This window comes from Candidatus Cryosericum odellii (assembly GCF_003570935.1).
Classification (GTDB): domain Bacteria; phylum Caldisericota; class Caldisericia; order Cryosericales; family Cryosericaceae; genus Cryosericum; species Cryosericum odellii.
The window spans coordinates 8355-49027 of the sequence record NZ_QXIU01000068.1 but is presented as its reverse complement, the minus strand read 5'-3'; the positions used below and the strand labels follow the sequence as shown (position 1 = coordinate 49027).

The 40673-nt window shown below is 57.0% G+C and carries 40 protein-coding genes and 1 pseudogene; 4 read left to right on the top strand and 37 right to left on the bottom strand.

All coding sequences use genetic code 11. The features are described 5' to 3' along the window. Positions 1–187: 187 nt before the first annotated feature. The 9 genes and pseudogenes from SMC5_RS02775 to SMC5_RS02735 form a co-directional block, all read right to left on the bottom strand. Positions 188–424 (bottom strand): annotated as a pseudogene (locus SMC5_RS02775) (sugar phosphate nucleotidyltransferase); the annotation flags it as partial. Between the two features lie 192 nt (positions 425–616). Continuing rightward, the gene (locus SMC5_RS02770) at positions 617–1603 is read right to left on the bottom strand and encodes a glycosyltransferase family 2 protein (RefSeq protein WP_119119497.1); all 987 of its coding nucleotides are present in this window, start codon (positions 1601–1603) and stop codon (positions 617–619) included. Then, positions 1603–2592 (bottom strand): NAD-dependent epimerase/dehydratase family protein, encoded by a 990-nt coding sequence (locus SMC5_RS02765; RefSeq protein WP_119119496.1) that lies wholly within the window; start codon positions 2590–2592, stop codon positions 1603–1605. Before SMC5_RS02765 ends, SMC5_RS02770 begins: the two co-directional genes overlap by 1 nt. After that, positions 2589–4358, bottom strand: a complete 1770-nt coding sequence (locus SMC5_RS02760; RefSeq protein ID WP_119119495.1) for a thiamine pyrophosphate-binding protein — start codon at positions 4356–4358, stop codon at positions 2589–2591. The genes SMC5_RS02765 and SMC5_RS02760 overlap by 4 nt, the downstream gene beginning before the upstream one ends. Further along, the gene (gene rfbH / locus SMC5_RS02755; protein ID WP_407079757.1) at positions 4355–5707 is read right to left on the bottom strand and encodes a lipopolysaccharide biosynthesis protein RfbH; all 1353 of its coding nucleotides are present in this window, start codon (positions 5705–5707) and stop codon (positions 4355–4357) included. Before rfbH ends, SMC5_RS02760 begins: the two co-directional genes overlap by 4 nt. Positions 5708–5718: 11 nt before the next feature. Beyond that, a complete protein-coding gene (gene rfbG / locus SMC5_RS02750; protein ID WP_119119502.1) occupies positions 5719–6852 on the bottom strand; it encodes a CDP-glucose 4,6-dehydratase in 1134 nt (377 codons plus the stop codon). An 11-nt stretch (positions 6853–6863) separates the two neighbouring features. Beyond that, complete coding sequence (gene rfbF, locus SMC5_RS02745; RefSeq protein WP_119119493.1) at positions 6864–7637, bottom strand: glucose-1-phosphate cytidylyltransferase; 774 nt, start codon at positions 7635–7637, stop codon at positions 6864–6866. Positions 7638–7832: 195 nt separating this feature from the next. Continuing rightward, complete coding sequence (locus SMC5_RS02740) at positions 7833–9236, bottom strand: hypothetical protein (protein WP_126854917.1); 1404 nt, start codon at positions 9234–9236, stop codon at positions 7833–7835. Beyond that, complete coding sequence (locus tag SMC5_RS02735; protein WP_119119491.1) at positions 9233–11731, bottom strand: O-antigen ligase family protein; 2499 nt, start codon at positions 11729–11731, stop codon at positions 9233–9235. Before SMC5_RS02735 ends, SMC5_RS02740 begins: the two co-directional genes overlap by 4 nt. A gap of 387 nt (positions 11732–12118) precedes the next feature. On the opposite strand from SMC5_RS02735, the gene SMC5_RS02730 reads away from it, so the two are divergent. Continuing rightward, a complete protein-coding gene (locus SMC5_RS02730; RefSeq protein ID WP_165846307.1) occupies positions 12119–13264 on the top strand; it encodes an AAA family ATPase in 1146 nt (381 codons plus the stop codon). Positions 13265–13502: 238 nt separating this feature from the next. Here SMC5_RS02730 and SMC5_RS02725 read toward each other — a convergent pair whose 3' ends face one another. The 4 genes from SMC5_RS02725 to relB (SMC5_RS02710) all read right to left on the bottom strand — a co-directional run bounded on the left by SMC5_RS02725 (position 13503) and on the right by relB (SMC5_RS02710) (position 14670). Beyond that, positions 13503–13757, bottom strand: coding sequence for a type II toxin-antitoxin system RelE family toxin (locus tag SMC5_RS02725; protein ID WP_119119489.1), 255 nt, complete (start codon positions 13755–13757; stop codon positions 13503–13505). Then, a complete protein-coding gene (gene relB / locus SMC5_RS02720) occupies positions 13754–13981 on the bottom strand; it encodes a type II toxin-antitoxin system RelB family antitoxin (protein ID WP_165846306.1) in 228 nt (75 codons plus the stop codon). The genes SMC5_RS02725 and relB (SMC5_RS02720) overlap by 4 nt, the downstream gene beginning before the upstream one ends. Before the next feature lie 225 nt (positions 13982–14206). After that, on the bottom strand, positions 14207–14455 hold the full coding sequence (locus SMC5_RS02715; protein ID WP_119119487.1) for a type II toxin-antitoxin system RelE family toxin: 249 nt from the start codon (positions 14453–14455) through the stop codon (positions 14207–14209). Then, positions 14452–14670, bottom strand: coding sequence for a type II toxin-antitoxin system RelB family antitoxin (gene relB / locus SMC5_RS02710; RefSeq protein ID WP_119119486.1), 219 nt, complete (start codon positions 14668–14670; stop codon positions 14452–14454). The genes SMC5_RS02715 and relB (SMC5_RS02710) overlap by 4 nt, the downstream gene beginning before the upstream one ends. Positions 14671–15071: 401 nt before the next feature. Between relB (SMC5_RS02710) and SMC5_RS02705 the strand changes: the two genes are divergently transcribed. Then, entirely contained in the window at positions 15072–16238 is a 1167-nt protein-coding gene (locus SMC5_RS02705; RefSeq protein WP_119119485.1) for an AAA family ATPase, read from the top strand. Between the two features lie 186 nt (positions 16239–16424). On the opposite strand, the gene SMC5_RS02700 is transcribed toward SMC5_RS02705, so the two are convergent. The 23 genes from SMC5_RS02700 to SMC5_RS02605 all read right to left on the bottom strand — a co-directional run bounded on the left by SMC5_RS02700 (position 16425) and on the right by SMC5_RS02605 (position 35970). After that, positions 16425–17639 carry an ATP-binding protein gene (locus tag SMC5_RS02700; protein WP_119119484.1) on the bottom strand — a complete coding sequence of 405 codons (1215 nt, stop codon included), beginning with the start codon at positions 17637–17639 and terminating at the stop codon, positions 16425–16427. A 478-nt stretch (positions 17640–18117) separates the two neighbouring features. Continuing rightward, positions 18118–18243: a hypothetical protein gene (locus tag SMC5_RS11380; RefSeq protein WP_279386307.1), complete on the bottom strand. Its 126-nt coding sequence runs from the start codon at positions 18241–18243 to the stop codon at positions 18118–18120. Positions 18244–18303: 60 nt separating this feature from the next. After that, entirely contained in the window at positions 18304–19632 is a 1329-nt protein-coding gene (locus SMC5_RS02695; protein WP_165848941.1) for a sugar transferase, read from the bottom strand. Positions 19633–19644: 12 nt separating this feature from the next. Continuing rightward, positions 19645–20562 carry an NAD-dependent epimerase/dehydratase family protein gene (locus SMC5_RS02690; protein WP_119119482.1) on the bottom strand — a complete coding sequence of 306 codons (918 nt, stop codon included), beginning with the start codon at positions 20560–20562 and terminating at the stop codon, positions 19645–19647. Between the two features lie 2 nt (positions 20563–20564). Further along, entirely contained in the window at positions 20565–21743 is a 1179-nt protein-coding gene (locus SMC5_RS02685; RefSeq protein ID WP_119119481.1) for a glycosyltransferase family 4 protein, read from the bottom strand. A gap of 83 nt (positions 21744–21826) precedes the next feature. Continuing rightward, a complete protein-coding gene (locus tag SMC5_RS02680; protein WP_119119480.1) occupies positions 21827–23065 on the bottom strand; it encodes an O-antigen ligase family protein in 1239 nt (412 codons plus the stop codon). Beyond that, on the bottom strand, positions 23062–24069 hold the full coding sequence (locus SMC5_RS02675; protein WP_165846344.1) for a glycosyltransferase family 2 protein: 1008 nt from the start codon (positions 24067–24069) through the stop codon (positions 23062–23064). The genes SMC5_RS02680 and SMC5_RS02675 overlap by 4 nt, the downstream gene beginning before the upstream one ends. A gap of 214 nt (positions 24070–24283) precedes the next feature. Next, entirely contained in the window at positions 24284–25183 is a 900-nt protein-coding gene (locus SMC5_RS02670; RefSeq protein ID WP_119119478.1) for a glycosyltransferase, read from the bottom strand. A gap of 3 nt (positions 25184–25186) precedes the next feature. Continuing rightward, positions 25187–25429: a hypothetical protein gene (locus tag SMC5_RS02665; RefSeq protein WP_119119477.1), complete on the bottom strand. Its 243-nt coding sequence runs from the start codon at positions 25427–25429 to the stop codon at positions 25187–25189. Positions 25430–25452: 23 nt separating this feature from the next. Then, entirely contained in the window at positions 25453–26466 is a 1014-nt protein-coding gene (locus SMC5_RS02660) for a glycosyltransferase family 2 protein (RefSeq protein ID WP_119119476.1), read from the bottom strand. 11 nt (positions 26467–26477) lie between these two features. Next, positions 26478–26786 (bottom strand): GDP-mannose 4,6-dehydratase, encoded by a 309-nt coding sequence (locus tag SMC5_RS02655; RefSeq protein ID WP_207798999.1) that lies wholly within the window; start codon positions 26784–26786, stop codon positions 26478–26480. Positions 26787–26817: 31 nt separating this feature from the next. Next, positions 26818–27792: a glycosyltransferase family 2 protein gene (locus tag SMC5_RS02650; protein WP_165846345.1), complete on the bottom strand. Its 975-nt coding sequence runs from the start codon at positions 27790–27792 to the stop codon at positions 26818–26820. Then, complete coding sequence (rfbB, locus tag SMC5_RS02645; protein WP_119119474.1) at positions 27789–28790, bottom strand: dTDP-glucose 4,6-dehydratase; 1002 nt, start codon at positions 28788–28790, stop codon at positions 27789–27791. Before rfbB ends, SMC5_RS02650 begins: the two co-directional genes overlap by 4 nt. 48 nt (positions 28791–28838) lie before the next feature. Continuing rightward, positions 28839–29498, bottom strand: a complete 660-nt coding sequence (locus tag SMC5_RS02640; protein ID WP_119119473.1) for a CatB-related O-acetyltransferase — start codon at positions 29496–29498, stop codon at positions 28839–28841. Next, complete coding sequence (gene rfbD / locus SMC5_RS02635) at positions 29495–30397, bottom strand: dTDP-4-dehydrorhamnose reductase (RefSeq protein WP_165848940.1); 903 nt, start codon at positions 30395–30397, stop codon at positions 29495–29497. The genes SMC5_RS02640 and rfbD overlap by 4 nt, the downstream gene beginning before the upstream one ends. 5 nt (positions 30398–30402) lie before the next feature. Beyond that, entirely contained in the window at positions 30403–30957 is a 555-nt protein-coding gene (rfbC, locus tag SMC5_RS02630) for a dTDP-4-dehydrorhamnose 3,5-epimerase (RefSeq protein ID WP_119119471.1), read from the bottom strand. Continuing rightward, positions 30950–31702 (bottom strand): sugar phosphate nucleotidyltransferase, encoded by a 753-nt coding sequence (locus tag SMC5_RS02625; protein WP_119119470.1) that lies wholly within the window; start codon positions 31700–31702, stop codon positions 30950–30952. The genes rfbC and SMC5_RS02625 overlap by 8 nt, the downstream gene beginning before the upstream one ends. Further along, entirely contained in the window at positions 31699–32361 is a 663-nt protein-coding gene (locus tag SMC5_RS02620) for a tyrosine-protein phosphatase (protein WP_119119469.1), read from the bottom strand. The genes SMC5_RS02625 and SMC5_RS02620 overlap by 4 nt, the downstream gene beginning before the upstream one ends. Next, on the bottom strand, positions 32358–32660 hold the full coding sequence (locus SMC5_RS10980; RefSeq protein ID WP_207798997.1) for a P-loop NTPase family protein: 303 nt from the start codon (positions 32658–32660) through the stop codon (positions 32358–32360). Before SMC5_RS10980 ends, SMC5_RS02620 begins: the two co-directional genes overlap by 4 nt. Next, positions 32635–33009 (bottom strand): CpsD/CapB family tyrosine-protein kinase, encoded by a 375-nt coding sequence (locus SMC5_RS10975; protein ID WP_207798995.1) that lies wholly within the window; start codon positions 33007–33009, stop codon positions 32635–32637. The genes SMC5_RS10980 and SMC5_RS10975 overlap by 26 nt, the downstream gene beginning before the upstream one ends. Next, on the bottom strand, positions 32993–33775 hold the full coding sequence (locus SMC5_RS02610) for a YveK family protein (protein ID WP_119119468.1): 783 nt from the start codon (positions 33773–33775) through the stop codon (positions 32993–32995). The genes SMC5_RS10975 and SMC5_RS02610 overlap by 17 nt, the downstream gene beginning before the upstream one ends. Positions 33776–33783: 8 nt before the next feature. Then, positions 33784–33945 (bottom strand): hypothetical protein, encoded by a 162-nt coding sequence (locus SMC5_RS10600; RefSeq protein WP_165846356.1) that lies wholly within the window; start codon positions 33943–33945, stop codon positions 33784–33786. A gap of 204 nt (positions 33946–34149) precedes the next feature. Then, positions 34150–35970 (bottom strand): O-antigen ligase family protein, encoded by a 1821-nt coding sequence (locus SMC5_RS02605; RefSeq protein ID WP_119119467.1) that lies wholly within the window; start codon positions 35968–35970, stop codon positions 34150–34152. A gap of 334 nt (positions 35971–36304) precedes the next feature. On the opposite strand from SMC5_RS02605, the gene SMC5_RS02600 reads away from it, so the two are divergent. Both SMC5_RS02600 and SMC5_RS02595 read left to right on the top strand, forming a co-directional pair. Continuing rightward, a complete protein-coding gene (locus SMC5_RS02600; protein WP_165846357.1) occupies positions 36305–36856 on the top strand; it encodes a copper amine oxidase N-terminal domain-containing protein in 552 nt (183 codons plus the stop codon). Positions 36857–36966: 110 nt separating this feature from the next. Continuing rightward, positions 36967–39123, top strand: coding sequence for an O-antigen ligase family protein (locus tag SMC5_RS02595; RefSeq protein ID WP_165848939.1), 2157 nt, complete (start codon positions 36967–36969; stop codon positions 39121–39123). A 283-nt stretch (positions 39124–39406) separates the two neighbouring features. Here SMC5_RS02595 and SMC5_RS02590 read toward each other — a convergent pair. Then, on the bottom strand, positions 39407–40673 hold a 1267-nt coding region (locus SMC5_RS02590), incomplete at its 5' end, for an ATP-binding protein (RefSeq protein WP_119119500.1).

Here is a 40673-nt window from a genome sequence, read left to right as displayed (position 1 = left end):
GTACTTACCCTATGCCCTCTCTTTGCCAAATACTCTCCCAAATACACAAAGGGATACATTAAATCATCACCTATTGGCGAGGATTTGTCTGTAAACATCCTATTCCTATTGTAAAACTCATAGTAGTTGAAGAACCCTATGTACATACCGGCTCCTGGAATGATCAGCCCACGCCAAGGTGCTGAGCGTCCTGCACCTTGTACGTGAACCCGAAATTGTGCCCACTGCCTGGCAATTCTATGACGTCTCCCATGTAGTCACGACCTGTAACGACCAGAACATCCCTGATGCCAGCCTGCTTGAGACGTTCGGTGGACTGAAACACCGTGAGATACTGGCCCATGGGCAAAAGGACCTTGTTGGTCACCGCCGTCAGGGGAGGCACACGTAAACCAGTACTACCAGAAAGAACAATACCTTTCATACCATTGCCTCCTTTGAAAGACTCGCACGCCAATGATCGCAGATACTACATATCATGCGAAGCGCTTTACCATTCGCATCCGTCGCGTGCAGACCACCGAGCCACGTCCCAACAAGTCCCGAGTTGAAGGCAAGGGATTCGCCGGAGCAACGGCGCTCAATATCGCATACCGATGTGGCACGATAAACCGCACTATCTCCTGCTCCAAGGCAGGAATAGGCGTCGGAGCCAATGCCGAAGTCTACTTCCTTTGCGCGGTCTGAACCAAGGGGGAACCATTGCATATGCCAGCGCAATCATCTCGACTCTCCGTATTGCATTGTGGTGATCAGGCACGTGTCCCAAGAAGTACGAAGTCAGCTCGCATATCAAGTGAGGAGCCTGAGGCTTCCCCTTCACTCCTATCGATATCATATGGTCGCGAACACCCCCAAACCGAGCCAGCGCGATCTCAGCCTGCCTGCCAGAGAATTCCTCGAGCCCGCAGGCAAATTCGAACATATCGATCACGTCTCTGCCCATTCGAAAGTTGTCTGCGCTTTCTTGCCCCTCATGTAAGCGGTAGTGAAACAGCGGAGCGTCGATGAACTTCAGATCATGATGGAGAGCTATGCGCAGCCACATCAGCCAGTCCGCGCTCAGGTATTCGGAAAACGGGCCCAATTCCCGCAGTACCGATGTGCGGAGAACTACTGCGGGACATGGGACGAAATCGCTATGCAGCAACTCCTCGAACGCAGCATCCTCAGGCAAAACTTGATCATGACTGAACCTTTCCGGCAGTCTGATTGCAGTCTCGTTTTCTCCCTCAGACAGAATGACTCTCGGCCAAGCAAGGCCCACTTCTGGCGATTCCTCCAGCCCAGCGATCATTCGCTCGTAGAAGGAGGGTTCCAGCCAGTCATCATCGTGCATGAAGTGCACATACGGCGCCGTAACCCGCGTGAACAGCGCGTTCATATTGCCCCATGCGCCAAGGTTCGCTGCATTGCGTACGTAGCCGAATCGACCATCCCTGCCGCAGAAATCCTGTGCCACCGTCCTCGTGTCGTCGTCAGAGCAGTTGTCGCCGATGATAACCCGTATGTCCGTGTACGTCTGTGCCTGTATGGACTCCAGGCACTGGCGCAGCATAGCCGACCGGTTGTAGGTCGGGACCAACACATCAACGGTTGCCATCAGCACCCTCCTAAGCTTCTACTTCGATGGCCACTAGACAATCCTTCAGACTGATGCATGGTTGCCATTCCGGCGATGATCACATTGGCTTCATCACGTACCGCGTCGCGAGATGTCAGCGCTGGGATGTAGTTCAACAGACTCCTTGCGACATGGTTCGCGGAGTAATAAGCGAGCTTCGCGCCAGTCGTCGAGACGTGGGCTTCTTCGTCGATCCGCGTCTCAAGACCGAAATCGCGAGAAAAGAGGGCAATGAGCTCGCTTTTTCGTACTGGCCCCGCGCTGAATACATCGACCGGTTGATTGATTCCATTACTCGCGACGCATAATTTCACAAGCGAAAACAGATCGCTTGGCGCCACATAATCGCGCACGATGTCGACGGCATTTGTATAGAAAGGTCGCCGTTCTATCACGCAACGCATCATTTCTGTCAACAGGAACCCCGATTCGAGATCGATGAAACGGCTGAAGAAACTGAATACACGGAGATCGATAATGTTACGATCGGCCATTGCCCGATGCTTCGCCTCGGCGTTCAGTTTGGCGATGCGATAGTAATCGGCGGGCGTAATACCGTTTACAGCTATAGACGCGACAGCGTTGCCCTCGACTCCTGAGTCGAAAGCAGTGCCGTACACCGCCCCGCTCGAGACATTGATGTAGACTGTTTTCTCGTGCACCGCCAGATAGTCGAGGACGAGGTCGTCGAAGCGCTCAGTGAGGCGGAAGAGCTCAACACCGGCGTTCTTCTGCTTTTGAGGATCCGCTATGCCCACGCAGTTTATAACCGCATCGTAATCCCCGCCTGGAAAACAATCAAAGCCCGCGACGCTGGGGGATAGCTCACCCTCGGTTGCCTTCAGGAATTCATACACGGCTCCTTGGTTGCGCGCAAAGAGAAATAGCTCGTAATGCGAGTCTCTACGAAAGTAATAGACGAGGTTCTTTGCAATATGGCTCGTCGCGCCGAGAATGGCGATTTTCATTGTTTCAACACATCGATGATCATAGCCGAACGTAGCTCTTCCGGAGACAATTTCGGGCCGATGTCTTCTATCGGCATATTCACTTCGAGTTTCGGATATACCGCAGTATCTTCGCCGACATCAAATTCGATCAATCCCGGCCCGGGGGCTGTGATCACATCGCCGAGAGCATCCCCCACATCGAAATCATCGCCCGTAAAAAGCGCGTAAGGCAGCCCGCAGGCCCGAGCGATTAGGGAGAATTCGGGTACAAGGTAGCCGCTTTCCTTCGTCGTCCCCGATTTTCTCTTGTCAAAATACAGATCCTGGAATTGCGTTATCATGCCTAAAGAGTGATTATTCAAGAGGATAATTTTGATCGGCAACCGGTACTGCGATATCAAGAGCAAGGACTGCATGGACATATGGAGGCCGCCATCCCCGACGATCGCGAAAATGGGGCGAGCCATATTTGTCGCGAATGCCGCGCCAATCGCCGCGGGAAGAGAGAAGCCCATAGGAGCCAATCCGCCGCTGGTTTTCCACTCTTGACCCTCCCGTATCCGGATCATCTGCGCGGCGAACATTTGATTTTGCCCGATATCGACTGTGTAAATATGGTTGCCAGCCGAGAACCTATTCAGCGCCTTCATTATGCTATACGGCATCCTATTCTCGACATTCCGCGCTATCTCCGCTTCCTGTCCATACTCACTCTTTAAGCGAGCGATATAGCGCGACCAGGAATCAGATTTCCTCGCCCAAGGCATATCGACCAGCCTATGAAGAGCCTCTCCGGCATCACCAAGTACCGAATCGACGTTCTTCAGCCGATGGTTCGTTAGTTCCGTTTCGTCGATATCGATCCTGACAATACGGCCTTCCCGAACGAAAGAAGCGAGATTTGTCCCTGTCTGCCGCGTATCAAGCCGCGTACCTACGGCCAATACTAGATCCGCGTTGGCTACAGCGATATTCGCGCACCGATTTCCATAGCTTCCAATCATCCCGACACACAGCGGATCATCCTCGGGGTAGGCTCCCTTACCCAGCAAAGATGTTACAACTGGAAGGCCATTGCTCTGGATGAAGGCCCTATACTGAGCTACGGAACCCGACAGGAAAACGCCGCTTCCGAGCAAGACAATAGGCCGTTCGGCATTCGCGATGAGACTCTTCAGCTTCTCCTCAGAGAAACCGCCCATATACTTGATGCTCGCGCTGCACGCCGCCTCGTTCCCATCATATGGTACAAGATCATCCGGGGTGACATCCGCCCGTTGCACATCCATCGGAATATCAAGCAATACGGGTCCCCCGCGGCCGGATTTCGCAATTGCCCAAGCTTTCTCCAACTCGTACCGCAGTCTCGTCGCGTCCACGACGAGCGCTGCATATTTGATTATTGGCTTAACTATCGAAACGATATCCGTTTCCTGGAATCCCTGTTGACGGATGGGCTTATCATTCTTGTATTCATAGGTGTTCACTTGTCCAGTGATGAACAGTGAGGGGATCGAATCGAAATATGCATCAGCGATCCCCGTCAATAGGTTCGTCGCTCCTGGTCCGCTCGTAGCGATAGCCACGCCGACCGTATGGCCAAACCATGAAACTCCCTCGGCGGCGATCGCGGCCGTCTGCTCATGATAGGTCTGGATGAAGCATATACCCTTTGCCCGTTGCAGAGAATCCATGATATGAGTTATCGCGCCCCCAGAATAGCCGAAGCAGATACTGACGCCATGCGCTGCGAGGAATTCAACGATGTAGTCTGACGCCTTCATGTGATCCCCGCGCCCCATGCGGTAAGAGACTCGATGACATACGTCAACATTCCCAGTGTGACAGCGGGACACACACCCAGCCAGAACGTATTCTCGAGGATAGTGTCCGTGGCCGCCAACGACCCTGCCACGCGGTACGTTCGTCCCTGCATGTAGGGCTGACGTATCAGGTTGCCGCCAAACAGGAGACGATTGCCGATATGACGTGACTCGAGGAAGCGCAGAAGCTCAGGCCGGTGGCCTGCGGCCGATCTTTGCAACGTGGTCGGGAAGCCAAACCACGAGGGCAGGCTGCCAAGCGTCGGCTCGGGAAGGAGCAACAGATCCTGCAGTCCGGACAGACCCTCGTGCAGGAACGTGTAATTGCGCTGTCTTGCCACAGCGAAATCGTCAAGCTGCCCCATCTGAGCCAGACCTACTGCTGCCTGCATATCGGTCATCTTGAGATTGTATCCCAACTGCGTATACACGTACTTGTGGTCGTAGCCGTGGGGCAGACCGGGCCACTCCCAGTCGTATCTCTTGCCACACGTGTTATCGTGGCCGGGCTGACACCAGCAGTCGCGGCCCCAATCGCGCAATGATGCTAGTGAACGGGCCAGGAGCGCATTGTTCGTAAAGACCGCCCCTCCCTCACCCGTGGTGATATGGTGGGCGGGGTAGAAGCTGAGTGTGCTGATGTCACCAAAGGTACCAACACGTCGCCCTTTGTACTCAGAACCAAGCGCGTCGCAGCAATCCTCGATCAGCCACAGCCCATGCTGCTTCGCGAACTGGACGACTGCCTCCACGTCAAACGGGTTGCCCAACGTATGGGCCAGCATCACGGCTCGTGTGCGTGAGGACAGAGCTTGCTCCAGCAGTTCAGCATTGACGTCGTATGTTGGCAATGATACGTCGACGAAAACGGGTACTAGACCGTTCTGCAGGATAGGGTTGACCGTCGTGGGGAACCCAGCGGCGGCGGTGATCACCTCGTCGCCTGCCTTGAGTGTCCGGTCGCCCAGTTCCGGCGTCATGAGTGCAGCGATGGCGAGAAGGTTCGCCGACGAGCCCGAGTTGACGGTCAGCACATGTGTGATACCAAGGTAGCTCGCCAACTGTTGCTCGAACGCGTCGTTGAAGCGCCCTGTCGTCAGCCAGCAGTCGAGCGATGCACTGACCAGCGCTTGCACTTCGGGCACGCCGACCGTTTTGCCGGACACCGGCACGGGTGACACCCCAGGGATAAATGGCACCGGGGCATGGACGAGGCCTGCGTAGTCTGCGGCCAGGGAAAGCATCTGTGAGCGCAGTTCGGCAGCGCGGGGGTCCGTATCAAGCGCAGGATTTGGCAACAGGTTGTCCAAGACACCCATACTCACACCCTGCCTCCCCGATCCATCGGTGCCCAAGAGACGCCCTTGGCGCGTGCAGCTTGGACGTAGTCACTGATATTCCGCACCGTGAGAGGGACAGCCCGTCCAGCATCTTCCATTGTCGAGCGGTACCACGTCACCGTCTGATGAACGGCTTCGCCCATGTCATACACCGGATGCCAGCCCAGCTGGGAGCGGGCCTTGGTGCAATCCAGCCGCAGAATGCCTGCTTCGCTCAAGGCCTGCGCAGAAGTAGCTGTCTCAAACCGCGCTGCACCTCCCCACACCTGACACACTTGGCTGACCACCTGCTCCACAGACACGGCACTTTCGGGGTTCGGACCGAAGTTCCATGCTCCACCATACGTTGCGGGATCTCGCGCCAGCAGGGCGCCCAGCCACAGATACCCGGACAGCGGTTCCAGTACGTGCTGCCACGGGCGCACTGAACCGGGATTGCGCACGATAATGGGGTGCCCCTCTGCCAGCGCGCGTATGCAATCCGGCACGAGACGGTCGGCGGCCCAGTCACCCCCACCGATGACGTTGCCAGACCGGACTGAAGCTACACCAGTCCTCTTCCCTGATGCATTCCCTGCATCAAAAAACGATGACCGATACGAAGCAACCACCATTTCAGCTGCTGCCTTGCTGGCGCTGTACGGGTCATGGCCCCCCAGCGCGTCCGCTTCGCGGTAGCCGTACGGCCACTCGTTGTTGGCATAACACTTGTCGGTGGTCACAATGACGACCGACCGTACCGAAGGACAGTGCCTTGCCGCCTCTAACACGTTGGCTGTGCCCATCACATTGGTTTCGAACGTTGTCAGAGGATCGGCGTACGAGGGCAGTACTAGGGCTTGTGCAGCCATGTGGATAACCACCTCCGGCGCAGCCTTCGCCATTGCCGTCTGTACGTCCTGACTTCTCCGCACGTCGCCCCGCACATCCTGAATCTGCCCCGACAAGCCAAGGGGCTCATACAGCGATGGCTGTGTTGGCACGCCGATGCTGTATCCGGTCACCTCCGCCCCCAGCAGAAGCAACCATTGCGTAAGCCAGGAACCCTTGAACCCGGTGTGCCCCGTGACGAAGACGCGCCTGCCGGCATAGTAGCTATCGAACAACTGAGTCATCTCGGGCTCCGTCATTTCCAGACCTTCCAGGGCGCGTGTCCCTCGGACCACAGTTTCTCCAACAAGTTCTTGTCGTGCAGGGTGTCCATCGGCTGCCAGAAACCATCATGCACATACGCCGATAACTGATGATCGGTCGCCAGGTGTTCGAGCGGCGCGCGCTCCCAGACAGTCGCATCGTCCTCAATGTAGTCGAAGATGCCGGGTTCGAGCACGAAGAAGCCGCCGTTGATGTAGCCACCGTCACCGGGAGGCTTTTCGCTGAAACTCGTCACCGTGTTGTCGTCTCCAAGGTCCAGGGCACCAAAACGTCCCTGAGGCCGGACAGCGGTCAGCGTTGCTAAAGTGCTCGCCCGCTTGTGAGAGGCAATAAGTGCAGCGATATCGATGTCGGCGACGCCATCGCCATACGTCAACAGGAAGGACTCCCCATCTACGTGCGGCTGGATACGTTTGATGCGCCCACCCGTCATCGTCTCCTCGCCTGTGTCGACAAGGGTCACACGCCAGTTCTCGGCACGTGAGTCATGCCATTCCACTTTGTTGTGTTCGAGATCGATGGTCACGTCGGACATGTGCAGGACGTAGTTGGCAAAGTATTCCTTGATGGCATACCCCTTGTACCCGAGACAGATGACAAAATCCTGAATGCCATACGCTGCATACGTCTTCATGATATGCCACAGGATAGGCTTGCCACCGACTTCGACCATAGGTTTCGGGCGCAGAGTCGTCTCCTCACTCAGCCGAGAACCGATTCCACCAGCAAGAATGACTGCCTTCATGTCTCCTCCCCTGCCTTCACAGCTGCCCCTCATCCACCCAGCGTCAGGCACATCAGCAGAACCGACACCAGGAGAGTTGAGGTTCCTCTACTCATCTTGGACATACTCACGACTCCCTACATAACATACAATAAACACTACTTGACGATACTACAATATACTCAAAACTCACTTGCCTTTCCCCAATCATTTTATTCAATCACTCTTGGCAATTATCTGTTGCTTTGTCTTAGTTTTGTTTTGACTATGGCTCTTTAAAAGAATGGCGAATCCCAAGGTAATCAAGAGGACCATATATCCCCATCTCTCGCGATAAAGTGTACCAATATTAGTAATCGTAAGAGCATAAAGCATGATCATAGTAATTGAAGAGATGGAAATTACCCATATCTCTGATCTGCGCCAAAACTTTATAACTCCCCACACCAGCAACAACTCGCTGAGGTATGTGATTATCATTTCCATGGCCGACACACGACGAAAAAGAGTATTATAGGACGTACTTCCAGACTCAAACCACTGTCGTGGAAAAGGGCTAAGAAAACCAATTTCTATCGCTCGTGGTAAGTACAAGAACATGTCGCGAGCAGAATGAAACGTAATTGTGTCGTCTATATTACCATTACCCGCAGTTTTGGTATAGGTATCTCTGGCCGCCGCAACGCCGGCCAGTTTCTGGTCTAGTAAAGATGGCAACCAATTGGTGTTAGTCCAATTGGGGTTTATTTGGATAGGTACCGTCACAGAACTTGGAGGTGCCGTCACAGAACCTGGAAAGTTGAATTTGGGAACAGTAAGAGAAAACGAAGTAAAAGGGGTGAAGGTTGCTACCGACATCCAGACAAGAACTATCAGGATACAGGTTCTAAACCATGCGAGTTTCTTCTTCAATATTGAGTAAATAAGGATCAATGTAAGAACCACGGCCAACAAAGCAGCTATTGCTTGCATTATTTGTACACAATAGGGCCGAACTATCCACGAAAAAATGGCCCCGACAAGTACTATAAGAAAAGCTCTTGTTACCTTGGATAGATCTTTCCAAGTTGTAGAGCGTAAAAGAATGCTCCACCCATAGACAAAGCAAAAGAAACCAACTATCTGCCATATGTCTTTGTTCGGTTGGGAATAGAGAATCATGGCCGCTGAAGGTAGACATATATATGGTATTAGACATAAAAGACTTCGGTGACGATCTTCGAGGAAAAGATCTACTATCAACCAGAGAAGTATTCCAGCAGTAGCATAAAGTGCGGCATAAACAGGAATAACTGTCCAAGGCTCGTGAACACCGGTCAAGGCATAAACAGCTCCCATTATTCCGGCCGGAGCCTGCCCTGAGGGTTGGAGCTCCCACGTCTGCCATCCTTGACTGACTATTTTATTCGCCTGATCTACAGCCATTTGGTGGAAAAGAACCCAATCTCCTCCTGCCAGCAGGCCGTGTCCAGCGTCCCAGCGAGGGAAAATGTACGGCAATATCACAAGCTGCACCATTAAGGCAACTAAAGAAGCTACAACAAATAAGACAAGCCATACACGAGGAATGGATACCCAATGCAGTTGCCATCGGAGCGACCGACGCCGAGCATGGTTCATTGCCCCACCTGGACTGGCAAACTGACGGCAGAGGATGCCCATGTTCTGTCCGATCCCGCCATGAGCTTGGGGGCCTGAAGATACACATAGAAATGATAAGAACCCGCGGGCACGGTGGTGGGTACCTGCCATGTCAGGCCGCGAACCGAAGGCTTGACACCGTCGGCTACCAGCATCGAGTTACCAGTCGCAGGAACAGCATAGACGGTCTGCCACTCCAGCTTACCCGCTGCACCAGTCACATTCCATGCCAAAACAACAGTGCCACCAGGAACAACAGACGTGCCGGTTGCTGGTGACGTCCACTGTGCCACTGGGGCCAGACGCTGCAACTCAGCGGAAAACGCGGACCCATCCAGCACACTCGCAGAAGCATCAAACAAAGCTGCGACGAGCTTGCCCTGCTGCCCGCTCGTGCGGTATATATTCGCCAAACCAGACCAACCTGCCGGTTGCGCCGGGTTGGCCTTGATGGACTGCCGGAAGGCTGCCTCGGCGGCTGTTACATCGCCTTTGTCCAGAGCAATCTTAGCGTTCATGTTGGCAATGTCACTGTTCACGTTGGCAATTTCAGAGTACGTGGGATCCAGATGCCGTGCCTGGTCGAGTACCTGCTCAGCTAGCTTCGTGTTGTGGTTGAACGTGATCTGCGCATGTGCCAGCGACGTCCAAGTGCCAGGGTCGATGGGGTCCACTGTGGTAAGCCGCTGGAATACCTCGACCGCATCCTTGTCCCCATGCTGGTACAAGAACTGCGCATACTGGATCTGGACTACTGGGTTGAGCGGGTCCAGGGCCACCGCACGCTGATATGCACCCTTGGCCTGGTCGAAGAGGGCAGGCTGGAGATCCTTTGGCACTACATTCAGCCGGCCCGCAGAGAGACCCGCCAGCGCCAGCGGATAGCGCGCATTGAACGGGTTCAATACCTCTGCAGCTTGATATTCATCTTGTACGGTGACAGCCAACGTCGTGCTGAGTGCTCGCTGCCCTCCCACCCAATATGCTTCGGCAAACGTGGCCAGAATGAACACGACAGCCACCAAACCAAGCACCACGAGTCCTGTCACGGGCACCCATGGACGAGAACTCTTCACGTGCTTCGCGCCTGAAACAGGACCGACTACCCTGCGCACCGGCCGGCCCAGGGCCCAGAACGAGGCCCCAGCCTGCATGGTCAGCCCAGCGCACGAGCCCAGCAAAACGGCGCAAACGGCACCAAAGACGTAGAAGATGGAGTCGATGTCGAAACAGGAATGGAGCAGCGTACCAGCTATACCCACCACGACAGCGAACGTGAGAGCTTTGTTAGTGGAGAGACGCGCGGCACGGAAGCCCATCCAAAGGAGAACGGCAATCATGGCGAACTCCAGGACAAATCCGAGGATGCCACCCTCCGCCAGAGTCTTGACCACCAGCGAGTGGGGATCGGTGGCAAAGAAGAACTGCGACCGGAACTTCATGTAGACACTGGAGTAGGTGCCAAGGCCACTGCCCAGGACCGGATATGCCCGCAGATAGGGGCCAAGGTCACGGAACATCTGGAGCCGACTTCCAAGGCTCACGTCCGTCGCTGCCTGTCCCTGTGAAACATTCTGGACAACGGCAACCAATCGCTGGACAAGGGGCTTCCATATCTGATTGCGGGAAACGGGAACGGCGATGCTGACCGCTGCCATGACAGCGACGACCCCATAGGCGACGGCGACATGCGCCATCTGACGACCCGAAACATACTTGCACAGCCAGCCCGCAGCGGGGAGCAGCAAGAGCACGCCTGCCGCCACGATCATGCCCCCGCGCGACCCGGTCAGTACAAGCGCGCTCATCAGCACAATGGTGCCAGCCAGCCCCAGCAAGCGCTCGCGACCAGCGCGACCGAAGGCGAACATCCCGACACCAATGCAGATAGGCAGGATGAGGAAGCCAGCCAGCGCGTTGGGATAGCTGAAGAAGGCAGAGAGCCGTCCGTTGGGGTCGCGTACGACCAGCGCATGAGCCAGCGACGCGATGGGTCCTGTCGCAACCCGGGGTGACAACAGATAGAGGACTATGCTTCCTGCCATGGCGACGGCGCTCGCACCAAACACGACCCAGCTGAGGGTATGCAGACGGTCTTCGGACCCCGCAAAGGCCAAGGCAAACAGAAACATACCCAGGAGCCCCATCAACTTGAGGAGTTCCTGCAGAGTCACACCACGGTGTACGGAGACTGCGAATGATACCAGACCGAACACGGCAACGGCAATGAGCAACCAGGCAAGAGGAGACATGATGACCGGCGACGCAGCCGTGAAACGGCGACGCAGCCAGGGAACACCAATCATGCACAGCGCAACAAGACCCAGCCACGCCGTGGACAGCTGCTCCAGCGGAAACCAGCGCGTCCACGCACCGACCAGCAGGATCGATGCGACAATGGTCAGTGACAAGTACCACAATTGCCAATCGTGACTTCTGGCGGCAAAACCTCCAGTCATCAGGTTCTTCTTCACGCGTGCTCACCCCTTCTGCCATCGACTTGTGGCCAACGACAATTCACCAATTCACAGGATAGAACCAACGTCGCCTGGGTCAAGGCGCTTTGTGATACGCTGCTCAAGGGACCGGGGTGGTACATAGACAGGGAATGGATTCCCGCCTTCGCCGAAAGCACCCCTCAGAAGCGCCCCTCGCATTGAACCAACATGTTCGGGGGCATTGGAAAGAAATGCTCGGGGGGGAATGACAGAAGGTGGCTGGAATGAGCGATTGACCACAAAGAATACGACAGCTTGCACGAGTTACTGTTGTTGCTAGACTTGTGGTGTAACACGTTTGGTGTAACACGTTTGGTGTAACACGTTTGGTGTAACACGTTTGGTGTTATGGAGGAATCCATTATGAAGAGAAGTGCAGCAGCCAGTAATCCATTTACTACCAGTGTTGCCGGTGGTTCTGATTTTTGCGACAGAAGGCAGGAACTCGCCGAATTAGAGCGCCTTGTCCAGGATGGGCAGAGCATTGTCCTCAGCTCCCCTCGCCGTTATGGAAAGACCTCTCTCGCTCTTCATCTCCAAGAACGTCTCCGGGAGCAAAAATTCCTAACTGTGTATGTCGACTTCTTCTCTGTCCTTTCCGAGCAGGACTTTGTTACGAAGCTGGCGAAAGCGGTTGTCGCAGGGATTGGACGTGGAGCGTCTCCGGACAATTTCGGGAATCGTCTTGCCAGCCTGTTCAAAAGCTTTACCGTGACCTTCGAAGCACGCCCGGAAGGAATTGTCGTTTCTACAGCATTGGCACCGGGAACATCGCCGGCTGCAGGACTTGATGATGTTATGGAAGGCCTCTTTAACTATGTTGAGAAACACAACAGGAAAGCGTGCTGCGTGTTCGATGAATTTCAGGAAATCGCAACGCTCCCAGAATCGAAGAGAATTGAGGGGACGCTACGTTCGCATATCCAGATGCATAAGAGCATCTCTTTTATCTATGTGGGAAGTCGACGACAACTGCTCATGGACATGTTCGGCAAGAACCGCCCCTTCTACGGAAGCTGCGGGTTCATGACACTAAGCAGCATCAGCAGCGACGATTTCGTTCCCTATATTGTCCAGAAATTCTCGGAGAGTGGCAAAACATGTAGTCCTGACATAGCCTTGTTGATCTACGATCACGTCGCCGGTTATCCGTCGTACGTCCAGCGATTGGCAGCTTTCGCCTGGGGCATGACCGAGACTGTGTGTACCAAGGATATTGTCGAAGCATCATGGAATGCGCTTCTCGACGATACTACAGCTCTCTTTGAAGCAACATGGACCGGACTTTCCCCTATTGAGCGGCGTGCACTGACCAGCATTGCTGTCGAACCGACGTCGCAACCGTCGGCTTATGAGTATTTACAGCGGTATCACGTGCCAGCCTCGAGTATGCAGAAAGCCATCGAAGCACTCAAGATGCTGGACCTTGTTGAGTACGGCAAGGAATGGCACCTCGTGGATCCTGTCATGGCAGCATGGATCAAGGACACACGATCCAACACTATTTGAGCTCTTTGTGATACGCTGCTCAAGAGACTTGGAAATGGTAAGTTCTACGATATGGGGTCAGCTGGTAATTAGCCGAGGGTGGTACATGGGATGGATTCCCGCCTGCGCCGAAAGCACCCCTCGTATTGGACTGACATACTCGGGGGGAAGGACGGATTAACTGTCTTGTCGTCCTCGCGGATGCGGGGACCCATATGTCGTTTCTCATCAACGAAGCCAATCACGCAGACGGGTGCTATCAACGGTAAACGTCCTTGCGATTACCGATGCGAACGATGATGGCTTCGTCTCCCCGGCGGTAGTAGATGACCCTGATGTTGCCGAGTTCAAGACGGTAGTAGTTCTTGAGTCCGCCTTTCAACTTCTTGATGGCGCCGCTGTGCTGCTCGGATATGCCTTGAATAGCGGCGTCAAGCAGCGCACCTTGGCGTTTCCTGTCCTTCTCCAGTGCCGACAGGTCCTTGTACACTGAGTCCTTGACAAGAACTCTCATAGACCATGGCGTTTGTGGAATTCGTCGACAGACAGGATTTCGTCGGACGTATCCATGACGCGTGAATCAGCCACCTCAACATCCTCCAAGTCCTCCAGGTAGAGCTGGAGAGCCCTGCTCACTACCCATGCCTTCGACCTTCTGCATGATTTGGCCATATTCTCCAGACGCTCCTTGAGTTCTGGAGTGATACGTATCGCCAGGGTCTCGCTTGCTGACATCATACACCTCCCGGTTGCCATACAGTGCAATACAATGCAATTATATGCAGGACGTTCATGTGTTCAAGGCACACCAGCTTCACGATGCTGTTGGCTGCGCGCTTCCGTCGTCCTCGCGGATGCGGGGACCCATACGTCGTGAGACTGGATTCCCGTCCCCGACAGAAACATTCGGGAACTACACCCCTCGCATTGGAAAGAAATGCTCGGGGGGGAATGACAGAAAAGTCACTCCTTGTATACGTCCTTCCGGTCGGCAATGCGAGTAACGAGTACACCGCCGGTGATCCGGGTGAAGACTGCACGGTAGTTGCCCACGCGGACACGATAGAACATCCGCAGGTTGCCTTTCAGGTGCTCATACTTGCCAGCCTCTATCGCCTTTACAACCGCAGACCATACACGGAGCCTGTCCTCGGACTTATCGAAAAGGTCTTCCAGGTCTTTCCTGACGCTCTCCTTCGCAGAGATGGTCATAGACGCGACATCAACTCATCAGAGGAGATGACGTTGTCTTTCGGATCAGCAAGGCGCTGCTCACTCATCTCGATGTCCTCGATATCCTCAAGATACAAGTCGACAGCTTTCCTGATGACCCATGCCTTCGACCGTCCTGTATGGCGAGCAACTTCATCGACTCGTCTCTTCAAGTCTCCCTCGACGCGGAGAGAGATAACTTCTTCAATCGCCATGGTGTAGCCTCCTCTCGTTCTATATGTACGACACTGTATTACATGTGCAGCATATGTCAACAGGCAACAACTGCCTTTGAGATACGCTGCTCAATCGATGAGGGTGGTACATCCGACAAAATGAAAGGATGGATTCCCGCCTGCGGGGAATGACAGAACTTCGGCGTAAGGACGGCGAATGTACCACCCGGTAAGCAATGAGCAGCGTATCCCATATCCACTGCGGAATTATTCTACTGGAATAATGCTACAAGAATAAAACCACAGAACACGACGTAATTCTTCTATTGTAGCCACTTATACGTCGCTCTCTGTGAGGATTATGCTAGTGGAATAAAATGTGATATACTACGAGCAGCAACGTTGGACACAAGTGACGGTCGTTGCTTGGAGGCATTGAGATGGCAGACAATCCGTTTACGCTGCATCTCGCGCGAGATGAAGCATTCTGTGATCGAGAACATGAACTGGATGACCTGCTGACCTATGTTCGCAACGGTCAGAGCGTCGTGCTTCTCTCGGCGCGTCGCCTGGGCAAGTCATCTCTGGCTGCGAAAGTGCTGGAATGCCTGGAGGCCGAGAACTTCCTGACAGCCAGGATCGACGTCTATCCCGTTTCGTCCGAGCGCGACTTTGTCCAGCGGCTGTCTGATGGGATCATTCGAGGTATCGGCCGTGGGGCGAATCCCACCACCATCGGGAAGCGTCTGCTCGGTCTCTTCACCAGGATATCGCCACGCATGGAGATCACCAGTGACGGGGTGAAGGCTTCTGCGACGATCGATCCTGGCGTGCCGGCCACTATTGTCATCGACGATGTGCTCAGCAGTCTCTACCGTTACGTGGAACGCCAGCACAAGCGCGCGTGCATCGTCCTGGACGAGTTCCAGGAGATTGCTGCACTGGAACAATCCAAGACCCTCGAAGGGACTCTGAGATCCTTTGTGCAGGAACACAGCAGTGTGTCGTTTCTGTTCCTGGGCAGCAGGCGGCATATTCTCACGGACATGTTCTCCGACAAGAACCGCCCGTTCTACCGCAGTTCTCTTGTCTATCCACTTGGCAAGATCCCTGAGAACGCGTTTGTCGCATTCATCTCGGAGCGATTTGCTGCGACGGGCAAGGACTGCCCTGCCGACGTGGCCGCGTCCATCTATCGGCTGGCAGACGGCTTCTCCTGGTATGTTCAGGGCTTGGCGATGATCGCATGGAACGAGACGCAGCCTGGACATTCGTGCACAGCAGAGCATGTCGAAACGTCCTGTCAGACGATGCTCAGCATGCAGTCGCCCGAATTTGAGGCGACGCTCTCTGCGTTGTCCCCCGGCCAGAAGGCGGTCCTCAGGGCGCTTGCTGCTCAGCCATCCAAGTCCCTCTATGGCGCAGACTATCCTCTAAACCGCCAACTGTCATCAGGCGGCATCCAGAAAGCGGTTAAGGCCCTGGTCAAGCTCGACTTCGTCGAAGAGGACCAGCGGGGCGTCTACTCCGTCGTTGACCCGTTCATGGCGCGTTGGCTCACGTTGGGGTCAGCTGCTCAATACGATATGGGGTCAGCTGGTAAATAGGTCAGAGTGGTACATGGGATGGATTCCCGCCTTCAGGGAGAAGCACCCCTCAGTACGCCCCTCGCATTGTACGATATGGGGTCAGCTGGTAAATAGGCGAGGGTGGTACATCCGACAAGATGAAAGGATGGATTCCCGCCTTCGCGGGAATGACGGAGAGATGCGGGAATGAGCGGCTGACCCCAATCAGAGCATCGTCCAGGGGACTGCAACGATACGGCGTGTAAGGTTCTTGATAGAAGATCCGCCATAGACGACGATGCCACTGACACAAGATGGATCATCGTCCATCAACCATTGAATATGGGTAGCGTCGTTCATGGTCACGTCATCGCTCATCTTGGCCTCAACAGCAACACTCTTGCCATTGCGTTCCAGGACGAAGCCCACTTCGTGCAGTTCAGCTGTTCGACGAGTGCGCACGAAATGCATGCCCATATCCCAGAGATCACACAATGTCTGCAGTGTCATAAAGACCATGTCTTCGAAGAGGTGCCCGCAGAATATATCGTCGAGTGCTTCGGGGGTCTTGATCCCAAGGAGCGAGCAGATAAGCCCTGTGTCACATGGATACGGCTTCCATTGCCGCCGGACCGAGGTCGTGCTCGTCAGGGGCGCCGGAGGAAGGAGGGAGAGAAGATACGCTTTCTGGATCGCATCGATGTACCTCGCAACTGTCTTCTCGTTGACATTTGTATCGTCGGCGATCTTCCTGAACTCCATGAGCGAGCCCGTGGCCAGCGCAACGCGACGCATGACGGCACGGTAGTCGAAGAGAGAGGTCGTCGGTGAGATGTCCGGCAGGTCACGTTCGAGATAGGTGGTCACGTAGCTCTGCCAGAAGACGGCAGCCTGTTCGGGTGCTGCGTCCCTGATGCCTGGCAGGAAACCTCTGAACAGGATCGTGCGAAGGTCCAGTGCAGGCGATGGTTCTGAACCACTCGCCGGAAGTTGTGTGTCAAACATGCTGAGAAGCCAGAGTGGTTCCGGCTGCTGAAGCCACTCGGTCCAGAGAGGCTGGCGCAGAACATGGTAGGCGGCACGTCCAGCCAAGGAATCCTGGATTCGCCTGAGGAGCAGGAAATTGGCGGATCCGCTCAGCACGAACCGGCGTGTCTTGTCCTTGCGCAGAGCTTCCTTGGCAGCGAGGAACAGGTCTGGCTCCCGATGAGCTTCGTCAATGATCAATTTGTCTGCCCTGTCCACAAATGCGACAGGGTTGGTGTGTGCTTTCTCGCGGGAATCCGGATCGTCGAGCGTCGTGTAGGAATAGCCGTCGAACATCGGTTCATTCGCAAGGAGAGTACTCTTCCCTGTCTGCCGCGCTCCAGTGAGTACGGTGATAGGGAGTATTGTCTCTGAAAGCTGCAATTGACGCGTGAGCCAACGTTGTCTGTACATTACCGTCACCTCATGTCTATAGTGTCGTCATGTCATGTCTGCATTGTACATGGACCCGTAGACAATACAATACAGGCCGGCGCCGCGGAAATCCATCCTTGTGTTGAAGGGTCAGCGAAGGTGTAACAGTCTCGGAGAAAACGGAACCGTCCCGAGAGTGTTACACTCCCCCGCTTATGCGGGAATCCGGCCCTTGGTCCTTGTTTGCCTATGAGACGTCGATTGCCAGATCAAGCTGATCCGGCATATGTACCACTCGGGCTGGAATTACCAGCTGACCCCATATCGCCGTGTTCTGTGGTTTTATTCTTGTAGCATTATTCCAGTAGAATAATTCCGCAGTGCTCCGTCATTCCCGCCACCTTCTGTCATTCCCCGAGCACTTTTTTCCCATGCCCCCGAGCACTTTATTCCCATGCGAGGGGCGCTTCTGAGGGGTGCTTTCGCCGCGCAGGCGGGAATCCAGTCTTCTCCCTGTCTACGGGATATTGATGGACGGATCGATGGCGTGAAGTGCAGCGCGCATGGCGTTTGCGTCATGGCTGCGCGCAGCCTCCAGCAGAGCGCCGACCGCCGGGCGCAGCTCCCGGGCAGTCTGCATCATGCTGGTCACAACTGGCAAGGCGCCGCTCGGCGCGGTCACCCGTGATTGAAGTAGCTGGACCTAGTCCCTGCGTTCTGGCATGAAGAACATCTTGAGGGTATTCAAGATAATCGTGAGGTCGTAGTTGAACAGCGATCGCGAGCGGATGTAAGACAAGTCCATCGCGAGCTTGTCTTCCGGGGCCGTAGCGTACCGCCCGAGCACCTGAGCCACGCCCGTGATCCCGGGGCGCACCAGAAGCCGCAGATTCCAGTCCGGTGTCTCATCCAGAATCTTCTGAGCTAACTCAGGACGTTCCGGCCGTGGCCCGACCACACTCATGTCACCCCGCAACACGTTGAGAAACTGCGGAACCTCGTCAAGCCCGGTTCTGCGTAGCAGTCGACCTACACGCGTGATGCGCGGATCCAGCTCTCCCTTACTCAGACAAGCGCCCGTCAGCCGCTCAGCGTCATGGCACATGGTTCGGAACTTTATCATTCTGAAGACACGTCCGTGGAAGCCAAGCCTCTGCTGCAGATAGAACATAGGACGCCCGTCTTCCAGCTTGATCGCCATGGAAGCTAGCAGAAACACGGGGGAGAAAAGGGCAAGGGCGACAACAGAGACAACAATGTCCAGCATGCGCTTCAGTGCCAGGTCTACAGGGCTGTGATTGTCCGGCTCTACGGTCAAGACGAGGTGGTCGGCCCGGACCTTCATGTGTGCATTCTGCGCCAGAGTCTCCTTGACGGTCGCAACCAGCTGCACGGCGATCCTGTCCCCCACCGCCAGTCTCAGGATCCTGTCACGTTCGGGCGAGGGGACGCCACCGTCCAGCGTCAGACTGGCCCCCTCTGGAACGTCATGCATCCACTCCTCGGTTACGTCACCAGTCGACACGGATGACACGACGTACGCCGTGGTCGTGGAAAGCTGCTGTGCCAGAGCAGAACCGGTAGCGGCATCAGTGCCGATGCAGACGGTGAGCGCCTTGGGCCTCACGCGGGAGTAGAAACGGTACCAAGCGTAGTTCAGGGGCACCAGCACGGCCACCTGCAGGGCAAACGCCGTGGCGACCAACCCGCGTGGAAACGCAAACGCACGAACGACGAAGGACGTTGCCAGGCTTGCCAGTGCCAGGATAAGCTGAACAAAGACCTGGCTAAGCACTCCCTCATAAGGGGCCGTCTCATAGTAGGCAGGCAGCCGATAGACAAGCCACAGCACAACGTAGAGGGCGACCAAGTAGGGGAACACCGCCTCAACCGCTAGTCTATTCGCGGTACCATATGGGTGGCCCAATGCGGCCCGTATAGCAAACACTGCCCAATACGTCCCGACCAGCACCAGCAGGTTGGTCACTGCCTGGGCAAACCCAACGAGAGTGTCAAGCATCTTCTTTGACATGACCATGACCCCCTACAGGGTCTGACGCACCCACGCTAGCGTCTGGGTGAGCCCATCCTCCAGTGAAACGGTCGGACACCAGCCCAACCTGCGCCCGGCTTCACTTGCGTCCAGCGCAATCCTCTGCACCTCGCCCGAACGTGCCGGCTCATACTTCCGAGCGACAGGATGGCCAACAACGTGCTCGAATGCGACCAGGAGCTGATTCAGAGAGGTCTCGACCCCCGTGCCGATGTTGAACGTGCCCAGAGGCCCCTGCATCGCAAGTATGTTGGCGTGGGCGACGTCGTCGACGAAGACAAAATCGCGCGTCTGCTCACCATCGCCATATACAATGCACTCTTGGTCCAGCAGAATGCGCCGAGCAAAGATGCCGACGACCCCCGCTTCTCCGTTGGGGTCCTGCCTCGGTCCGTAGACGTTGGCATACCGCAGGATCACGGTTTCCAGCCCAGAGACGCGGTGGAAATACCCGATGTACTGCTCTGCACAGTACTTGGACACGCCGTAAGGAGACAGGGGCCGGATGGTGGCCTGCTCGGTTGCTGGCAACGTGGAGGGTTCGCCATACAGTGCCCCGCCCGTCGACGACATGGTGAACCGCCTTACGTGCGCCTCCACACATGCGTTGAGCACGTTGATGGTGCCACCAACATTGACCTGTGCATCGAGCACTGGGTCCTCGACCGCCTGACGAACGTCAATCTGTGCAGCCAAATGGAACACGCAGTCTACACCGCTCGACACTGCTGCGCTTGCGGTCTGCTCGTCACGAACATCACCCACCTGCAACGGTGTCCTCTCGCTCAGATTCCCAGCATGCCCGGAGCTCAGGTTGTCCAATACAATCACGTCTGAGGCATCTGCCTGAAGCGCATCCACAACGTGCGAGCCAATGAAGCCTGCGCCACCCGTTACTACCGTGTTCATAGTTACACCCCCTTCCTTCCAAGCTCATTCTGATAGATTGTCTTCATCTGAGGCAGCACGGCCTCAAGGCTGAACGTCTCCTCAATGCGCCTTCTGCCAGCTTCACCCATCTGATGTCGTTCATCTGGATGCTGTGCTAACCATGCCAGCTTGTCAGCCAGACCACGCACATCTCCAAATGGAACCAGAAAACCGGTCTCTCCGTCAACCACAAGGTCATTGCAGCCTCGGATGTCATACGCAACGACGGGCAGTCCCGTGGCCATTGCCTCCATGACATTTCTGGGAAGACCCTCACGACTTGATGTCGACAGGAATACGTCGCTTGCAGACAAATACTCGGCCACGTTGGACACCCAGCCAGCCAGCGACACAATCCCTTCCAAGCCATGCCAAACCGTGAGATCTGCCACCTCTCGGTCTCTGCTGCCGCTTCCCAGCATCACCATCCTTGTAAGGTCCTCCTGGGATAGACAACGGATAGCTGCCAATGCATCTTCCGGTCGCTTGTTCCGGTCCAACTCGCCCACCCAGACTACCACAAAAGCATTTCCAGGGAGCCCAAGAGAGGCACGTGCAACAATGCGTCCGGCTGCGGGAAGGATCTGGTACCTGCCACAATCGGTGCCAACCCCTGGAACATACACAACCTTGGTCCTGCCATGAGCGAACGCACGCGAGGCAAGAGCGAAGTCCTCCCCGTTGATCGTGATCAGGGTATCTGTCCAATGGGCTGCTGTTCGCTCCAAGGCGTAGTACAGGCGATTCAACCACCACTTGCCGTGGCTGTGGAAGTGGAACCCGTGGGCCGTGTAGACAATGTGCGGCACCCCTTGTCGCCGAGCAGCAAGCCGCCCCAAGAATCCGGCCACCGGCGTATGCACGTGCACCATGACATAGTGTCGGCTTTGCATAAGCCTTCGGAGCGCGCGATAGGCTGCGATGTTCCGGAGGTTCAGCGGATTCCGGCTGAACGGAATGGTGTGAACCTCATACCCCTCAGCGCGAACCCTCTCAGCGAAACCAACAGGCGCTGCTGCCACCTCAACCTGGAACCCCATGTCCCGCAACATCCTCAGATATGGCATGTGGAAATACCAGATGTGAGAGTCGACGGTAGCGATGAACAGTACTCGAGCCGTGTTCCGCACATCAACATCGTTCAACGTCAGTACGCTCACCTACTCACCTCGCCCACCTCTTACTCCCCCTCCCACCACGCAGTTCCCGTTCAACCAAGTACCACACCTACTGAGTGCAGCACTCACCGCCAGCTGATGTGACGTGTTTGAACTGTTCTCGATACTGTGGCGTTCGCTTGACCCCTAGCGGTGCTAGCAATCGATGTCAGTATCGCAGCGATAATCCACAAATGCCGCCAATGGATCGTGTCCACATAAAGGCTGTTCACCGCGATGCCTGCGAGCGCAGCCATGCAGATACGTCGGATGCGAGTCGCAGCAGGATCTTCGTTGAACCCGACTCTCCGCTTTCCTGCACAGTACACAAAGAAGGACATCAGTGCGATAAAGCCCAGTACACCGGTCTCCGCCCATGCACGGGCGTACAGCGAGTGGGTGGACATGCCCGTCAACAGCTCAGCCTGCCCCGGGCCGATGCCAATGACGATATGGGTCATCCCCGTTCGCCAAGCAGCTTGCTGAGCCCAAAAGCGTGCTGTGTCGTAGCTCTGCAGGCTGACACGTGCGACAAGCGAGGACCACAGATTGCCATCCCGAACCAACAATCCAATCAGGACGGAACTGAAAAGCAGCCCCAAGAGGACCAACCGGCCGAGTACCCGTATGCGTGCTTTTGCCCCGTGCAAGTCCCGCCTGAGAAGCATCGCCCACGCCAGAAGACTGACGGCGGCGTTGAGCCAGCCGGCACGCGACCCAGTCAACACGATAGTTCCCAGGACCAGCAGGCCAAAGACTGCCCAACTCATATTGCGACGTTTGCGCTCGGTCCCGACCAGCATATCAAGAGCAATCAAGATGGCGGGCACGAGCCAAGGCCCCATGACGTTCGGATCCTTAAAGAACCCCAGTGCGCGCGTGCCCCCCCACAATACCCTGCTTGCAAGCGGGCTCCATCCTGTAAGCTCTGCCAACAGGACTGCGATTGCCGTTGCCCCGGCCGCTGCTAGATAGCCGTACACGAGCCCCCGAAGCGCTACTCTGCCATTGGAGGCTATGAAAAACCACACGAGCTCAAGAAGCATCGTAATGCCGAGGAACCTGAAGCCGATGGTGACATCCGCAGCATTGGCACACGACAATATGGCCAGCGCATTATATGTAAGCAATAGCGAGAGCGGCCCCAGCACCGGCCGCTGCAACCGGCGTAAACGTCCTTCTAACACGCCCACGAAGAGAAGGGCAAGGGTCAAATACTCGAACGGACTAGGTTCGAACAACACGAATCCGGATGCAAACCCCAGCAGCCATCCTGTCATGAGATTCCAATCAACCGACACCACCCGTGACCGTGCCGCTATCACGACGACAACCTCCTGCGTGCCAAGACATGCACCGAACGCTTCAGGTACTTCACCCGTGAGAACAGCGTCGCCAATACCCAAAGGGATACGCCCACCAGTCTCTCCTCATGCACTCGACGCAAGACGTGCAATTCTGATCTCTCCATGGCCGACAGGTCTGCACTGAGTCCCGATACCCCGTAGGGTGCCTTGTGCAGATATGTCAAAGACGGGAGCAGATACCCCATGTGGGAGCCTGAAAGCGCGAGTTGAAGCCACAGTAGGTAGTCCTCACACCGACGTTCGGCTGGAGAGAACCGTTGCTGGACTCCTCGGCGCACCATCACCGTCGATGTAATGAAGGGATTGCGACACAACAGCCACACGGGTCGTACCTGCCAGAATGCAGGAGACTTGGACGAGACGCTTTCGTCTGTCTGGTCATCATCGTCGACGACGTGATAGCCCGTACCCGACATGGCGTAGTCGGGGTGAGCCCGCATCCAGCCGTACTGTATGGCCAGCTTCGATGGATGCCAACTGTCATCAGCGTCCAAGACAGCCACGAAGTCGCCCACGGCTCGATCCCAGCCCGTATTCCGAGCGACGGAGGGTCCGCTGTTGTGGTCCAAGTGAACAAGCTCCACATTGAGACGTCCTGCAAGCCGCCCACGAACATCGCACAGCTTACTCCACGTAGCTCCCTCGTCGTCACTCGCATCATCCACAACCACGACTTGGCACGGCAAGCGTGTTTGGGCTGCCACCGACAGGAGAGCTCGCTCAACAGTATCGGCCGCGTTGAAGCAAGGGATGACGACAGTCACCGGGATGCTGGCAACATCTGCTTGCGCGAAGGTGTAGCGTGGGTCGTCTCCGACTTCCTTGGCACTGTCGGGGTTGCCGGCGTACGTCAGCTTGTCCAGGTTGATGAGATGGATGTCAGGACGTTGCGCCATCTGCTGGAGGACGAAGCAGGAGCCAATAAGACCACACCCACCAGTAACGAGGATCGTCTCAGTCATGGGATAGTACCTCCCATCATCCCGCATCCGTATTGTCATGGTGACGCCACACTCTCCTCTTCAGACGGCCCAGCCAAGAGCATCCAGTGGGCCCGAGCAAGCTGGTCAGCCGACTTCGAAGAGCGCAATAGCAGAAGAAGTTCAGCCAAGGAATCCCTATACCCGCCAGAGATAGCTCAAGCCTGCGACTCCGATTTTCATTCCACATTGACTTCTACTTCTCCAACTTTAGTATCCGGTCGAGTTCAACAACATGCAATTGCGCTTCACGGCACAAGTTCTGCTTCCTTCTAAGTCTCCAGTACCATACCCTTAGCTGGGCTCGCTCGCGTTCATAGTGGAGAAAGCGGTGGAAGTCTAGGCCGTACTTGTCATAGAAGTGATGTACGGTTGCATAGTCGCTGTGCGGAAATGCAGACGGCTCCGGCGTTCGTATTCCCTGGCTGGATCCGCCAAGATGAATGAAACGTTTCTGCCGAAAGAAGCGTCCATGCCAGCCTTCAGAAAGCATGTCAATGCGATTCCATACGTCGGATTCCTCGCAGCCCAGGAACAGCTCTTCGTCGAAGCAGCCAATGCGCTGGAAGACATCCCGGCGAATGAACACGGCCGCACCCAAACACGCCATTGTTGCCGCGTTGAAGTGCCCCATTAGCGAAATCAACCGGGCAATTCCGTGCGGATACTTGGTCTCGTGTTGATCTCGAAGGAAGAAACTGGGAGAACGCCTATGATCAGTCGTCAGTAGTTGCACGCCGAACACTGCCAGACACGAATCACTCTCGAACGCTGAGATGGCGAAGTCAAACAAGGGCTCGACTAACTCGGTATCGGGGTTCAGGAATAGCAGATACTTGCCTGTCGACAATCGTGCTCCCACGTTGTTTCCTTGGCCATAGCCCCCATTCTTGGGATTGCGAACAGCTTGTACCCATGGGAACCCATTGCACACGAGTTCATATGTCAAGTCACCTGTCGGACTATTGTCAACGACCGTTACCTGCAAATGATCTCCGATATCATTGAATTTCTGGATTGATTGAAGGCAGGGCACGATGACACTGCTACTTCGGTATGTCACTATGACAACAGACAGCGTTGGCAACTCAGACATTCCTCACTCCTCCTGCATCGACTGGGTCACTAACGGCTTGCCATGAGCATTGTACAGAGCATATCCAATCCCTATTACCATCCACAAGAGTGCGTCAACTCGATAGGTGAACACATTAGGCTCCGCCAGCTCGTCAATGAGTATGGCGATGAGGGAAAAGAGGCCTCCCATAGCCCAAGGCGAGAATACAGCCTTGATTCTCATGCGTGCCACTAGCCATAGACAAAAGGCTACTATGATTCCCATGAAGAGTCCTCGAGACATGTCGGTCATGGTCTAGGATCCGCACCTTTCAGCATGCACAACAAGTACAAAGTGGCTGTTCTGAACCGCCCCAGTCGTCGGACATGCTGGCTCAGGAGACGACCTACACTTCTCACACCGCCACAGGCAATTGCCTCCTTGACACGATGCACGTGTTCTATTGCAGCAGTTGCGGCATGGCATTCCGTGAGCCGCGATTCAAGAACGTCGAGCTGACGCGCGCAGGACGTGCACATGGCTATGCCATGTTCCAAGTGACTAGCAGGATGGGCAATGATACGCTTCAATGATAGTGCCATGGTGTCGATACCTATAACGTTTGAATCATGCTGCCGATACATGATAGTCGGCTGGTCAACATACAGCACGTGGCCACAACTGGCAGCCACCAGAGCCAGCCACCAATCGTGAAACACAGCTTCCTTAGGAATTGGCAACGCACGCTCCAGTAGTTGACGATTGACGAGCATAGTACAGCCCGTGGCAAAATTCTGCGTAAGTAGAATTGTCAGCGCATCATGCGGAGAAGGATTGCATAACCCTTTAGACCTCATGAACGAAGAACTGATAGGGCGCAGGTCAGCTGCCACAACCGTCAGGTCGGTATAAACCAGCAGAGGACAACTCGTTCCATACCTGGCTTCCCCCTCATGCATTGCCGCGAGCGCCGTGGCCAACTTGTCGGGCAGCCATACGTCATCCTGATCTGACAATGCCACATATTGTCGAGAACACAGCAAGAGGGCCAGGTTGAAGTTCTGGCCCACCCCAAGCCGCGCATGCGTGGGAGCCACGACAAGTCTCATTCCAACAGCTCTGGCGAATTCCGTGACGATGCTGACCGATGCATCGGAGGAACCATCGTCCGACAGCACAAGTTCGGTGGGCCGCGACGTCTGCCGTAGCAAGCTGTCAAGTTGCTCCTGCAGGTACAATGCTCCATTGAACGTGCACAGGGCAACCGATATGTCCGTGGCAGCCGCCTTGTAACTGGCTAGGCCATCTCCGTGGCCGGCCATCGCCTTCACCTCTATCCCCACGCCAGGCAGCGCTGTACCTGCCGTTCGAACGAGGCCTGTGTCAACCAATCGAACATCCTGTGTGCCTTTGCCGCATCCAGCGCATATCTCCGGTCATGCCCCGGTCGGTCGGCGACGTCGGCCTGCACGAAGGTGTAGCGGGGATCGCCTGCAACCTCTTTGACATTGTCGGGGTTGCCGGCATACGTCAGCGCGTCGAGGTTGAGGAGGTGAATCTCCGGATACTGCTGCATCTGCTGGAAGATGAAACAGGAGCCGATGAAGCCACAGCCCCCGGTGACAAGCATGGTCTCAGTCATGGAACAGCACTTCCATCGTCTCAACCATTCATCATCTCTTAGACACGAACCACTGTCGTTGTGTCTTGCCACTCAACCCCCGACAACCATCGAGTACTCCAACACCAATAGCATTCAACTTCTCACGCTTGCTTGACTCAAACAGAACGACCAACACGACTTCTTTGACCGCATTGCATACATCGCGAAGAACCCATCTGGTATCGAAGCGCCAGTATTTCCGATAGAAGAGAATCCGATTTCGCGCCATGTAGTATCCTCTGAGGGCAGAGCGGTTTGAAGTTGCAGGCCGCTTCCAGAGAAACCGATGCCTTATGGGGCTCCCTGGGCTGTGCACCATCACGGCGCCACACACTTGGACAACTTCCCACCCATGTTGTCGGCACCTAAAACAGAAATCATGATCGACGTAATCCACGAAGAAACTCTCATCGTAGCCACCAACAGCTTTCCATGCTGCCAGTCTCACCATACTGCCAGCACTCATGCAGGCTCCCACCGCCGTGTCAGCGTCTGGAACCGCGCTCTGATGCCCAGACGGGTCACTCTCTAAAGACAGTGGGCACAACACTGCAGGGAGACGTATTCCTCCCCACCTGTCGACACCACGCATGAGTCGTTGAACCAGTCCGACCGGCGCAACAGTGTCCTGGTCCATCAGCAGCATCCATTCGTACCCTTGACTAATCGCCATGCTGGCCGCTTGGTTGAATGCACCAGCCACACCGGTGTTCTCGTTGTTCACCGTCAGCGCAACGCTGAGCTCTGCACAGAGGTCTGAAAGCGCCATCTCGCTCTGTCTGGTGGAGGCGTTGTCTATGACAAACACTTTCGACACCTGAGGCAACACACTGTAAAGGGTCAACCGCGCTTCTGGACCCGGGTTGTAGGAGACTATGCATGCAGCCACACTGCGAGTACCTGGCGCGACAGTCTCCTGACTTCCGCTGACTCCTGCGCGGACAGGCTCACTATGACCTCCAATGGCATATTGCGTCTCTTTCACGAAGTACCTCGCAGCCACGAAACAGACTGCGCTAGCGACTCCATGAATGGTGAGCCTGCCACCCAGTCCAGGCTAGAGCACAGCTTCCCGCTGTCCAGCGCATACCTCCTGTCATGTCCGAGACGGTCGGGAACGAAGGTGATGAGCCTGGTGTAGGTCTCCTCGGGGTTGCCGGTCTGCTGGGCGAGGGCGTGGAGGAGCAGGTGGATGAGGTCGATGTTGCTCAACTCGTTGTTCCCGCCGACGTTGTAGACCTGACCGGGGGTGCCCTGGTGCAGGACGAGATCGATGGCACGGCAGTTGTCTTCGACGTACAGCCAGTCGCGGACGTTGAGGCCGTCGCCATAGACAGGGATGGGTTCACCGGCCAAGGCCTTCTTGATCGTGAGGGGGATGAGCTTCTCGGGGTACTGGCGGGGACCGTAGTTATTGGAGCTGCGGGTGATGAGGGTGGGCATGCCATACGTCCGGTGATAGGCCTGGGCCATCAAGTCGCCTGCTGCCTTGGCAACGCTGTAGGGACTGCTGGGTTTGATTGGCGAGCTTTCGATGAACTTCTCGGTGCTCTCCAGAGGGAGGTCACCGTAGACTTCATCGGTGCTGATGTAGAGGAAACGGGCCGTGTCTATACAGGCGTCCTGCTGCCACTGCTTGCGGGCCACGTCCAGCATGACCTGGGTGCCCAGGACGTTGGTGCGCACGAAGACGTCGGGGCCGTCGATGCTGCGGTCCACGTGGGACTCGGCAGCGAAGTGGACGACCTGGGTGGGATGATACTGGGCGAAGACGGCCTCCACGGCGGGACGGTCGGCGACGTCGGCCTGCACGAAGGTGTAGCGGGGATCGTCCGCAACCTCTTTGACATTGTCGGGGTTGCCGGCATACGTCAGCGCGTCGAGATTGATGAGGTGGATATCGGGATATTGCTTCATCTGCTGGAGGACGAAGCAGGAGCCAATGAAGCCACAGCCGCCGGTGACAAGAATTGTATCAAACAAGAGGATCACCTCCAGCACTCACACGTACTACTGCGACCGTATTCGTAATCATCTGACTTTCACTGCCGTTCTGAGCTTCTCGAACATGCCATGTAGCTGGTTCAGGTTCTGTTCAGTGACGGGTTGATACAGGAGGTCGCGATACTGCCGAATCGTCTCCGCATCCAAAAGGGAATAGTCTGCCCACGCGATGAGGTCGCGCGTCACATGCTCAGAGAACCTATGCTTTACTACCTTGGCAGGATTACCGGCAACGATACTGTAAGGCTCGACATCGCGAGTAACTACAGCACCGGCGGCTATGACGGACCCCTGGCCAACATCGACTCCAGAGAGAATCATCGCCTTCTGCCCAATCCAGACATCGTCATGGACGACTATCCCGCCCTTGGTTGCTGGCACATCCTCACGGTCTCTCAGAACCAGCGAATCAAACGGATAGGTCGAGGGCAATCGGTAATCGTGATTCCCCCCCAGGAGGAACACGACTTCTGGAGAAACTGACACGAAACGACCAATTGACAGATGTTCCCCCGGATTGTTCCAGCATATCGCATCCAGGGGACCGTACGAGAAGTCGCCCACTTCTACTTTGGTGATGTCGAAGAGCGACACAGGTATCATGTACTGACGTGGAAACCGTGCCGCGAATGATTTCCTGAACGCCCTTACTATCAACTTATGTTTCACAAAGCCGAATGCGCTCATTCCTCGATCCTTGCTTTACCAAGGCTAGCATTGCTCTCGGAGGAAGCAGAGGACAATTGCTCCCGGTACTGAAGCAAGCAGTCGTCGAGGGCGCCTTCCCAGGGACGCATGCCGCCCAGCTGTTCGAGTTCGAACTTGCGGTTGGCCAGCACCGAGTAGACGGGCCGGCGCGCAGGTGCAGGGTAATCCACAGTGTGAATGGCGATGACGGGAACATTCAGGCCCAGGCGGTGCACGATGCGGGTGGCGAAGGCATGCCAGCTGGCCTGCCCCGCGTTCACGCAGTGGTACGTCCCGGAACAGCCGTCCTCGATGGCTGTCCAGAGCTGATGGACGACGTCCTCGGTGAAGGTGGGACTGCCGACCTGGTCATCCACGATGCGCAGCTCGTCCTTCTCATGGGAAAGGCGCAGGACCGTGCGGACGAAGTTGTGCCCGGTGCTGCCGTACAGCCAGGCAAGGCGCAGGATGAGATGATCCGGGTTGGCCTCCCGGGTCGCCTGCTCGCCCTGCAGTTTGGTCCTGCCGTAGATGGAGAGGGGACCCGTGGGGGCCTCCTCGTCGTAGGGCTCGGTCGCCATACCGTCGAAGATATAATCGGTGGAGAAGTACACGACGCGGGCACCGACACGCTGTGCCGCCTGGGCCACGTTGCGGGCGCCCAGGACGTTGACACGATACGCCGCATCCTGTTCGGTCTCAGCCCGGTCCACGGCGGTATAGGCTGCACAGTTGACCACAACGTCGGGACGGGCAGATTCGATGGCCTGTTTGACACCGGCCCGGCCCGTGATGTCGAGGTCATGGAAGGTCAACGCTGTGACAGCGGAAAGAGGGGCAAGGAGACGCGCCATGTCGGTGCCCAGCTGACCATCAGCGCCCACAATGAGCAGCTTCATCACACTCATCTCTTCTCCCATTGTATCAGGGTGGGCCACTGCTGATCCTTGCCGGACAAGAGAGGCATGGAGCCGACAGGAAGAGGCCATACGATACCTACAGTGGGGTCGTTCCACAGCAAGCCCCCTTCGTCCTCAGGATGGTAGTATTCATCGCATTGGTACTCGACATCGACCTCCGGGGACAGGACCAAGAAACCATGGGCAAAGCCCTTGGGAATAAGGAGCGACCAGTGATTGTCACTGCTGAGTTCGACACCTGCCCACTGGCCGTACGTAGGGGAACCACGTCGCAGATCGACGCCAACATCAAACATGCGACCGGTTACACAACGGATCAGCTTGGCCTGGGGGCGTGTCTTCTGGAAGTGGAGACCACGCAGGACACCCTGGGTCGAATGCGAATGGTTATCCTGCACAAAGGTGTTCGTGATACCAGCCGCTGCAAACTCGTCTGCTCGGTAAGTCTCGAGAAAGAACCCCCGTGCGTCACCGTGCACGGTCGGCTTGATGACGATCAAGTCGGGGACAGCCAACGGCTCAAAGGTGAACTTAGTCATGCTGCTCGTCTCTTGTCTCGTCGAGACCAAGCTCAACGTTCTGCGCCAGATCATTGGCTGTGCGCAGCGAGGGGAATGTGCCAGCATCTGTCCACCAGCCCTGCAGGACATCGTACGTCATGGTACCGGCGCGGATATACGCGTTGTTGATGTCGGTGATCTCCAGTTCACCACGATGAGACGGGACCAGGGTCGGAATGATGTCAAAGACCTGAGCATCATACATGTAAATGCCGGTGACGGCCAGGTTGCTCTTGGGGCTGGCCGGCTTCTCCTCGATACTCAGGATATGTCCGTCCTGGGACAACTCAGCCACGCCAAAACGCCCGGGGTCCTGCACCTCTTTGAGGAGGACACGGGCACCCTGTCCTTGGCGCTGGAAAGCCTCGACCGATGGTGTGAGGTCATCCTGAAAGATGTTGTCCCCCAAGATGACGCAGCAGCTATCGCCCAAGCAGAAACCACGAGCCAGTCCCAAAGCCTGGGCGATGCCGCCTGCCTGATCCTGCACCTTGTACGTTAAGTCCAGTCCGAAGTCATGACCACTACCCAGCAGTTCCATGACATCCCCCATGTGATCACGACCAGTGACAACAAGAACATCCTTGATGCCCGCCTGCTTGAGGCGTGCAATGGGGTGAAAGATCATGGGATAGTTGCCCACGGGCAGGAGGTGCTTATTAGTTACAGCCGTCAGAGGAGACAGACGAGAACCGGTGCCACCAGCAAGAACAATGCCTTTCATTCCAATGCCTCCTTTGAGAGACTCGTACTCGAATCATTCCAGATACTGCGTGGTACGCGGAGTGTTGCATTGTGTGCGTCCGTTGCCGTGCAGGCAACCAGGCCACGATCCATCAGGTCCTGCGCAAGGTCGTCGCCCCTGGCGCGGTCCAGACTCGACGCGTTGACCTGGGCCAGACAACCGCGCTGAACCCAGCGGTCCAGGACATGCCAGTCGCTGCGGACATACGCGTAGCGCTCGACGTGGGCAAGGACAGGCGTGACGCCCTGTAGCTGCAGCTTGAAGATGACATCGTCCACATAGGTGGGCAGATCTTCGTAGGGCAACTCCAGCAGGAGGTGTGTGCCCCGGTCGGCAAGGGTCAGGACGTCGCCCTTCTTCACCCGGTCGGGCAGGTCAGGGCTGATGAAGGCCTCGTTACCTGGCAGGATGGTGAGAGGGATAGCCCGGCTGTTGAGCTCTGCCTGCAGGTCTTTGGCGGTCTGACGCACCTGGGCGGGGTCCGTCTCATGCTCGTCCTCGATCCAGTGGGGCGTGCCGATGACAGTGCTGATGCCGGCTACTGCGGCGAGGCGCGCCATCGCAACGCTGGTAGGCATGTCCGGCGCACCGTCGTCCAGTCCCGGCAGGATGTGGCAATGGATGTCGACGACGCTCATGGATGGGACGGTGTCTCCTCGGGCTTGGCGGGTTCGGTGCTGTAGGCGCCGTAGGTGCGGGTGTAATAGTAGTCGTTGACACGGCGGCGGGCACGGTTGAGGACGACCCCCAGCAGGTTGGCGTGCGCCTCCTCCAGAACCTCCTGCGCGTGGCGCACCTCACCGCCCCGGGTCTTGCCGGCCTGGACGACCAGGATGACCCCGTCGGCCAGCGACGAAGCCACGACCGCATCGGTGACGGGGAGGATCGGCGGGGTATCCATGATGACCACGTCATACTCCTCCCGCAGGCGGTCCATCAGGTGCTTCATGCGNNGTGGAATCGGCGTCGCCCACGATGAGGTTGGAGAGCCCGCGCTCGTTGGGGATGCCGAAGCGGTGGTGCAGGGTCGGGTTGATGAGGTCGGCATCCAGTGTCATGACCTTCTTGCCCGTCTGGGAGATAGCCTGCGCAAGGTACTGCACGACCGTGCTCTTGCCCTCGTCGGGAGAGGCGCTGGTCACCAGGATGACCTTCAGCTCCTTGTCGACGGCGGCAAACTGCAGGTTGGTGCGTAGGACACGGAATGCCTCGGCCACCGGGCTGCGTGAGCCCTTGTAGCCGCCGTACCCGTAGCCGTAGCTGTCAGTCTTAGTAGGCGCGGCCATGGTGGACCCCCTTTGCATTCATGTCCGGAACGACCGCGAGCACGCGGAGGCCGAAGAGTTTCTTGACGTCGTCAGGTGTCTTGACCGTATCGTCGAAGTAGTCCACAAGGAAAGCGAGCACGACGCCGAGTATGAGCGCAGCCACCAGCGCCAGTGCGATGTTGAGGAGAGGACGCGGGCTGACCTGCTCGGTCACGGGCACGGCCCGGTCGATGACGCTGACGTTCTCCACACGGTTAACCAGGGTGGGCAGTTGGGTGATGAACGACTTGGCCACGGTGTTGGCGATGAGCGCAGCACGCGTGGCATCCTTGTCCTTGACGCTGACCGCGATGATCTCGGTCTGGCCCTGTACCTGCACGGTGGTCATGCCTGTGAGCTGCTGCACCGTCTCGGGCAGCTTGAGCTGGTCGATGGTGTCCTGCAGGACGGCACGGCTGGTGATGATCTTGGCATACGTGACGGCAAGGGAACGGTTCGTCTGGATCTGCCCGTAGTCGACGCCACCCGCCGGCTGTGCCGCATTTGCCTTCTCGTTAACGATGAGGGACGTGTTGGCCTGATAGACGGGCGGCAGGATCACGTAGGACAGCAGGGCCGCCAGCACCACTGCGACAAACACAACCACGAGAACAATCCATGCACGGCGCCTCAGGACACCCAGCACGTCGCGCAGACTAAGTCCCTGTTCCATCAGCAGACACCTCGCTTCTTCAGAGTATTCCCCTGCAGCTGTTCGATAGGTGAAGCGGTCCGATTGTTCCATGCCGTCCTTCACTGTTCAAAACGCAGGGTCAAGGGGATGGAGCCATTGGCCTGCTTGACAAAGACGACGACCTCTTGGCGCGCGGGCAGTGTCACTTCGACGTTCCCTTTCCTAGATCGCATCGGTCCCGATGTGCAGCCGGCAAATGTCAGGATGAGAACAGCAATCATCAGCAGCGTATTGCCTCATCTATTTTCTACTCGAAATCGCATCGTTGTCTCACGAGTAAACCTACTCCAACACAGGTGACTGAGGAGGAACAATGGAAGAGGGTGAGCAGATGAGAGGTGAGGAGATGCGGTTGACTGTGAGGCAACAATTCCTCGTTCGAATAGGTTTATCCGTGAGGCAATAGGGTGCAAAGGACGCTGGAGCTAGTTGCTTCCCTGCTCCTGGAGCTGCACTGCGCGGTCAAGCGCCTGACCGGCGCCCGCCTGGTCGCCGGCAGCGTTCCGAGCGACCGCCAGGACGAACCATCCGTCGGCACGGAGAGGGTTGCGGTCGACTGCAGACTGCGCCTCGACGCCTGCGCGCGCGTCTCCCCGCTCCAGGTACAGCCGAGCCAGTGCATCGTGGTAGGCCCACATGCGTGGGTTGAGCCGTGTCGCTGCCTCGTACAGCTGCTGCACCTCCCGCCCGACCGCGCCCTGGTCCTGCGCCGACGCCTCGACCTTCGTCTGCAGGAATGCCGCAAGGTCAGCTTTCTGCTCAGCGCCCAGTGGTGCCAAGCGCACTGCGGTACGGTAACGGTACTGGGCAGAGGGGAGGTCACCCTGGAACTCCGCCCGCTGGGCCAGGGCGGTGTTGGCAGCCGACAGCAGAATGACGAACACGGCGCTCCAGACGACCACGACGAACGCGACGCCCGTCAGGAGGCGCGCAGAACGGGGGGAGTGACGGTGGCCGAGCGCGACGTGCGGTTGAGCGACGTCCGGCTCGCGCCTCTCGCGCGACACCAACAGGCCACAGACCACGAAAAAGAGCACCGGCATGACGAGCAGGGACCAGTCGAAGTCCACGGCGGCGTGGAGGACATTCCCGAACGCGCCTGCGAGCAGGCCGGCAAACACCGCCGCCTGTTCCCTCCGGGCAATGCGCAGACCCCGCCACAGGAGCGAGCCGATGAGAGCAAGAAACGCACCTCCCCCCAGGATACCCATGTCCACCAGTTGCTCGAACACGATGCTGTGGGGGAACTTGGCATAGAAGGGGATACTGCGGAACTGCGTGTACACGTACTGGTAGGTGCCCGCCCCCGTACCCAGCACCGGGCGGCGCAGCAGCATGGCCCACGCATCGCGGATCATGACCACGCGCGCGTACAGGCTGGCATCCTGCACTCCGCCCACGAACGCGAAGAGCTGCTTGATGCGCAGGGTCATGCTGAGCAGCATGGGCAGGAAGACGTCCCGTTTGAGCCAGAAGGTGAGAGCGAGGGCCGCAACGAGGAGGAACACCGCAAGGATGCCTTTGAGACGCTGCCCTCTGGGGAGCATGACCGGGAAGACGATGAGGGTAATAAGAAAGGCCAGCAGGCTGCCACGTGACTGACTCAGGATGAGCATGACGACGAAGAAGCCGGCGAGGCCTCCATACAGCACACGCGCCCACCAGCGGCGGACGTCCAGCGCGCGGGCCAGGGCAAGGAACATGGGCAGGATGAGGAAGGCAGCAAAGGTGTTGCGGTACTGCAGGGTACTGGTGACGCTGGTCCCTTGCGTCAGGCCGTGCGTGCCGAGCCATGTCCAGAAGGAGCCTGTCAGCCGGCTGCTTGCACCAACGTAGGCAACGAGACCGATGAGGGACAACAACACACCCAGTCCAAGGAGGATGCTGACGGCGAGGTCAAGCTGATCCGTGTGGCGCGTGACGTTGAAGACGATGTAAAAGAGGATGGCACAGAACAGCACCTTGAAGAATGCCACCATCGTGGCCTGGAAATAGACCGTCGCCACCATGGACAACGCACAGACGCCAAGGAAGGCCAGCATAGTGACGTCCACTGCACCTCCCGCGCGAGCCCAGCCGTGACGGGAACGCGTCACGACGAACAGGAGGACGGCAGGCAGCGCCAGCACCATCATCAGGTACGCCTGCCACGTGAAGTAGCCGCCCTGGAACAACGCACCGAACGCAGCCGGAACCAGTGCCAGGACCAGGATGAGCTTGTCGTACCGGTGCATGTCGTCGTTCACAGTTGGAAACCTCCTCCAGAGCGGGACTGGGCCCTGCCGTGGACTCTCATAACAACTGGCATTGTACCGATTGTGGCAGCCTTTTGCAAGGAGAGCTTTTTCATATGCACTGGGGCACAGTATACTCTACAATACGCTGGCAAAGGCCATCGAGCTCGATGTCACCATGACTGTTCACACGTCGTGAACATATCCGGAACCTTCACAGTCGAATAGACGCATCTGGAAGCAATGTCACGTTTACAGTACCCTCTCAATCATTTTGCTTCTTGGGGGAATGAGAGGATCTGGCTATCTTCTTCGACATGGGCGCAAAGGAGCGCTCAAGGGAGGAATGATGAGGAAGTTCAACAGGATTGTCGCCACCGTGCTGGCAATGTTGATGTTGGCACTGACGGTGGTCATCGCGCCGGCAGTCGTCAGGGCCGAGGGTGTCCCCGGTGATGTGTATACTGTCCCGGGCGACGTGTATGGTGTCCCCGGCTCCAAGACGCTGGTCATCATCATGATCATCGGCTCGAACACCATCAAGATCAACGACGTAGTGGGCAAAAAGGACACGAGCCCCCAGATCAAGTGGGGCCGCACGTTCGTCCCCCTCGCGCCCATCATCGAGGCTCTGGGCGGCACGATCGAATGGAACCCCAGCACCCACACGGTCACCATCGTCCTGGGCACGAACACCCTCGTGCTGACTATGGGCAACGCGTATGCCGTGGGGAACGGTAAGCGTATTCCCATCGACAGCAACCACGGCGTGGCGCCCTACATCCAGGCACCTGGGCACACGATGTTGCCGGTCCGGTTCATCGCCGAGAAGTTGGGCGCGTCCGTCATGTGGAACTCGGCGCTGCATAGCGTGACGCTGGTATTCGTCAAGCCCTGAGCATCACTGACAGGTTTGAAGCACGACAAAGCGCCGGCCGCGTGCCGGCGCTTTTTCATATGGTGCCGCCCATAGTTGTAGGCGTGGGCGCTGCGCATACAATGAAGCTCATGAGAAAACGACTGTTCATGTTGCTCACTCTACTCCTGCTGGTTGGCCTCGCCATCGGGACTCGGTACGGAGATGTCGTCCTGTACACGGCCGACTGGGTGTTCGCGGCTGCCACACTGGCCGTCTTTGCCGCCTGGTGCTTCTGGTGGCTGCCGGACCATCCATTAGTGTCGCTGTCCACCGACTGGTCGTCGTTGCTGCTGGTGGTCGCCGTCATCGCTCTGACCCTGCTGTCCCCGTACGGGTACGGCGCACAGGTCGAAGCGGCCAAACTGGGTGCTTCCCTCTTGCTGGCGGTCATGGTCCTCAACCTGGTGCAGGAGCGCGGCGACCTGCAGTTCTACCTGAACGGCATCCTGTTCCTCGGGGTGGGCATGGCGGCCGTCTCCTTCGCGTACTACATGGCAGCGATGTCACCCCTCTTCTATTTCACGCCCCTGTGGGCGAGCAACCTGCAGTACCACTTCGTCGTGAACGGCCAGCTGTGGGGACTGTGGCAGTACTCCAACACGTTCGGCGGCTTTCTGGCGCTGTGCACGCTGCTGGCTGTTGGCATGGCCACGGGGGACAAGCGTCGCGACTGGCGCCTCCTCTATGGCGCCTGCGCGGGCTTCCTGCTCATGGTGCTGTACCTCACGACGTCGCGCGGTGCATTCCTGACGGGCGCTATTGGCCTGATTGCACTTGTCCTGCTTGCTCCCCGCGGCTGGAAGGGGCGTGTCCTGCTGCGTGTGCTCATCGTCGGCGCGGCCGCTGCAGGATTCACCGTGCTCAACCGCGTGACCTTGGCCACGACAGCCATCAATGCCGGTAAGGGGCAGGCACTCGGTAATTTCGTCACGGGAGCCGGTGACGAATCCAACGGGACGCGCCTGCACCTCATGGTGTTTGCCTCCCACCTGTTCCGTGAACATCCGTGGGCAGGAACGGGACTGGGGACCTTTCCACACGCGTGGACCATCAACGAATGGGTTCACGACAGTTCGCGCCGCATCGACCCACATTCCTTCTTCTTCCGCTTCCTGGCCGAGACCGGCCTGCTGGGGACCGTTCCGCTGTTCGCCTGGATCGCCCGGCGTGGCCTGCAGGGCCTCGACCGTGTGTTCGGATCGCGCGAGGACATGGCGGTCACCGGCCTGTGGGCGGGCACGTTCGCCTTCTTCCTCCACATGTGCATGGACGTCGACTACGTCTACGCCGTGGCGCCCGTCATCCTCTTCTTCTGCCTGGCCCTCTTGTCGACCCGCATCGTAACATATGACATGCTCAGCCGCGACGACCGCCGCACGATGGTCCGCCAGGAACGCCCCTCAGAAGCGCCCCTCGTATTAAGAAGAAATACTCGGGGGCATTGGACCAACATGCAGAACACCCTCGGATACAAAAACATCCTTGGGCTCGGGGGCAGGCGTGTCCCCTGTCTGGTTGCAGGAGGGCTCGCGCTCCTGCTTGCGCTGACGCCCATCCAACGTGGGGTCGCTTCGCTGTACGCACTGCGCCTGGGGGGACTCGATCCTGTCACAAAAGCTGAGCGCCTGACGGATGCCGTCGTGCGCGACCCCGGCAACGACATGTACTGGAACCTGCTGGGTGGTGCGTATGTCAGCATGCTGTCGGGCGGGGTGACCGGTCCGGCCACCGACGCGGCACGCTCTGCCTTCGTACAGGCCCGGACGCTGGCGCCCGAAGACTATCGGCCATGGTGGAGCCAGGGCATGTTGGAGCTCAATCTCAAGAGCGCCGAGGCTCTCACCTGTCTGCGACAGGCCGAGCGGCTGTATCCGACGCTGGCTGCCATCAAGGGATGGCTGGCGCTGGCCATGGTGTACGTCGGGGACGACGTGCAGGGCGCGGAGGCGAAGGCTGCTGAGGCGCTGGCCATCACACAAGGAGAGCCGTATGCCATAACGGCACAGGCGTTCTGTGCCCTTGCACGGGGAGAGACCGCACGCGCCAAGGAACTGCTGAATGGTGTCGCCCGCCAGGGGTTCACTAACACCTTCGCCTACTACGGCCTGTCTCTGTGCTACCGTGCCGTGGGTGACACCGCGATGGAGCGCTCCGAGCTAGTCTACTCCCGCCGCATCAACCCCAACCTGGTGGAGGCCATGGCCCGCCTGCGCGTCCTTTCCCCTTTGGGGTCAGCTGGTAAATAGGCGAGGGTGGTACATCCTTTGGGGGGCCAGCTTGCACGAGTTACTGTTGTCGTTAGACTTGTGGTGTAACACGTATCGTGTAACATGTTTCGTGTTATGGAAGGCCTCTTTAACTATGTTGAGAAGAACAACAGGAAAGCGTGCTCCCTTTAGGGTCAGCTGCTCATTCGGGTCACGAGTGGTAAACCGGACCTGCAAATCGGCCCATTGTTGGCTACCAGAGAGAGTTGCACTGCTGGCAGCCCGATGTACCACCCCTACTTATTTACCAGCTGACCCCATATCATAACTCTTCGATGGAGCCCAACAACGCGATCGCGTACAGTGGAATATTCACCAGCCATAATTCCTTTCGGAAGTCCGACAGGGAGGTCCGGACTGCATACGTCGGAGTGTACCTGTCACAATACGCTCGCAGGCTCCAGGATTTCAGGTTTTCGGCCGCCTTGACCTCAATGGGAATCACATTTGACCCTCTCTGGACCAGGAAATCGACTTCTCCCGAAGAACGCTCTGTCGTATGGTAAAAGGCACGCAGCCCAAGATCGGAGATCAGTTGCTGCAGCACATACTGTTCTGTCAGCGAACCCTTGAACTCTTCGAAGATGCTGCTGCCTTCGATCAATGTCCTTGCGTCGAGATCGCCCATGGCCCCCAGTAACCCGACGTCCAGGGCGTAGAGCTTGAAGGAGCGGGCATCAATGTACGCATTCAGCGGAACGTCCGGTTTGGTGATGCGGTAGACTTTGGTGAGGAGACCGCAATCTTCCAACCATTGGATCGCAAGCTCGAAGTCTTTTGCGCGTGCACCTTCCCGGATCTGACCATAGACGAACTTCCGGTTCTCTTTGGCAAGCTGCGTCGGCACAGCGTTCCAGATCATACGCATTCGCGGTACGATCTCTGTGGGAGCATGCTTGGAGAAATCCTGATCATAGAAGATCAGCAGGTTCTTCTGGATTCGCCGGACCGCATCGAAGTCCTGCGTCTCCAGGTAGGTCGTCACCGCCTCGGGCATGCCACCGATGTAGTAATACTGCTTCAGCAGATCAATATAGGTCCCCCGGAACGACGTGATCAGAGCAACGTCCCTGTTCCCAATCAGTTCATTGAGCTGTTCATGCCCCGTGGCGTTGAGAAACTCCCGGAAGTTCAGAGGATACAGATCCAGGAGGTCCACTTTCCCCACGGGGAAGGAAGTCCCTTGATGCAAGGCGACACCCAACAGAGAACCTGCAGCAACGATCGCGTACTCCGGTGCGTTTTCATTAAAGTATTTCAGTGAGGTAAGAGCTTTTGGCACTTCCTGCACCTCGTCAAAAATGATGAGAGTGTCCTCAGGAGTGATCCTGACGCCAGTTTCGATCTGTAAGGCAGAGATGAGACGCGCGGTATCATATCCGCCATCAAACACACTCTGCATCCGTGGGTTATTGTCGAAGTTGACATAGGCGACGTTTTGAAAACCTGTTCTGCCGAATTCCTTCATGAGCCAGGTCTTGCCGACCTGCCGAGCTCCCCGCATGATGAGAGGTTTGCGGTTTCTCTCT

Coding starts and splice junctions, on each gene's coding strand:
- SMC5_RS02770 (WP_119119497.1), bottom strand. CDS start 1,603: ATGGCAACCGTTGATGTGTTGGTCCCGACCTACAACCGGTCGGCTATG.
- SMC5_RS02765 (WP_119119496.1), bottom strand. CDS start 2,592: ATGAAAATCGCCATTCTCGGCGCGACGAGCCATATTGCAAAGAACCTC.
- SMC5_RS02760 (WP_119119495.1), bottom strand. CDS start 4,358: ATGAAGGCGTCAGACTACATCGTTGAATTCCTCGCAGCGCATGGCGTC.
- rfbG (WP_119119502.1), bottom strand. CDS start 6,852: ATGACTCAGTTGTTCGATAGCTACTATGCCGGCAGGCGCGTCTTCGTC.
- rfbF (WP_119119493.1), bottom strand. CDS start 7,637: ATGAAGGCAGTCATTCTTGCTGGTGGAATCGGTTCTCGGCTGAGTGAG.
- SMC5_RS02740 (WP_126854917.1), bottom strand. CDS start 9,236: ATGAACCATGCTCGGCGTCGGTCGCTCCGATGGCAACTGCATTGGGTA.
- SMC5_RS02730 (WP_165846307.1), top strand. CDS start 12,119: ATGAAGAGAAGTGCAGCAGCCAGTAATCCATTTACTACCAGTGTTGCC.
- SMC5_RS02725 (WP_119119489.1), bottom strand. CDS start 13,757: ATGAGAGTTCTTGTCAAGGACTCAGTGTACAAGGACCTGTCGGCACTG.
- relB (WP_165846306.1), bottom strand. CDS start 13,981: ATGATGTCAGCAAGCGAGACCCTGGCGATACGTATCACTCCAGAACTC.
- SMC5_RS02715 (WP_119119487.1), bottom strand. CDS start 14,455: ATGACCATCTCTGCGAAGGAGAGCGTCAGGAAAGACCTGGAAGACCTT.
- relB (WP_119119486.1), bottom strand. CDS start 14,670: ATGGCGATTGAAGAAGTTATCTCTCTCCGCGTCGAGGGAGACTTGAAG.
- SMC5_RS02705 (WP_119119485.1), top strand. CDS start 15,072: ATGGCAGACAATCCGTTTACGCTGCATCTCGCGCGAGATGAAGCATTC.
- SMC5_RS02700 (WP_119119484.1), bottom strand. CDS start 17,639: ATGTACAGACAACGTTGGCTCACGCGTCAATTGCAGCTTTCAGAGACA.
- SMC5_RS11380 (WP_279386307.1), bottom strand. CDS start 18,243: ATGATGCAGACTGCCCGGGAGCTGCGCCCGGCGGTCGGCGCTCTGCTG.
- SMC5_RS02695 (WP_165848941.1), bottom strand. CDS start 19,632: ATGTCAAAGAAGATGCTTGACACTCTCGTTGGGTTTGCCCAGGCAGTG.
- SMC5_RS02690 (WP_119119482.1), bottom strand. CDS start 20,562: ATGAACACGGTAGTAACGGGTGGCGCAGGCTTCATTGGCTCGCACGTT.
- SMC5_RS02675 (WP_165846344.1), bottom strand. CDS start 24,069: ATGACTGAGACGATCCTCGTTACTGGTGGGTGTGGTCTTATTGGCTCC.
- SMC5_RS02670 (WP_119119478.1), bottom strand. CDS start 25,183: ATGTCTGAGTTGCCAACGCTGTCTGTTGTCATAGTGACATACCGAAGT.
- SMC5_RS02665 (WP_119119477.1), bottom strand. CDS start 25,429: ATGGGAATCATAGTAGCCTTTTGTCTATGGCTAGTGGCACGCATGAGA.
- SMC5_RS02660 (WP_119119476.1), bottom strand. CDS start 26,466: ATGGCCGGCCACGGAGATGGCCTAGCCAGTTACAAGGCGGCTGCCACG.
- SMC5_RS02655 (WP_207798999.1), bottom strand. CDS start 26,786: ATGACTGAGACCATGCTTGTCACCGGGGGCTGTGGCTTCATCGGCTCC.
- SMC5_RS02640 (WP_119119473.1), bottom strand. CDS start 29,498: ATGAGCGCATTCGGCTTTGTGAAACATAAGTTGATAGTAAGGGCGTTC.
- rfbD (WP_165848940.1), bottom strand. CDS start 30,397: ATGAAGCTGCTCATTGTGGGCGCTGATGGTCAGCTGGGCACCGACATG.
- rfbC (WP_119119471.1), bottom strand. CDS start 30,957: ATGACTAAGTTCACCTTTGAGCCGTTGGCTGTCCCCGACTTGATCGTC.
- SMC5_RS02625 (WP_119119470.1), bottom strand. CDS start 31,702: ATGAAAGGCATTGTTCTTGCTGGTGGCACCGGTTCTCGTCTGTCTCCT.
- SMC5_RS02620 (WP_119119469.1), bottom strand. CDS start 32,361: ATGAGCGTCGTCGACATCCATTGCCACATCCTGCCGGGACTGGACGAC.
- SMC5_RS10980 (WP_207798997.1), bottom strand. CDS start 32,660: ATGGACCGCCTGCGGGAGGAGTATGACGTGGTCATCATGGATACCCCG.
- SMC5_RS02610 (WP_119119468.1), bottom strand. CDS start 33,775: ATGGAACAATCGGACCGCTTCACCTATCGAACAGCTGCAGGGGAATAC.
- SMC5_RS10600 (WP_165846356.1), bottom strand. CDS start 33,945: ATGATTGCTGTTCTCATCCTGACATTTGCCGGCTGCACATCGGGACCG.
- SMC5_RS02600 (WP_165846357.1), top strand. CDS start 36,305: ATGATGAGGAAGTTCAACAGGATTGTCGCCACCGTGCTGGCAATGTTG.
- SMC5_RS02595 (WP_165848939.1), top strand. CDS start 36,967: ATGAGAAAACGACTGTTCATGTTGCTCACTCTACTCCTGCTGGTTGGC.